A 56059-nucleotide genomic window follows, 5' to 3' on the forward strand; every position below is an offset into this window, starting at 1 on the left:
GGCCCTGCCGACCTCCTGGGACCCGATCTTCTCCTCGGCCGGCTGGGACGTCCACGACCTCTCCCTGGTCTACGCGGGCCTGACCAAGCTGGACCCGCACGGCACCGCCGTCCCGGCCCTGGCCAGCGGCTGGACGTACAACGCCAAGGGCGACGAGATCACCTTCACCCTGAAGCCGGGGCTGACCTTCAGCGACGGCAGCCCGATCGACGCCACCGCCGTGAAGAAGAGCCTGGACCGGGGCCGCACCGACCCCAAGTCGCTGGTGTCCGCGCAGCTGGTGCACGTCGCCAAGGTCACCGCGAGCAGCCCGACCACGGTGGTGCTCTCGCTCACCCAGGCCGACTACCAGATACCCAACCTGCTGGCGGGCAAGACCGGGATGATCGTCAGCCCCAAGGCCTTCGAGTCCAACGCGGCGGGCCTGGCCACCCAGCCGGTCGGGGCCGGCCCGTTCACGCTCACCTCGTACACCCAGAACGCCAAGGCGGTGCTCAAGCGCAACCCGACCTACTGGGACGCGGCGAACATCAAGCTGCAGAACTTCGAGGTCTACCCGCTGCCGGACGCCTCCACCGTCATCGCCTCGCTGCAGTCGGGGCAGTACAACGTGGCCCAGATACCCGGCAGCCAGGTCGCCGCGGCGAAGGCGGCCGGGCTCGAGGTCCAGGTGATCCCCTCGCTGGTGGTCGCGGTGCTGGACATCAACGCCGCGAAGGCCCCGTTCGACGACCCCGATGTGGCGCTGGCGCTGCAGTACGCGATCGACCGCCAGGCGCTGCTGAAGACCCAGCAGTTCGGCTACGGCACGGTCAGCAACCAGCCCTTCCCGCCCGGTTACGTCGGCCACGACCCGGCCTCGGACAACCTCTACCCGTACAACCCGGACAAGGCGAAGGCGCTGCTGGCCAAGGCCGGCCACGCCAACGGCCTGGACGTGACGCTGACCACCACGGCCGCCGAGGGCGTGCCGGAGCAGGTGCAGGCGCAGCTGAAGGCGGTGGGCATCAACGCCAAGATCTCGGTGATCCCGCTGGCGCAGGCCACCCAGATCGTCTACGTGCAGCACTCGCAGCAGATCTTCACCGACCAGTTCGCCGGACGTGACTCGGCAGCCCAGGCGTTCCAGGTGCTGTTCGGGCAGCAGGGCCTGATGAACCCGGGCCGGAGCACCCCGCCGGACCTGCTGGCGGCGGTGGCCAAGGTGTCGGCGACGCCGCTGGACTCCCCCGACTACCCGACCGTGCTGCAGGCCGCGACCGCGCTGGCGGTGCGCAGCATGCCGAACGTCTTCCTCTACACCGTGCCGCGGATCCTGGCCCGGCACCACAGCGTCTCGGCGATCCCGTCCGACCTCGTGGTGCAGCGCTTCGAGGGGGTGTCGGTCGGATGAGCGCGGTGACGACCGCCGACGTCGCGGATCCGGGCGCGCTGCGGCTGCGGAGCCTGCTCGGCAGTGCGCGGCGGGCGCCGAAGCCGCTGGGGCGCGGTCTGGTGACCACAGGTTCGGTGTTCCTGCTGTCCTCGGTGCTGACCTTCGGCCTCGGCGCGCTCTCCAGTGCCAACCCCGGCGCGGCGGTGCTCGGCGACACGGCCACCCCGGCCGACATCGCCCGGATGAACCACCAATTCGGTCTTGACCGGCCGCTGCCGGTGCAGTTCTTCAGCTGGCTCGGCCATGCGCTGCAGGGCGACCTGGGCCGGTCCTGGTTCACCACCGTGCCGGTGTCGCAGAGCATCGGCCAGGCGCTGCCGGTGGACCTGTCGGTGGCCGGGCTCGCGCTGCTGATGGCGGTCGTCATCGGCGGCGCGGGCGGCATCGCCGCGGCGCTGAGCAACGGCGGACGGGTCGACCGCGGCATCACCGCGGTGTGCGCGGTGCTGGGCACACTGCCGGCGTTCGTCATCGCCATCGGCCTGATCGCGGTGGTGTCGGTGCAGTTGGGGCTGCTGCCCTCGGGCGGCTACGTCCCGTTCGGGCAGGATCCCGGGCAGTGGCTTCGGTTCTCGCTGCTGCCGGCCTTCGCGCTGAGCCTGGAGGCCGCCGCCGGGATCGCCCGGCAGCTGCGGACCTCGCTGGTGGGCGCGCTGCGGGAGAACTACGTGACCGGCGCGTCGATGCGCGGCCTGTCCGAGCGCCGGGTGCTGTTCGGGCACGTGCTGCGGAACGCGGCGGGCCCGGCGCTGACGGTGCTGGGGATGAGCGTGCCGATGCTGATCGGCGGCGCGGTGGTCACCGAGCGGATCTTCAACCTGCCGGGGATCGCGCAGCTGTCGCTGCAGGCCGCGCAGGAGCACGACGTCCCGGTGATCCAGGGGACGCTGCTGGTCACCGTGGCGGTGGTGCTGATCGCCAACCTGGCCGTGAACGCGGGTCTGACGGCGCTCAATCCGGCCGGACGGCGGCGGCAGGCCGCCGAGAGCGGAGGGAAGTCGCTGTGAGGACGTTCCGCAACACCTGGCGGGTGCCGATCGCCCGGGCGGCGCTGGCGGTGCTGCTGCTGGTCGCGGTGCTGGCGGTGTTCGGCGGGCAGCTCGCCCCGCAGGACCCGCTGGCCCAGGACACCGCCCATCTGCTGCAGGGCCCCAGCGGCGCGCACCTGCTGGGCACCGACTACCTCGGCCGGGACGTGCTGAGCCGGCTGCTGGCCGGGAGCGGCCTGTCCGTGGCCGGGGCGCTGGAGGCGGTGGGCGCGGCGCTGGTGCTGGGGATCGTCCCCGGTCTCGCCTCGCTCTGGCTCGGCCGGGCCTTCGAGTGGATCGCGCTGCGCTCGGTGGACTCGCTGATGACCATGCCGTTCACGCTGTTCGTGATCGCGGCGGTCGGGGTGCTCGGCAACGGGCTGCACCAGGCGATGCTGGCGCTGGGCTTCCTGCTGGCGCCGCTGTTCTTCCGGGTCACCCGGGCCGCGGCGCTGGGCCTGCGCCAGGTGCCGTACGTGGAGGCCGCCGAGCTGATGGGGGCCTCCCGGAGCTGGGTGCTGCGCCGTCACATCTGGAGCAAGGTGCTGCCCACGGTCGCGGTGACCACCGCGCAGGCGCTGGCGACAGCGCTGCTGACGGTGGCTTCGCTGACCTTCCTTGGCCTGGGCGTGCAGCCGCCGGCCCCGACCTGGGGCGGGATGCTCGCCTCCGACCTGGGCTTCCTGGCCCAGCAGCCGTGGGCCCCGGTGCTGCCCGGGGTGCTGGTCATGGTCACCGTCGGCGCACTGCACCTGCTCGCGGACGCGATCAGGGACGGCAGCAGCGCCCCGGTGGTCCCGGTCGCGGCGGTTCCCGTCACGCTCAGTGAGGAGAAGGTTGATGTCCAGGTCGCTGCCTAGCACCACGGAGGCCCCGGTCCTCGCCGTCGAGGGGCTGCACATCACCGTCAACGGTGGCGCGACCGAGGCCGTGCGGGACGTGTCCTTCAGCGTCCGGGCCGGGGAGTCGGTCGGCCTGGTCGGCGAGTCCGGCAGCGGCAAGACGCTGACCTGCCGCTCGGTACTGGGGGTGCTGCCCCCGGGCTGCGAGGTGTCGCAGGGCAGCGCGCGGCTCTCCGGCGCCGAGCTGACCGCGCTGGACCGGCGCGGCTGGGAGCGGCTGCGCGGGGTGAACCTGGGCGCGGTGTTCCAGGACCCGGCCAGCTACCTCAACCCCTCGCTGACGGTGGGCCGGCAGCTGGCCGAGCCGCTGCGGGTGCGCGGCGGCCTGTCCCGGAGCGAGGCCCGGCGCCGGGCAGTGCGGCTGCTGGGGTCGGTCGGGCTGCACCGGCCCGAGGAGGTGTTCCACCGCTACCCCTTCGAGCTCTCGGGCGGGATGCTGCAGCGGGTGCTGATCGCCACCGCGATCGCCGGGGAGCCGGAGCTGCTGGTCGCCGACGAGGCCACCACCGCGCTGGACACCGTGGTGCAGGCGGAGGTGCTGGACCTGCTGGCGCGGCTGCGGGCCGAGCGCGGCCTGGCGCTGCTGCTGGTCAGCCATGACCTGGCGGTGGTCGCCGAGGTGTGCGACCGGATCCTGGTGTTCTACGCCGGGGAGATCGTCGAGGACGGTCCGACCGAGCAGGTGCTGGCGCACCCGGCCCACCCCTACACCGAGGCGCTGCTGCGGGTCGCCTCGATCGGCGACTGGGAGCGGCGCGAGCTGGCGGTGATCCCCGGACGCCCGCCGGAGGCCGGCGCGGCCCCGTCCGGCTGCCGCTTCGCGGACCGCTGCGAGTACGCGCGAGCCGAGTGCGGCGCCCAGGACCTGCTGCCGCTGCGGGAGTTCGGCGAGCGCGGCGAGCGGCGCACCCGCTGTGTGCGGGCCGGGGAACTGGCCCTGTCCGGAACGGTTCTCCAGGAGGTGGGGGCATGAGCGAGGCACTCCTGCGGATCGAGGAGCTGTCCGTCGCCTTCGGGCGGCGCGGCGGACGCGGCGGCCAGCAGGTGCTGGACCAGGTGTCGCTGGAGGCGCGCTCCGGGGAGATCCTGGGCGTCATCGGCGAGACCGGCTCCGGCAAGACCACCCTGGCCCGGGCCGTGGTCGGCCTGTCGCCGGTGACCGGCGGCCGGATCTCGGTGGACGGGGTGGAGCTGACCGGGCTGCGCGGCCGTGCGCTGCGCGAGTACCGCCGCTCGGGCGCCGCGCAGTACCTGTTCCAGGACCCGCTGCGGGCGCTGGACCCGGATCTGACGGTGCGTGACCTGGTCGCCGAGCCGCTGGCGGTGACCGGTGCGGGCAGCAGGGAGCAGCGCTCCGAGCGGGCCGCCGCGGCGCTGCGGCAGGTGGGTCTGGACCCGGTGCTCGCCGACCGGCTGCCGGGGCAGCTCTCCGGCGGCCAGCGGCAGCGGGTGCTGCTGGCCCGAGCGGTGGTCACCCGGCCCCGGCTGCTGCTGGCGGACGAGCCGGTGAGCGCCCTGGACGCGTCCAACCGCAACCATGTGCTGCGGCTGTTCGACCGGCTGCGCAAGGAGCTGGACGTGGCGGTCGTGATCATCTCGCACGACCTCAGCTCGCTGGCCGGCATCGCCGACCGGATCGCCGTGCTCTACCGGGGGCGGCTGGTCGAGCAGGGGCCGACGGCCGAGGTGCTGTCCCGCCCGCTGCACCCCTACACCGCGCTGCTGACCGCCTCCGCGCCGAGCGTGCGGCGGGAGCACGACCTGCATCCGGCGCAGTTGCGGGCGACCGCGCCCTGGGAGGGGGCCGGCTGTGTGTTCGCGCCGCGCTGCGCCTTCGCCGAGGACGCCTGCCGCGTCCGGCCCGAGGCGCAGGCCCGGCCGGGCGGCCGGGAGGTCGCCTGCCACCACGCCGACGACTGGCGGGCGCGGATCGCCGCGCCCGTGCTCGCGCACTGACTACTGATCAATTAATCGACAAAGAGAGGAAAGTCATGTCCATCGAGTTCATCGGCATCGCCAACACCGCCCCGTTCAGCGAGAGCGGAGGCGCCGGCGGATGGTCGGTCGTCGACCCCGCCTATCTGAAGGAGCTGGCCCAGGCCCATGAGGATTCCGGCTTCGACCGGGTGCTGGTGGCGCACTCCTCGGCGAGCCCGGACGGCTTCACCGTCGCCGACCAGGTGCTCACCCACACCAAGAAGCTCGGCGTACTGCTGGCGCACCGCCCCGGCTTCGTCTCCCCCACCCTGGCCGCCCGCAAGTACGCCACCCTGGACGCCTTCCACCCGGGCCGGATCGCCCTGCACGTGATCACCGGCGGCGACGACGCCGACCAGGCCAGGGACGGCGACCTGAGCGACAAGCCGACCCGCTACCGCCGCACCGACGAGTTCCTGGACGTGGTGCGCACCACCTGGACCGCGACCGAGCCCTTCGACTACGACGGCGAGTTCTACCAGGTGCGCGGCGGGAAGTCGGCGCTGCTGCCGTCCCGGCCGATCCCGGTGTACTTCGGCGGCGCGTCCGACGACGCGGTCAGGGCCGGGGCCAAGCACGCGGACGTCTACGCCTTCTGGGGCGAGCCGCTGGCCGGCATCGCCGACCGGATCAAGCAGGTCCGCGCGGCCGCCGCGCCGCACGGCCGCAACCCCAACTTCAGCGTCAGCCTGCGCCCGATCCCGGCCGCGACCGAGGCCGAGGCCTGGAAGCGGGCCGAGGACATCCTGGAGCTCACCAAGGAGCGCTCGGGCGAGCTGCGCAAGGCGTTCAACCTGGACCACTCGGCCCAGGAGGGCTCCAAGCGGCTGCTGGACGTGGCCGCCAAGGGCGACGTGCACGACAAGCGGCTGTGGACCGCGGTGGCCAAGGTCACCGGCGCGGCCGGCAACTCGACCGCCCTGGTCGGCTCGTACGAGCAGGTCGCCGAGTCGCTGCTGGACTACACCGCGCTGGGTGTCGGCACCCTGCTGATCCGCGGCTTCGACCCGCTGGCGGACGCCCGCGACTACGGCACCCTGGTGTCGCTGGTCCGGGAGCAGACGGAGCGTCAGGAGTTCGTCGGCAACCGGGTGCTGGTCGACGCATGAACACCACTCCGACCACCTCGCACTGGGGTGCGTTCGGGGTGCGGCACGCCGCCGACGGCTCGGTGGAGGCGGTGCCGCACCCCGCGGACCCCTCTCCCTCCCCGCTGCTCGGCGGCGTCGGCGGCTCGCTGCGGCACACCACCCGGGTCCGCCGTCCGGCGGTCCGCCGGGGCTGGCTGGAGCACGGCCCCGGGCCCTCGGCGGCGCGCGGCAGCGAGCCCTTCGTCGAGGTCGACTGGGACGAGGCGCTGGACCTGCTGGCCGCCGAGCTGCTCCGGGTCCGCACCGAGCACGGCAACCGGGCCGTGTTCGGCGGCTCCTACGGCTGGGCCTCGGCCGGCCGGTTCCACCATGCGCAGAGCCAGCTGCACCGCTTTCTGAACCAGTACGGCGGCTACACCGGCTCGCGCAACTCCTACAGCCTGGGCACCTCGCTGGTGCTGCTGCCGCACCTGGTCGGCGACGCCGAGGCGGTGCTGCGGGCCGGCTCGTCCTGGCCCACGATCACCGCGAACACCGGGCTGATCGTGGCCTTCGGCGGCATCCCGGAGAAGAACGTCTATGTCACCCCGGGCGGCGTCACCCGGCACTCCACGCCCGGCCACCTGGCCGAGCTGGCCGCCGCGGGGACCGGGATCGTCCTGGTCGGGCCGCTGCGGGCGGACCTGCCCGAGGACATCGACGCCGAGTGGCTGCCGGTCGTCCCCGGCAGCGACACCGCGCTGATGCTGGGTCTGGCCCACACCCTGCTCGCCGAGAGGCTGCACGACCGGGCCTTCCTGGACCGCTACTGCAGCGGCTTCGACACCCTGGCGGCGTATCTGGACGGCTCGGCGGACGGCACCGCCAAGGACGCCGACTGGGCCGCCCGGCTCTGCGGCATCGAGGCCGGACGGATCCGGGCGCTGGCCCGGCGGATGGCCGCCGCGCGCACCCTGGTCACCGTCACCTGGTCGCTGCAGCGGGCCCGCTACGGCGAGCAGCCGGTGTGGGCCGGACTGGCACTGGCGTCGATGCTGGGTCAGATCGGGCTGCCGGGCGGCGGTTTCGGGCACGGCTACGGTTCGATGGGCGACGTCGGCGACACCGGGCCGGTGCTGCGGCTGCCGTTCCTGCCGCAGGGACAGAACCCGGTGCCGGACTTCATCCCCTGCGCCAGGATCTCCGACCTGCTGCTGCACCCGGGCGAGGAGTTCCGCTACGACGGCGACAGCTACACCTATCCGGACATCCGGCTGGTGTACTGGGCCGGCGGCAACCCGTTCCACCACCACCAGGACCTGGGCCGGCTGCGCCGGGCCTTCGCCCGCCCGGACACCGTGGTGGTCCACGAGCCGCACTGGACCGCGTCCGCCCGGCACGCCGACATCGTGCTGCCGGTGACCACCACGCTGGAGCGCGAGGACCTGGGCGGCGGTCGGCGGGACACCCATCTGATCGCCATGCACCAGGCCGTCGCCCCGGTCGGCGAGGCGCGGGACGACTACGCGGTGCTGGCCGGGCTGGCCCAACGGCTGGGCTTCGAGAAGGAGTTCACCGAGGGCCGCAGCCCCCGCCAGTGGCTGCGGCACCTCTACACCGAATGGTCAAGCGACTTGACCGAAAGCGGAATAGCCCACCCCCCGTCCTTCGAGCGGTTCTGGGCCGACGGCGAGTGGCAGCTGCCGCCGGGGCCCGAGCAGCACACCCTGTTCGCCGAGTTCCGCGCCGACCCGGTGGCCGCGCCGCTGGCCACCCCCAGCGGCCGGATCGAACTGGCCTCGGCCCGGATCGCGGCGATGCAGCTGCCGGACTGCCCCGGGCACCCCAGCTGGGTGGAGCCCGAGGAATGGCTCGGCGGGGCCGCGGCGGAGCGGTATCCGCTGCTGCTGATCGCCAATCAGCCGTCCACCCGGCTGCACAGCCAACTGGACACCGGGGCGGTCAGCCTGGCCGCCAAGGTGGCCGGCCGCGAGGCCCTGCAACTGCACCCGGCGGACGCCGCCGCGCGCGGCATCGCGGACGGCGACCTGCTCCGGGTGTTCAACGACCGGGGCGCCTGCCTGGTCGGGGCGGTGCTGACGGACCGGGTCCGCGCCGGGGTGGTGCGGCTGCCGACCGGGGCCTGGTTCGACCCGGTGCCGGGCGTGGAGCCACCGCTCTGCGCGCACGGCAACCCCAACGCGCTCACCGCCGACCTGCCCAGCTCCCGGCTGTCGCAGGGCTGCACCGGCCAGCACGCGCTGGTCCAGATCGAGCGCTGGCCCGACGACGTGCCCCCGCCCCCGGTGACGGTCCGTCACCCGCCGCGCTTCACCGCCGACCCCCGCCCCTCCACCGTGGACAGGGAATCCCACCAATGACCCCACCGTCTCTGCTGAGCCCGACTCCGCCGGCCCTCGACCGGCTGCCCCAGGTCACCGCCGCGCTCGCGGTCAACGCCGCCGAGCACGACCGCGACGCCACCTTCCCCTACGAGGGCGTCGCCGCCGCCCACGACGCCGGGCTGCTCACCGCCACCGTCGGTACCCGGTTCGGCGGCCCGGGCAGCGGGCTGGCCGACACCGTGCGGATCCTGCAGGCGCTCGGCGGCGGGGACCCCGCCGTCGCCCTGGTCACCGCGATGACCCTGTTCACCCACTCCGCCCAGGCCCGCTCCGGCAGTTGGCCGCTGGAGGCCTATGAACTGCTGCTGCGGCAGTCGCTCAGCCGTCCGGTGCTGGTCAACGCGCTGCGGGTGGAACCCGAGCTGGGCTCGCCGGTGCGCGGCGGACTGCCCGTCACCGTGGCCAGGCGGCGGGAGGACCACTGGGAGCTGACCGGCCACAAGATCTTCTCCACCGGCGCGGAGGCCCTGGGCTGGATGCTGGTCTGGGCCCGCACCGACGAGACGCCCACCCGGGTCGGATCCTTCCTGGTCCAGGGCGGCGCCGAGGGCATCACCGTACTGCCCACCTGGAACCACGTCGGCCTGCGTGCCTCGCGCAGCGACGACGTGCTGCTGGACCGGGTCCGGGTGCCGCTCGACCATGTCGCCGGGCTGGCCGAACCGGGTGACGGCGGCGGCCGGGACGTGGTGGGCGGGGCCTGGAACTCGCTCGGGCTGACCGCCCTCTACCTCGGCGTGGCCCGGGCCGCCCAGCACTGGCTGACCGGCTTCCTGCACGAGCGGATTCCCACCGCGCTGGGCGCGCCGCTGGCCACGCTGCCGCGGTTCCAGACCGCGGTCGGCGAGATCGACATCGCCCTCGGCGGCGCGGAGCGGCTGGTCCGCGCCCTGGCCGAGGACGTCGACGCGGGCGACCCGGCCGCGGCCGAGCAGGCCGGCGGCGCGAAGGTGCTCGGCACCCGGGCCGCCCTCGGCGCCGTCGAACAGGCCCTCGCCCTCACCGGCAACCACGGACTGACCTACGACAACCCGCTGCAGCGGCACCACCGCGACGTCCTCTGCAGCCGGGTGCACACCCCCCAGGACGACATGTCCCTCCTCGCCGCCGGCCGCGCCGTACTGGCCCGCCGCACTCTCACAGAAGGCTCGTGACCACCCCATGACCGTCGAATTCATCGGCATGATCGGCACCCGGGACGTCTCCGAGACCCGTCCGCCCTCCGGACCCGTCGTCGACCCCGACTACACCCGCCGCTTCGCCCAGGCCCACGAGGAGGCCGGGTTCGACCGGATCCTGATCGGCTACGGCTCAAGCAGCCCGGACGGCACCCAGGTCGCCGCGCATGTCGCCGCGCACACCGAGAAGCTCGGCCTGCTGGTCGCGCACCGCCCCGGCTTCGTCGCGCCGACCCTGGCCGCCCGCACCTTCGCCACCCTGGACCAGTTCTCCGGCGGCCGGGTCGCCGTGCACATCATCACCGGCGGCCACGACGCCGAACAGCGCCGCGACGGCGACCACCTGGCCAAGGACGAGCGCTACGCCCGCACCGACGAGTACCTGGACATCGTCAAGCGCGCCTGGACCGAGGACGAGCCGTTCGGCCTGGACGGCGCGTACTACCGCTTCGCGGACTTCCACGCCGAGGTGAAGCCCGCTCAGAGCCCGCGCATCCCGCTGTACTTCGGCGGCTCCTCCCCCGCCGCCTACCGGGTCGGCGGCAAGCACGCCGATGTGTTCGCGCTCTGGGGCGAGCCGCTGGCGGAGACCGCCGAGCAGATCGCCTCGGTCCGCGCGGCGGCCGTGGCCGCGGGCCGGACCACCCTGCCCGGCATCAGCGTCTCGTTCCGGCCGATCCTGGGCGCCACCGAGGAACTGGCCTGGGAGCGGGCGCACCGGATCCTGGACACCATCAAGTCGCGCGGCGCGGCCGGCTCCTTCGTCGGCAGCCGCCGTCCCATCCTGCCGGTCGGCGAGGGCGCCAAGCCGCAGAACACCGGCTCGCAGCGGCTGCTGGCCGCCGCCGCCAAGGGCGAGCTGCACGACCGCGCGCTGTGGACCGCCCCGGCCGCGGCGACCGGCGCGGCCGGCAACTCCACCGCGCTGGTCGGCACCCCGGAGACGGTGGCCCGGGCGCTGCTTGACTACGTGGACATCGGCGTAACCACGCTGCTGATCCGCGGCTACGACCCGCTGGACGACGTCGCCGACTACGGCCGGAACCTGCTGCCGCTGGTCCGTCAGGAACTGGCCCACCGCGAGCGCACCGCCACCACCGAGGCCGTCGCGGTCGGCAGTGCCCGATGAGCGCCCCCGCCGCGACCCGGGCGACCAGCTGGTACCCCGCCGAGGGCCTGCTGCAGCGCGGAACCGTGCTGCTGCTGCCCGGCCGGGGCGAACACCCCGGCGTCTACGAGCGGCTCGGCCGACGGCTCTCCGCCGACGCCTATGTGGTGCACGTCCTGGACCTGACCGGCCCGCTCGAACTGGAGCAGGTCAGCCAGGGCTCGGCCGCACCCCTGGTGCTGGCCGGGTCCGACACCGGCGCCCTGCACGCCCTGGTCGCCGCCGCCGACCCCTCGGTGCACCTGGACGGCCTGCTGCTGGTCGGCACCCCGCTCGACGGTGACGGTGCGTCAGCCGTCGAGGGCTGGGAGGGCGAACTCGCCGTCCGCACCGCCTGCCCCGCGCACCGGGGCCGGCTGGAGGGCGACCCGCAGTTCGACCGCGGCGCGCTGGACGGGCCGGTGCCCGCCGACCTGCTCGCCGCCGCCACCGAGGCGGCGTCCCGACTCGGCGACCTGCCGGTGCTGCTGGTGCACGGCGAGGCCGACGCGCTGGCCCCGGTGGCCGGTGCCCGGGCGCTCGCCGCGCAACTCCCCCGCGCGGTCCTGGCGACCGTCGCGGACGGGAAGCACGACGCGCTCAACGACCTCTCCCACCGCAGCGTCGCCGCCACCGTGGTGCAGTGGCTGGAGCGGCTGCGGGCCGGCACCCACCTGCCGGTAGTCGTCACCGTCCACGAGAAATAATCGCCCCCGCGATCCCGTCCGTTCGCCCGAGGAGGAGGACCTTCATGGCCCTGCACCCGCACTGGTACCTGCCCACCTCGGGCGACGGCCGGGACGTGGTCGGCTGGGTGCACTCGCGCATCGCCACCGCCGCGCCCCGCCCCACCGACCGCGCGCCCGACATCGACTACCTCGCCGACGTGGCCCGCTCCGCCGAGCGCCTCGGCTTCGAGTCCCTGCTCACCCCGGCCGGGACCTGGTGCGAGGACCCCTGGATCACCACCGCCGCGCTGCTCCGGGAGACCCGGCGGATCCGCTTCATCGTCGCCCTGCGCCCGGACGCGCTCAACCCGACCCTGGCGGCCCAGATGGCCGCCACCTTCCAACGGGTCTCCGGCGGACGGCTGCTGCTCAATGTGGTCACCGGCTCCGACGACGAGGAGCAGCAGCGCTTCGGCGACTGGCTGGACCACGACGCCCGCTACGCCCGTACCGCAGAGTGGCTGCGGGTGCTGCGCGGGGCCTGGTCCGGCGAGCCCTTCGACCACAAGGGCACGTACTACGAGGTGCGCGGCGCCACCGTCGCCGAGGCGCCCTCGCCGGTGCCGCAGGTGCTGCTCGGGGGCTCCTCAGGCCCGGCCCTGGACGCCGCCGCCGAGTTCGCCGACGTCCACCTCAACTGGGGCGAGCCGCCCGCCGACCTGGCGCCCCGGCTGGCCCGGGTCCGGGAACTGGCGCGGCGTCAGGGGCGCCGGGTGGCCTTCGGGGTGCGGCTGCACGTGATCACCCGGGACACCGCCGCCGAGGCCTGGGCCCAGGCCGACCGGCTGCTGCGGGCGATGGACCCGGCCGCGATCGCGCTGGCCCAGGCCCGGGCCGCCCGTACCTCCTCGGAGGGCCAGCGGCGGATGACCGCGCTGCACGGCGGCAGCCGGGACGGCCTGGAGGTGTCGCCGAACCTCTGGGCCGGTTTCGGTCTGCTGCGCAGGCATGCCGGTACCGCCCTGGTGGGCAGTCACCAGGAGGTCGCCGAACGCCTGGCCGAATACCACGCGCTGGGCGTGGAACACATCCTGCTGTCAGGACAGCCGCACCTGGAGGAGGCGCACTGGTTCGGCGAGGGCGTCCTGCCGCTGCTGCGCCGCGACGGCCTGCTCCCCCTACCGCCACAACCGACAAGGACTCCCTGATGACCGTCACCAGCACCCCCTCCGACACCCTCGCTCCGGCCGACCTGCTGCGCCGCACCCTGCGCCGGCACGCCGCCGGGGTGACCGTGCTGACCGTGCCGGGGCCGGCCGGCTTCACCGCGACCTCGTTCACCTCGGTCTCGCTCGAACCCGCCCTGGTGTCCTTCTACCTCTCCAGTAACGCCTCCACGGCCGGCGCGGTGCTGGACGCGGACATCTTCGCGGTGCACGTCCTGGGCGAGCACCAGAACGCGATAGCCGAACGCTTCGCCCGCAGCGGCGTGGACCGGTTCGCCGGGACGGGATGGTCGCCGGGACCGCAGCAGGTCCCGCTGCTGGACGGGGTGCCGGCCTGGCTGACGGCCCGTCCGGTGCTGCGCCAGGAGGTCGGCGACCACCTGCTGGTGGTCGGCGAGGTGCTGGACGCGGGCGGCGACGGCGGCGCCGGACTGCCGCTGCTGCACCACAGCGGCGCGTTCGGAGCCTTCCGGCCGCTGCACTGAACCATTGCGGACCGGTCACAGAATCTCCGCATCGACTGCCCGAGATGCCCCGGTACCACTAGCTTCGGGGCCGTGACCACGATCGCACCGCCGCTGCCCGGCGACCCGGACCGCATTGCCGACTACCGGATCATCGGCCGGCTGGGGACCGGCGGCATGGGGACCGTCTACGCCGCCCTGGACGCCGGCGGAAGGCGGATCGCGGTCAAGGCGGTGCACCCGGCCCAGGCCGCCGACCCGCAGTTCCGGCTGCGGTTCCAGCGCGAGGTGCAGGTGCTGCGGCGGGTGTCGGGGCCCTGCCTGGTCCCGCTGCTGGACTCGGACCCGACCGCCCCGGTCCCCTGGCTGGCCACGGACTACGTCCCGGGCCCGACCCTGCAGCAGCACCTGGCCAGCCACGGCCCGCTGACGGGCATTCAGCTGAACCTGTTCGCGGCCGGGACGGCCGGGGCGCTGACCGCCATCCACGCGGCGGGGGTGGCGCACCGCGACCTCAAGCCGGCCAATGTGATCCTGTCGCCGCACGGCCCCAAGGTGCTGGACTTCGGCATCGCCCAGGTCGCCGACGGGACCGCGCTCACCGCGACCGGCGTGGTCGCCGGAACCCCGGGGTGGATCAGCCCGGAGTACTACCAGCGCGGCGTCAGCGGCCCGCCCGGGGACGTCTTCGCCTGGGGCGCGATGATCGCCTACGCGGCCACCGGGCGGCTGCCCTTCGGCAGCGGGCAGGAGGCCGCGGTCGCCTACCGGGTCATCAGCGAGGAGGCCGACCTGCACGGCGTCCCGGCCGAGCTGGCCGGCATCGTCGGCTCCTGCCTGGCCAAGGACCCGGCCCGGCGGCCCCCCGCCGCGGCGGTCGCCCAGGTCACCGGAGAACTGCTGGCCCGGCAGGCCACCCAGGTGCTCGGCCCGCACCAGCAGCCCACCCTGCTCGGCTCCGGTCCTTCCGCGGTCCAGCAGTTGATCGCCGAGCAGTGGCACCAGCCCGCCCCGGACGACCCGACCTGGGCCACCGCCGTCAGCCGGCAGCGGCGCCGCAGGGGCGGGCTGATCCTGGCCACCGCCCTGGCCGTGTTCGCCCTCGCCGGCGGCGCCACCTGGGCGGCGTCGAACCTCGGCACGCACCCCACCGCGGGCCCCACCGCGCCCCCGCACACCTCCACCGCGCCTGCCACCACCCCAGCCGCCACCCCAGCGCTGGCCCGTACCCAGGTGGACACCATCGCGCCCTGGGACTCCACCGGCCGGCTCAACGCCGGGGTGACCGTCGCCGGCACCGCGCAGGGCAGCTGCTTCACCACCGCCGAGTCCACCTCGCGCGACGACGCCTTCCGCTGCAACGGCGGCAACAGCCTCTACGACCCCTGCTTCGCCCCGCTGGTGCAGAATCCGACGGCGGTGATGTGCCTGGGCACCAGCCCGACCAAGCTGTTCCGGCTCACCCTCACCGAGCCGCTGCCGGACGTGCCGCCGGTGGCCAGCCCGTCCCCGGTCGAGCCGCTGATCATCATCCTGACCGACGGGATGTCCTGCGGCATGGTCACCGGAGGCACCACCGACCAGGCCGGCCAGCGGCTCAACTACGAGTGCGGCAACGGCGGCGGCCTCTACGGCTACCCGGACAAAACCGGCGTGGTCTGGACGATCAGCTACCTGGCCAAGGGCAGCGCCGTCGGCACCAGCGTCCCGATCGCCACCTCCTACCAGTGAGAGCCCCTGTCGGCAGCGCGATCGCCCGGGCCACGCCCAGGCAGCCCTGACCCTTCACCTCGCCGCATCAGCCCGAGGCTGGAAAGCCTATTGCTTGACCCGGGGCGACGCCACCATTTCGGGGAAATGACCTCTGTCCCGCGCCCCCGATTCAAGCGCGGCACGGAAAACGGATCCGTACGGTCCGCAATAGGGTGGCTGAAATCTGTTGACTTGATCGGCGGAAGTGTCCTAGCTTCATGCCTTGTCCGTGCACGGCTCGCCAAAAACAGCTGGAGGCACTATGCAGGAAACGGTGGAATTGGACATTCCCGCTCAAGTGGCCGATCTCGATGATTTTTCCCTCGAACTCATGGGGGCTTCCGATGATCTCAGATTCTCAAAGATCCTAGAAAGGATCGCGCCGACCTACTCCAGGGTCGAGCGACTGAAGGTCACCGCTTTCAGCAGCAAGATCAAGGGCTAGTCACACGGCTGCTGCGATGCGTAGAAGATCTGCATCGCAGCAGCCTCCCCCGCTGCGTCGAGCGTTCATTCCAGCCACAATGAAGAGGTTTTCCATGAAACCAGGTGGACCGATCGTCCCATTCTCCGACTACATCCTCAAAGTCCACAGCCGCTGCAATCTGGCCTGCGACTACTGCTACATGTACGAGCACGCCGACCAGAGCTGGCGTAATCGGCCGCTGGTGATGAGCGAGCCCACGGTGGTGGCGACGGTCCGGCGGATCAGAGATCACGTGGAGAACCACAAGCTCCAGCGGGTCAGCGTTGGCATGCACGGCGGAGAGCCGTTACTCGCCGGCCATGATCTGATCGAGGGGCTGGCGGTCCGGCTGCGCGGATCCCTGCGGGGCATCTGCGATCCGGAACTATGGATCCAGACGAACGGCGCACTGCTGGATGAGCGGTTCTGCGAGATATTCCTGACCCAGGGAATCGAGGTCGGCGTCTCCCTCGACGGCGGCCGGGAGGCGAACGATCGACACCGGCTCCACGCGAACGGGAGGAGCAGCTTCTCCGCCGCCGTGAACGGGATATCACTGCTGACTTCGGAGCGTTATCGCCCGATCTTCTCCGGGCTGTTGTGCACCATTGACACGGAGAACGACCCGATAGACGTCTACGAATCACTGGCAGAATTTGACCCGCCAGCCATTGACCTCCTGCTTCCGCATGCCAACTGGGAGAACCCACCTCCCCGGCACGACGGCCAGGCCACCCAGTATGCGGACTGGCTCATCCACATATTCGATCGATGGAATTCAGATCACCGCCCATTTCCAATTCGCCTCTTCGACTCGATCATCGATACCTCGCTCGGAGGCTCCAGCGGAGTCGAAGCGATAGGAATCGGCGCGGCCGAGATGGTCGTTGTGGAGACCGATGGCACCTTGGAACAGGTGGACCATCTAAAGTCCACCTTTGAGGGCGCTGCCTACACCGGGCTCGATGTCCTGGACAACTCCTTCGACGAGGCGGCAGCCCATCCCGGGATACGTGCCCGCCAGACCGGAGAGTCCGGCCTGGCAGCGGAATGCCAGGCATGCCCCCTGGTCGCCAGTTGCGGCGGCGGTCTCTACTCCCACCGCTACCAGGCTGACTCCGGCTTCGACAACCCGTCCGTCTACTGCACTGATCTCTACAAACTCATCCAGCACATTCGCGTTGCCGTCGATGCCGACATGCAAGTGACTCCCTCATCATCGATGAGCCGGAAGCCGATCACTAGCTCGATTCTTCGGCAGCTGGGGCAGGGCTACGGGGACCGGTCCGCCGTCGATGCACTGAAGAACAGTCAACGCAGCCTGGGTCGACTACTCGTGGCATCCGTATATCACGCGGTACCAGCAGATCCCCATGCCCGGCAGGCATGGTTGGCGTTGACGCGCATCGATCAAAGCACCCCCGCCGGACTGGCTGCTGTTCTCGCTCATCCCTATGTTCGCGTCCGTGCCACGAATTTTCTGGCCAGGGCAGCGGCACACCGGAAGGGCGATGCGCGGACCACCGGAAGCGGACTCCGATCCCTGCAGCGTGAGTTGCTGGTCGTTTTGGCGGCGGCGGCCGGCGCACGGTCGGGGCTCGCCACAGCGCTCCCGCTGACCATTGAACGGGGCGGCCTCTACCTGCCGACACTGGGAGTTGCCAGGCTCGTTCTCGGCGAACAGCGTGCGGAGGCTACTCTCACATCGTCATCCGGGTCGACAACCATCCGGGCTGGTGACGGCTCGGAGTTGGTACTGGAGACAGGATCCGGAGGTGCGACTGCCGTCCGGAACGACGGGATCCACTGGCAGCCGACCCGGAGCAGGACCGTCCACGGGGTCACGATCGCCTTGGTCGACGACGACCCCTACCGAAACGTCTACGGCGAGGACCCGTCCCTGCCGCTGTCCGACGCCGCAGCGGCCCGGTGGTGGGAACTGCTGGAAGAAGCGCTGCGCATCGTCCGGAGTGACTTCCCAGTCTACTGGGACGGGGTGGCGGGCATCCTGACCGCGATCACGCCGCTCCGCCCCCGCGCCGACGGAGCCCAGGTCAGCGGAACATCCCGGGACGCATTCGGCGCCGTAGGAGTCGCTGCCACCGACGATCCGGAGACGTTGGCCCTGCTACTCCTGCACGAGATCCAGCACGCCAAACTCGGGGCGCTCATGGATGTCGTCGACCTCCACGACGAACAGGACTCCCACCTGTACCCGGCCGCATGGCGCGAAGATCTGCGGCCCTTGGAAGGGTTGCTCCAAGGCACCTACGCCCACATCGCGGTTGCCGACTTCTGGAGAAACCGAAGCCACTGCTCTCCGGAGGGGAGCGGCCACGTCGCCGACCGTGAATACCGGCGTTGGCGCGACGCTACGGACCAAGGCATCGACACCCTGGTGGGATCCGGCTCGCTCACGGACATCGGGCTGGAAGTCGCACTCCAGATGCGGTCCACCGTGCATGGATGGACATGATGCCCGTCATCCCACGTCCACGGCGGAGCGGGAACGACACCGACGCCGAGTCGACGAACTATCGAATTCTCTACGCCGCCAACGCGGTGTCCAGAATCGGATCGGCCTTCTTTCCGGTCGGCCTCGCCTTCTCCGTACTCGACCTCACCGGTTCAGCGGCAGACCTCGGCTACACCCTGGGGGCCACGGCCCTGGCCGAGCTGGGGTTCCTACTGGTGGGCGGTGCTGTGGCCGACCGATGGCCACGGATCCGGATACTGATCCTGTCTACCCTCTGCTCTGCGGCGATCGAGGCGCTTGCCGCGATCACGCTGATCCTGGGATCGGTTCACATCTGGGAACTCGTTGCCCTCTCAGCAACTGCCGGCCTGTCGGGAGCATTCTCCCGGCCAGCCGCGCAAGGTCTGATTCCGACGGTGGTTCCTGTTGGGGGGTTGCAGCGGGCCATCTCCCAGATCCGGCTCGCCAACAGCACCAGCTTCGTCGTTGGCCCCTCCCTGGCCGGGCTCTTCGTCGCAGCGACGAGCCCCGGCTGGGCCGTCTTCGTCGACGCGGCGAGCTACGCCGCCATCCTCCCGCTACTGCTGAGGCTGCGCGGCCGGCTCGACACCACGAAGCCCGAGGACCCCGCTGCCTCCATCGGATTCCTCGGCCAGATTCGTGAAGGGTGGACAGAGTTCTGGGCACGCCCCTGGGTGTGGACGGTGGTCGTCCAGAGTGCCTTTGTGAACATGGGTGACTACGCCGGATTCAGCCTCCTCATGCCCGTTGCTGCGCGCGAACTCTATTCCGGCGCATCGAGCCTGGGATTCCTGATCTCGGGGACTGGGGCTGGCTTCATCATCGGCGGGCTGGTGGGCATCTCCTGGGAACCGCGGCGCCCACTGCCCGTCAGCGTGTCCTACCTCCTCGGGTGCGCGGCTCCGCTGCTGGCGCTGGCCCTGCAACAGCCGTTCTGGGTGGTGCTGCTGGCAACCCTGGTGGGTGGGTTCTGTACGGAGCAGCACGGCGTCTACTGGGACACCTTGTTGCAGCAACACCTGCCCCAGCGGATCCTCAGCCGGGTCTACGCCTACGACCAGTTGGGGTCTGAGTTGTTCACCCCCGTCGGCTACTTCTTCGGCGGGGCGGTCGTGGCATCCATGGGCCTCCTTCCATCCCTCTGGATATGTGTCGGCCTCATCGCTGTACCAACAGTGCTTGTGTTCACCCTCGTCGCGATCCGTGGCTCGCTACATCCCGATTCGTCACTTTTCAACCCCGCTCGGTAAGAGCCTACAAGGGCGGTTTCAAACCGTGCAACGAGCACGGATCGGACGATCGAAGTCCATTTCCTGCCGATTGCAGCGGCGGCATTGACAGTACTTGGCACCCGATCCAGAATTGCGAGGATGTGAGGCTGTATTTCTCATTCCGAGGCGGTGTCGATCCGTGCCGGCAAGCATGCTCAGCCTTCCTCCCTCGACCGTGGTGATGCAGCCCGGAACCTTTTGCAACCTCGACTGCAGGTACTGCTATCTGCCGGACCGCCACGACGTACGGCACATGCCGCCGGAGGTCAACGAGGCGGTGGCCGACACGGCCGCCAAGTGGTCCGCCGCCGGACACGGGGTGGAGGCGCTCTGGCACCTCGGGGAGCCGCTCGCGGTCGGCGTCGAGCGACTGGACCGGCTGCTTTCCCGCTGGCCACGGGAGACGTCGCACACCATCCAGACCAACGGCACACTCATCAATGACGCCTGGTGCGACCTGTTCCAGGCGCACCGGGTGCGAATCTCCGTCAGTTCGGACGGACCGGGCCCCATGAACGCGGACCGGGTCACCAGGTCGGGCCGCCCGGCGGCGTCCCGGATCGAGGCGGGCCTGGCGTCCCTCAGGAGCAGAGCCATCCCCTTCGACCTGCTCTCGGTGGTCCGCGTGCCGGACGCGAGGACGGCCGGAGCCGTGTACTCCTACGCCCGCGACATCGGTGCCGTCTCGCTCGGCATCCTGCCCGAGGAGAAGAAGGGCGCCCACGGCCGGAGCGCCGCGGCGTCCAAGGAGGATTGGACCGAATTCTTTTCCGCGCTCTACACGGAATGGCAGCGCGACCCGGCCGTCCGGCTGCGGGAACTCGAATCGGTGATGAACTGCCGGGATTCGATCCTGGCGGGCGTCACTTACGAACAGCTCCAGGACATTCCGGTGGAACCGATGCCCACCGTCTCCCACAACGGCGATGTGACGGTTCTGTCGCCCGACTTCTCCGGCCATACGCACCCGGAATACGGGCCCTTCACCGTCGGCAATGTCCTGGACGACGCACTCGACAGCATTCTCGCCCGGGCGCACGAGCGGCCCTGGGTGCGGGAGGCCCTGACGGGCGTGAGGAACTGTCGAACGGCCTGCCGCTACGCCTCAGTCTGCGGCGGGAACTGGCCCGCGAACAAGTACTTCGAACTCGGCCGTCTCGACGCAACCGAGACGGCGTACTGCCGCAATCTCCACCAGGCAAAAATGGAAGGGGCTCTTCAATGCCAGACACCCAGTCAGTAGAACGGCCGCACGAAGCTCTCGCCAGGGACCTCCGGGAGAACGACGAGAAGCTTGAGTGGCTTCTCGGCCCGGCGCGGCAGCCTCTGTCCGGCAACGACCCCCTGGTCTTCCTGCGGTTCAGCTCCTCGAGCCAGGTCTGGGAGCGCCGCGCCGAACAGGGGGTCTGAGGTCAGCGCCGGAGCCTGGGGAACCTCCCTGCGATGACGACGGCCTCCGACGGAAGCCGGCATCCCGTCATGGAGCCGTCGTGCAGGGAGTTCCCCGCCGGGAAGACCGCCATCTCCCCCGGAGCCAGCCTGACCACCAGGCAGACGATGCCGGCCGCCCCCGACGGCTCGTTCCGCAGCAGGGTCCGCAACTGGCGGGTGTCCGGGACGTGCTGGCCGTCTCCCGGCCTGAGCCGGTCCGAAAGCTGCAGCGCCGTCATATTCAGCCCCAGCACCAGCAGTCGGTCGCCGGGACCGATATTGCACAGGCCGCGCCTGTCCGACAGCTGCGCCCGCACCGACCGGGAGAATCTCTCGCCCTCGCCGCGATCGGTGAGCACGTTGTCGTAGTGCATACCGACCAGCTTTCCCGGAAAGTACTCGGAGTACTGGGATATCCGGGCGTCCATCCGCGTGGTGGTGCGCATCCCCGGCTCCGCCGAGAGCAGCCCCACCAGCCGGCCCCGGTGACCGGCCAGGGTGCGGACCGTCCCGTCGTGCGGCCGGAAGTCCGGTCGCCGCGCTTCCGCAAGGATCTCCGGCATCGGTTCCCGGTCCAACGCCACCTCGGCGAACCCCACGCAGAGGCCCGGCGGGGTCAGCGGTCCGGCGATGAACCCCGCGAGCAGCGGAAGGTGGGCCGACCGCAGCGGCACCGGGTCCGTGGGGACGACGGCGTCCTCCGCATAGTCGTACGCCTGGTCCTCGACCCCGTCGGCCAGCCGGACGCCGCAGACCGAGAAGCGTCCCAGGTGCTCCTCCAGCCACTCCGAGGAACAGTCAAGACGAAGGGAGCCGGCGTCGATGCGCAGAGGCGCAAGCAGACGTGTCGCCTCATCCATGGGTGACCAGCTACCCGGAGGCCGCCCGCGCCACACCTCCACCGCGCCCCGGCGGAGCGTGCTGTGCGACGCCGAGGGGAGTCCACTGGTCGACTTCGTGGCCGGACGGTCGATCACCGGCCGGGACTGGGCGGACGACATCCGGCTCCCGGACTCCCGCCCCGCACCCGCCGCCGACGCGATCCTCGCATCGCTGCCCGGCTGGATGGCCTCCACCTCGCACCGCGAACTGGCCGCCCTGCTCTCGGTCCGCGCGCTGCAGCTCCGTCAATTCCACCTCTACGCCTGGGACTTCTCCACCCAGCGGCCCGACCCGGACTGGAGCGAGCCCCGGCTTCCCGACCACCTGCGGATCCGCGGCCTCGACGGAGTCACCGCCTCCGACCTCGACCCGGTCCGCGGACGCGCCTATCCGGTCGGCCATATCGACCACGCCGAGGGGCAGTTGACCCGGTTGACCGGGCTGCTCCGCGGTTCCCTCTACGGCCCCGTCCTGGCCTGCAGCAAGGTCGCCCTCGCCGGATCGACCCCGGTCGCCGCGGCCCTGGTGGCCGGTCGGAGCGGGCTGCCCGCCTGGCCCGCGCCCAGCATCGTCGACCTCTTCCGGGACCCCCGGGAGGCAGTTCCCGGCATCGGTGCCCTGCTGCTGCGCTCCGCCCTGGCCCAGGCCTCCGCCGACGGAACACCGGACCGGCTGCTGCTCACCGTCACCGAGGGCAATCCCGCGCAGCGCCTCTACGAACGGACCGGCTTCACCCGCCTCGGCAGCGCCCGCTGCTTCCTCGTCCCGTCCTGAGCGACCTGAGCCTCACGGCCCCAACGGCTTCAGACCGTCCCCCTCGCCGAAGAACGGGCCGAGCACCAGCCCGGCCGCGCCCAGCGCCACCGCCTGTTCGCCGGCCCGGACCACCGAGACCGCGACCCGCTGCCAGTCCGGGTCGGGCAGCCGCTGCCGCAGCACCGCGTCGACCGTGTCCCGGTAGAGCTCGGGGGCGGCGAGCACGGTCCGGCCGCCGAGCACGATCTCGTCCAGGTCCAGCAGCCGGACCAGGTTGGCCACCCCCTCGCCGAGCAGCTCGGCGGCACGGCCGGGCTCGCCGGCCTCCAGCGCGGCCCGGCAGAGCGCCTCCAGGCAGCCCCGGTTTCCGCAGGCGCAGCGGGGACCGCACAGGTCGAGCACCTGGTGGCCGAACTCCCCCGCGTTGGTACGGGCCCCCCGCTGCACCTGCCCGCCGAGCGCCAGTCCCGCGCCGAGCCCGTCGTCCAGGTAGACGAAGGCCCGGTCGGCGGAGCCGGGCTGGCTGAGCACCCCCGCGGTGGTGTCCTTGTCCACCGCGACGGCCCCGGCTCCGGCCCCGAGCAGATCGAGCCGGCCGGCCAGCTCGTCGCGCAGCGCGATCCCGGCCCAGCCCGGAAGCCCGGTGACCTGGTGCAGCACCCCGGTGCGGTGGTCCAGCGGCCCGGGGCAGGCCAGTCCGACGCCGAGGACCAGCTCGGACGGCACCGTGGCCAGCAGCTCGCGGATCCCGGCCGCGAGCTGGTCCAGGGTGCGCGCCGGATCCGCACCCGCGGCGAGCGCCGGCGCGCCGGAGCGGACCACCCGCCCGCCGAGGTCGACCAGGACCAGGGTCGCCGCGTCCCGGTGCAGCTGCGCGCCGACCACCCAGCGGGCCTGCGGGACCAGCCGCAGCAGCGTGCGCGGCTTGCCACCGGTGGAGGGGCCCTGTCCGGCCGTGGTGATCAGGCCCTCGGCGGCGAGCCGCTGCACGATCTTGCTGACGGCCTGGGCGCTGAGCCCGGTGGCGGCGGCGAGCTCGACCCGGCTGGTCTCCCGCGCGGCCCGGATGCGTCCGAGGACGGCGGCGGCGTTGTGGTCGCGCAGCGCGGTGAGGTTGGCCATCAGTTCATTATGCCGGAGCTTGCCACTTTCTCCACAGTGTTGTTTAACTGGAGTCATGGCTACTTCCTCCTCCCCCCTGCGCGTCGGACTGATCGGCTACGGACTGGCCGGCTCGGTGTTCCACGCGCCGCTGATCTCCGCCACCCCCGACCTCGAACTCGCCGCCGTCGTCACCGGGAACCCGGAACGGCAGGCCCAGGTCCGCCGCGAGCACCCCGGGGCCCAGGTCCTGGACGACGTGGAGCAGCTCTGGACGGCCGGCCTCGACCTGGTCGTCGTCGCCTCCCCCAACCGCACCCACGTCCCGCAGGCCACCGCCGCACTGGAGGCCGGCCTCGCGGTGGTGGTGGACAAGCCGCTGGCGGCCACCGCCGCCGACGGCCAGGCCCTGGCCGCCCTCGCCGAGCAGCGCGGGCTGGTGCTGAGCGTGTTCCAGAACCGGCGCTGGGACGGCGACTTCCTGACCGTCGCCGAGCTGGTGCGCTCGGGCCGGCTCGGCGCGGTGAACCGGTTCGAGTCCCGGTTCGAGCGCTGGCGTCCGGAGCTGAAGGGCGGCTGGCGCGAGCTGGGCGACCCGGCCGAGGCCGGGGGCCTGCTCTACGACCTGGGCAGCCACCTGGTCGACCAGGCGCTGACCCTGTTCGGCCCGGCCACCGCCGTCTACGCCGAGCTGGACTGCCGCCGCCCGGGCGCGCAGTCCGACGACGACGCCTTCGTCGCGCTGCGGCACGCCAACGGCACCCGCTCGCACCTGTGGATGAGCGCGGTGGCCGGCAGCCTCGGCCCCCGGTTCCGGGTGCTGGGCAGCGAGAGCGCCTATGTCGTGGACGGCCTGGACGGCCAGGAGGCCGCGCTGCGCGACGGCGGCACCCCGGCCGACCCGGACTGGGGCGTGGTGCCCCCCGCCGAATACGGACTGCTCGGCGCGGGCGAGGACACCGTCCGCCACCCGACCCTGCCCGGCGCGTACCAGGAGTACTACGCCGGCGTGGCCGCGGCGGTGCGCGGACAGGCCCCGGTACCGGTGCGGGCGTCGGACGCGGTGGCGGCGCTGGCCGTGCTGGAGGCAGCACGGACCTCGGCCACCGAGCAGCGGGTGGTGGAGCTGTGACGGACACTCAGCAGTCGAAGCCGCCGCAGACCCCCGAGCTGGAGCAGCAGGAGCGCGAGCTGCGGCTCACCCGCTTCGACAACAACGACGCCTGGCGGCTCGGCGTGCTGCTGGTCGAACTGGCCCGGGAGCGCGGCCTCTCGGTGACCGTGGACGTCCGCCGCGGCGAGCAGCAGCTGTTCCACTACGCGCTGCCCGGCACCAGCGCCGACAACGACGCCTGGATCGAGCGCAAGACCCGGGTGGTGCGCCGCTACGGCGAGAGCTCCTACCTGGTCGGCCAGCGGTTCCGGGACCGGGGCGCGAGCTTCGAGGAGAAGTCGCGGCTCGACCCGGACCGCTTCGCCGCGCACGGCGGCGCGTTCCCGCTGCATGTGGCCGGGGTCGGCGTGGTGGGTACGGTCACGGTCTCGGGGCTGCCGCAGGTGGAGGACCACCTGCTGGTGGTGGAGGCGCTGGGCCGCTTCCTCGCGGACACCGCACGGTAGTCCGCCGGGCGGGCAACGGCGTCCCGTCCTGCCACGGCCAGGACGCCGTTTACGCCCAGACCAAGTGAACGCCCCGGAATCATGTCATGTACGCATCTAGTTTGACCAGGGGGCGCGGACACGGTCCGCAACCTACCGCCGCCCTCCGGATGCAGCCGCCCCGCACCTGGGGCAGGGTCGGTCACGTGCCCCGCTCCGGGGCGTTCTGTTCCGAACGGAGACCGTGATGAGCGACATCTCGAACAAGGCCCAGGAAGCCGCCGGCAAGGTCAAGGAGAAGGTCGGCGACGTCACCGGCAACGACGAGCTCAAGGGCGAGGGCCAGGGCGACCAGGTCGAGTCCAAGGCCAAGCAGGCCATGGACGACGCCAAGGACGCCGTCGGCGACGCCGCCGAGAAGATCAGGGGCATGTTCAAGCGCGACTGACCCGGCCCACGCGGACCGAGCGCTCCCCGGCACCATCCTCACGGACCGGGGAGCGCGGCACCCTTGCCCTTGCCGGCGCCAGGATTTCGACTCTCGCCCCCCTTGTGCAGACCAGTTTGCAGTGCAAACCTGATGGCATGACAGATGCGACGTCCCCGGCGGCGATGCTCTCCGCCGCCCGAGTAGCGACCCTGCGCACACGACAGGCACGGCGGGGCTTCTGGTTCCCGCTGGTGCTGTTCGGACTGATCGTCCTCGGGGCGACCCCCTTCTACCGGCAGACGGTGCCGTCCGGGTCCGGCTGTGCGGCGGCGCCACCGGGAACGCTGTGCTTCGAGACCGGACACCCCGGACCGCTCGGCGCCCAGGCCGGACTGGGCAGCACCGCCGCCACCGTCTACTGGCTGACCGCCGTCGTCCTCGGCTACGCCGCCACCCTGGCCTTCTACCGCTGGCGCGGCACCAGGACCGGAGTGGCCGGACGCGCACTGCCCTACGTACTGGCCGGAGTGGCGTTCCTCGGGCTGGCCGTGCTGGCCTCCCCCGCCGTCTGGGCCGGGGTCGGCCCGCTGCACGGCGGCCTGCCGGGCGATCTGACGACACGTGGGCTGCTGCCGCTGCTGGTGCTCGCGCTGGGACTGCTGGTGCTGGCGTACTCGGAACGCAGCGCCGCGCTGGCCGGCTTCGCGGCCCTGTTCCTCGCGGTGGCGCTGGTCTCCAACCTCTACGACGTGGAGAACCGGACCCCCTCGATCGGCTGGACGCCGTCCGAGGCCTGGTCGCTGCTGCCCAACCTCTGGCTGGCCGGGCTGACGCTGATGCTGGGCGGCCTCGGCTTCGGACTGGCCGCCGCCCTCCGGGGCAGGGGCGGACGGAACCGATGAGCCACCCCACGAGCGGGCTGGTGGAGACCGTCCACCAGCGCGCCCGGCTCGGCATCCTCGCGGTCCTGCACGAGACCCCGCGCGCCGAGTTCGGCTTCCTCCGCGAGGTGCTGGACCTGACGGCCGGCAACCTCTCCCGCCACGTCCAGGTCCTGGAGGAGGCCGGACTCGTCACCGTCGACAAGGGCTACGAGGGTCGCCGCGCCCGCACCTGGATCCGCATCACCAAGGCCGGCCGCAACGCCCTCGCCGAGGAGATCGGCAACCTCAAGGAACTCATCCGCCGCGTGGAGTCGCCCACCCCGCCGGCCCCGCCGACCGGGGCTACTCCGGCTGCTGGGCCGCCGGGGGCGGAGAGGTGAAGCGGGAGAGGGCTTGGGCGATGTTGGCCTCCACCGCGGACTTGTCGATGCCGAGGCCGGCCAGGACGCCTGCGCCGTCCTCGAGTTCGAGCAGGGCGAGCAGGATGTGCTCGGTGCCGATGTAGTTGTGGCCGAGCCGCAGGGCCTCGCGGAAGGTGAGCTTGAGCGCCTTCTGCGCCGCCGCGTCGTAGGGGATGAGGTCGGGGAGCTGCTCGGTCGGCAGCGGCAGCGGCAGCGCCCCGGTCGCCGCGCGGCGGACGGCGTCGGCGGAGATGCCCTGGTCCCGGATCGCCGCCGCGGCGAGCGCGTCCGGTTCGGCCAGCAGGCCGAGCAGCAGGTGCACCGGGCCGATCTCGTTGTTGCCCGCCGCGCGGGCCTCGTTCTGCGAGGCCATCACGACGTTCCTGGCCCGCGGGGTGAACCGGCTGAAGCCCTGGCTGAGGTCCAGGTCCGCCGGTTCGTTGGACGCCTTGGGGACGAAGCGCTTCTGGGCCGCCTGCTTGGTGACGCCCATGCTGCGGCCGATGTCGGTCCAGGACGCGCCCGAGCGCCGCGCCTGGTCCACGAAGTGGCCGATCAGGTGGTCGGCGACCTCGCCGAGGTGGCCCGCCGCGAGTACCGCGTCGGAGAGCTGGTCCAGCGCGTCGGGGTGGACCTTCTTGATGGCTTCGATCAGGTCGTCGAGCCGGACCGGGTTCGTCATGCCGATGGGGTTCTGATTCTCCATGCGTCAACCTTACGTTGACCCAAGCCCGATCGTCAACCCCGGGATGACGATCACCTATATCCACCTTTCCGACCACATGGCTTCGCGTTTCATCTTTTTCGTCGTCAAGCAAGCCGATGTCGACGGCACGGGATTCGACTGCGGCTGATCCACCGGTCGGCGGCGAACGACGAGACGAACGGCGAACAGGGTCAGCCGCGCGCTACTTCAGCGTGCGCGCCGTCTGGCCGGTGTCGAGGGTGCCGATGACGGTGACCGCCGTATTGGGGCGGGCCGCGGGCAGGGCCAGGGTCTGCTGCGGCACCGTCCTGGCCGGGGCGCTGAGCCCGCCCTCGGCGCCGAGCCGGGTGACGTGGCGGCTGCCGGCCGCGAGCAGGTAGCCGTGGCCGCTGCCGGGGGCCCGCCACCAGGTGCTCGCGACCACGTACTGCTCGTAGCGGCTGCAGGCGCGGCCCTTGGGCTGGACCGCGGTGGTGAGCGCGGGGGCGTTGCGGTCCTGGCCCGCCGCCGCCGGGGCGAGGAACTGGGTGGCGGCCGATCCGCTGCCGTCCCAGCGGTCGGCGCGGGTGCAGGTCCACAGGGCGGTGCCCCGGCCCTCGGGCAGCGGCTGCTTGGCGAACTCCCAGGCGTTGACCGACTTCACGTCCTGTCCGCGCAGCGCGGGCAGCCCGCAGGCCAGCCGGGCCCAGGCGAGCAGCGCGTCCGTTCCGGTGGCCTCCCTCGGGTAGTTGGCCGGTCCGGAGCTGGGCGGCGGGGTGAAGGTGAGGTGGGCCGCGGTGACCCCGCCCAGGTCGGTGAGCAGGAAGGCGTGGTGCTCGGCGATCACCGACGAGGACCGCAGTTGCAGCACCGGCCAGCTGCCGCAGCCGCTGCTCGGCGGCTGCGGCACGGCCGCGGTGACCCCGTCGGTGGGGACCAGGTCCTGGGCGGGGGTGTCGGGCGCCCGCAGGTCGCGGAGCTGGACCGTGTCCACCCAGGGCGCGAGCAGGAAGCGGTCGCCGGCCCGGCTGCTGCGCAGCAGCACCGCGCCCGCGGTGGTGACGTCCGACTCGTCGCTGCGGGTGAGTTGGAGCTGCTCCGGGTCCGCGGCGGTGGCCCGGTCGGGACGGGTGTAGCGGGCGAGCTCCGCGCCGTCGTCGAGCAGCACGACCTCGGCGCCGTCCAACCGTCCGGACCAGAGCAGCCGGGGCGCCTGCACCGGCGGGGCGGGGACGGTGCCGGGAGTGGCACGGACCAGGGCGGCGGACGCGGTCCCGCGCTCCCCCGCCGCGGACCAGAGGGTGAGCGCCCGGGTGAGCAGCGCCCGGTCGGTGAGCCGGTCGCCGCGCGCGGGCCAGGCGGTGAAGTCGATCCGGGCGGTGTGCCGCCACTGGTCGGCGGGGACCCGGACCAGATCCGCGGCGGTGATCCCGAGACCGCCCGCCGGCGCGGAGGCCAGGGACGAGGCCGCACCCGCCCCCGCCGCCGGCACCCCGCCCTGCCCGGACCCCGGCAGTACCAGGGCGGCCACCGCCGCGGCCACCAGGGCCGCGGCCAGCACGGACCCGGCCCGTAGTCGGCGCCGGCGGCGCAGCAGGTCGGTGGGACGGGCGTGGACGGTGCAGGGGTCGAAGTCGGCGGCGGCGAGGGCGTCCGCCGGGTACGTGGCGCCGAGCCGCGCGGCCCGGCGCAGCGCCGGGCGGGGATCGCTGACGCCCACCGCCACCAGGAGTTGGCCCGCCTCGTCCTGGGTCAGCCCTTCGAGCGCGAGCAGCGCGTAGGCGGCCCGCTCGGTGGTGCCCAGTTCGGCGAGCGCCCGTTCCAGGGCCAGGCTCTCCGGGCCGCCGCTGGACGGGAACAGGGTGAGGCCCCAGGTGCGCGGGAGCCGCCAGGGCCGCCGCCGGCCGCCGCGCTGCAGCGCCGCCGCGAGCACGGTCGCCCGCAGCTGGGCGTAGGCGGGCCCGGCGGGCGCGGATCCGCCTCCGGCCGCCGCCTCCGGGGACCGCCGGGGCACCGGCACCTCGGCCGGATGGGGGCCCGCGAGCAGGTCGGGCAGCCGGCTCGGCAGCGACTGCTGGACCAGGGCGTGCGCGGCCAGCACCCGCCGGTGCCGGTCCAGGGTGGCCGGCAGGACCGTGTACGCGAGCCGGGCCAGCCGGGTGTAGTGCAGCACCAGGGCCGCTTCGGCCCTGGCCACCGGCGGCCTGCCGGGCCGCGCGGCGGCGCGGCGCTCGCCGCGGCCGCGCGGGGCGGTGGAGGTGCTGCCGGGTCGGCCGTTCCGTGGCTGGGGGGATTCACGGACCATGCGCAGCACTTCCTCGTCGGCTTGTCGGCGTGGCCGCGGCGCCGTACGGGCAGACCGGGGCGGGCGACCCGGCGACGCGGCACTCCGCTCAACGAGTGATTGGTGCGATGGTCACTCTTTCCGGCCGGGGGCGAACAGTCCCGCGACCGACAGCGCGCCCCAACCCACGGACACCGCAACGGCCTTGATCCTGGTACTGCGGCCGGTCAGGGTGCTGCCGAGGAGCACCGCGTCGCCGAGGTCGGCGGCGATACGGAGCAGCGCCGCGGTGGCGGTGCGGCCGTCCGGGTCCACCAGGCCGGAGGGACGGGCCAGCAGATCGGGGCGGGCGGCAACGAGGAGCCCGTAGACAGTAGTGGCGGCACCGACACCGCGGAGCAGACCGACCCGCACAGGAAGTCTCCGATCGTCGCATTGATTCGTAGAGAAAGCACTTTCATCGGGGCAGCGTGAAGAAAGTATCCCCATGGAGTGTTCGAAGCAGCGCGCCGTTCGGATTGGTGGCCGCGCAGAAAAACTTGCCTTTCCGTCGAACGGATCAATCACACGCTCCTGAGCTGCACGGATGACCCTCATCTGACCACGCGGCAGAACAGCTGACGGCGCGGTGCCTTGACGGACCGTACGGACGGCGGTTCACTTCCCTTGGCCGCAAATCCAGCTGCCTGAATTATCCCGGCTCCGGTGACTCCAGCCGTACTACGACGCATTCGTCGTGTCCCGCTGCGCCTCCCGCCCGGGTTCCGGCCCTGCGGCTCCCACCATTTCGGCCCCCCTCTTTCGGCCAAGGAGCACGCATGTCCCTCGCCACCCCCATCCCCGACGCCGAGTCCGGATCCGACACCCCGTCAGGGCTGTCCCGGCGCGGCCTGATCCGGAACGCGGCCGGCGCCGGCGCGGCCGGTCTCGCCGCCGGAGCCCTGCTCTCCGCCGCCACCGGCATCGCCGCGGCGGCCGAGCCCGCCGACGCCACCGCGCACGCCGCCGCGGAGCACGCCCCGGCGGGCGCCGAGGAGACGCTGATCGTCCACGTCCGCGACGCGCGGACCGGGCAGGTCGACATCTTCCACGGACACCGCCACCGCACCGTGACCGACCGCGCGCTCACCGCGGCCCTGCTCCGCGCGGCCGGCTGAGCCCCGCTCCCCGCTCGCTGCTCCGCGCACGCCCTGCCCTGCCCCCTGCCACACCTCCCGTGAGGACCCCCCCATGTCGTCCCACCGCGAAGCCCCCGAGATCTCCAAGGACCCGGTGGCGGACAGCACCGACGTCTACGCCTTCGTCAGCCCCGACGCCTGTGACACCGTCACCCTGATCGCCAACTACATCCCGCTGCAGGGCGCGGCGTCCGGACCGAACTTCTTCGAGTTCGGCGACGACGTGCGCTATGAGATCCACATCGACAACAACGGCGACGGCCGCCCCGACGTGACCTACCAGTTCGACTTCACCACGCACCTGCGCAACCCGGAGACCTTCCTCTACAACACCGGGCCGATCACCGCGCTGGACTCCCCCACCTGGAACCGGCACCAGACCTACACCCTGACCCGGGTCGAGGCCGGCGGCCGGAGCACCGTGCTGGGCAAGAACCTGGCCTGCCCGCCCTGCAACATCGGGCCGCTGTCCACCCCCGACTACGACGCGCTGGCGGTCGCCGCCGTGCACTCCGTCGGCAAGGGCCGCAAGGTGTTCGCGGGGCAGCGCGCCGAGGGCTTCTACGTCGACCTGGGGTCGATCTTCGACCTGGGCAACCTGCGGCCGTTCCAGCAGCTGCACAACCAGTTCGGGCTGAGCGCGTTCTCCCAGCCCGCCGCCGGGGTCAACACCACCAATGAGCTCAATGTGCACAGCCTGGCGCTGCAGGTGCCGATCAGCGAGCTGACCCACCGCGGCTGGCACGGCAGCGACGTCAACAACCCCGCCGCCACCATCGGGGTGTGGACCACGGCCAGCCGCCGCCAGGCCCGGGTGATCGCGCCGCGCTCCGGCAACGACCACGAGTCCGGTCCGTACGTGCAGGTCTCCCGGCTGGGCAACCCGCTGTTCAACGAGGTCCTGGTGCCGATGGGCAAGAAGGACCTGTGGAACTCGCTCACCCCGGCCGACGACAAGCAGTTCGCCAAGTACGTGGCCAAGCCGGAGCTGGCGAACCTGCTGCCGGTGCTCTACCCCGGGGTGTTCCCGGCGCTGGACGCGCTCAACAAGTCCGGCAAGGCCCGCGCCGACCTGGTGGCGATCCTGCTCACCGGCCTCCCGGCCGGGATCGTGCCCGGGTTCCAGAACCACACCGGCGCCGTCCAGGCGGACATGCTGCGGCTGAACGTGGCCGTGCCCCCGGCGGCCAGCCCCAACATCCTGGGCCTGGTCGGCGGCGACCCGGCCGGCTTCCCGAACGGGCGCCGGGTGTACGACGACGTGGTGACGGTGGAGCTGCGCGCGGTGGCCGGGGCGACCTACGGCCTGGTCGACAAGACCTTCACCGCCGACCCGGCCTCCGGCGCCATCACCGACGGGCTGACCCCGGCCGACGTCAAGAACCCCTACCTGGACCACTTCCCCTACCTGGGCGTGCCCTACGACGGCTACCACAACCCGTCCTGACCCGGGCCGGGGGTGCGGCCCGGCCCCGCGCCGGGCCGCACCCCCGGCGCCCACCCGCCCGCTGCCACGGAGGCCACGCATGTCCCAGACCCACACCCACCCGCACGAATCCCACGCACAGGAGGCCCACACCCATGCCCCGCTGCCGGCCCCGTCCCGGGAGGGCAGCGTCGTGCTGGAGATCGGCGGCGACCTCGGCGCGCTGATCCTGCACACCGGACCGGAGCAGGACGGCCTGGAGATCGAGGTCAGCCCGCTCGACGACCCCTCCGCCGCCCGTACCCACGCCGCCGTGCGCCCCCGGCACCTGGCGGGACGTACCGTGTACTGCGCGGTGATCTCACCGCTGCGGGCCGGGCGGTACACCGTCTGGCGCGACGCGGAGACGGCCGACGCGACCGTCCAGGTGCCCGCGGGCGGCGTGGCGGAGCACCGCTGGGCCTGACCCGGGAAAGGGCCTGGCCGGGGGAACGAGGGAGGGGAACGCACGGATGACGGACACTCAGGACCTGCGCACCGCCGGCCGGTCGGCGATCCGCTGGCGCCGCGCGCCGGGCCGGCCGAAGGCCGTCGTGCTGGTGCTGCACGGGGGACGGTCCGAGGGGCCGGAGCCGCTGCGCCGCTGGAACCCGGCCCGGCTGCGGATGCGGCCGTTCAGCTCGGCGCTGCTGGCCGCCGTACGCGGGGAGCAGGTCGCGGTCGGCGAGGTCGCCTACCGGGTGCGCGGCTGGAACGGCCCGCTGGCCGACGCCGCCGTGGACGCCGCCGCCGCGATCGAGCAGGTCGCCCGGGACTTCGGGCCGGTGCCGGTGGTGCTGCTCGGCCACTCGATGGGCGGACGCGCCGCCCTGCGCGCGGCGGGCGCGGACCCGGTGACCGGTGTGGTGGCGCTGGCGCCCTGGTGCCCGCCCGGCGAGCCCAGTGCGCAGCTGGCCGGCAAGCGGCTGGTGACCCTGCACGACGTCGCCGACCGGGTGACCGACCCGAGGGAGACCCGGGCCTTCGCGCTGGCCGCCCGCGAGGCCGGCGCCGAGGTGGCCGGGTACACGGTCCGCGGCAGCGGCCACGCCATGCTGCGCCGGGGCCGGGACTGGCAGGCCGCCGCCACCGGCCTGGTGGCGGCCATGCTCGGCCTGCGCCCATTCCCCGACCAGGTCTCGGCCGCGCTCGCGCTGCGCGGCGGCGACCCGGGTGGTCTGGATCTGGAACTGCCGTCCCGCTGAACCCCCGTGAGCTCAGCGGGACGGCCGCTTGTGATGGAACATCAGATCTGAAGGACCATCAGAGTCCGCGGGCCAGCCGGAAGCGGGCCAGACCGTCGTTGAGGTCCACCATCGGCTCCGGGTAGTCGAGCTTCGCCCGGACGGCGGCCGGGAGCTGCCAGGGCCGGTGCACCGCCGAGCCGTTGACGGACGCCAGCTCCGGGACCCAGCGGCGGACGTAGCTGCCGTCGGCGTCGAAGCGCTGGGCCTGGCGCAGCGGGTTGAGCACCCGGTTGGGGCGGGTGTCGGTGCCGGTGCCGGCCACCCACTGCCAGTTGAGCTGGTTGTTGGCCACATCGGCGTCCAGCAGGTGCTGGTTGAAGTGGGCCGCGCCCGCGCGCCAGTCCTGGTAGAGGGTCTTGGTGAGGAAGCTGGCGGTGAACATCCGGGCCCGGTTGTGCATCCAGCCCTCGCGCAGCAGTTGGCGCATCCCGGCGTCGACGATCGGGTAGCCGGTGCGGCCCTGGCGCCAGGCCTCCAGCTCGGCCTCGTCGTGGCGCCAGTGGTCGCCGCGGCTGCGGTAGTCGTTGACGCCGGCGTCGGGGCGGGCGGCCAGCAGCTGGTGGTGGAAGTCGCGCCAGGCCAGCTGCCGCAGAAAGGGCTCGGACCCCGGCGATTGCGCCGAGGTCGCGATCTGGGCCAGCTCGGTCGCCGACACGCAGCCGAAGTGCAGGTACGGGGAGAGCCGCGAGGTGCGGTCGCCGGCCAGGTCGTCCTGGCCCTCGGCGTAGCCGTCGAGCCCGGTGTCGGTCCAGCTCCAGAGCCTGCGGCGGCCGTGGGTCTCGCCGCCGGGCGCGAGCTCGGGGGCAGCGGCGCCGTGGGCGGTGAGCTGCCGGCGGACCTCGTCCAGGGCCAGGCCGCCGAGCTGCTCGGGGGTGTTCAGCCGGCTCGGGGCGGGGAACGGCTCGCGTCGCGGGACCAGGGCCCACTGCCGGAAGTAGGCGCCGTAGACCGCGTAGTGGTCCTTGCCCGCGGGCAGCACCTCGCCGGGCGCCACGGTGGTGGCCACCGCCTCGTGCACGGTCAGCCGCTCGCCGAGGGCGTCCCGCAGGGCGGCTTCCCGGCGCTGCCCGAAGCCGCTGACCGCGGCGGCCACATGGACCTTCGCCGCGCCGGTCCGGTGGGCCAGCCGCGCGGTCTCGGTCGCGGTGTCGCCGCGCAGCACCACCAGCCGGCTGCCCCGGGCGCGCAGCGAGGCGTCCAGGTCGTCCAGGCAGTCGGCGAGGAAGGCGGAGCGGTTCGGCGGGGCCAGGCCGCCGCCGTGGATGGCCTCGTCCAGGACGAACACCGGGAGCGTGCCCGGGTGCGCGGCGGCGGCGTGCAGCACGGGGCTGTCGTGCATCCGCAGATCGCAGGTCAGCAGGGCGATGGCGATGCCTTCGGGCACTGCGGGTCCTTCCTGTTGTTCACGTTCGGAGGTGCGGGTGGTGAAGGTTCAGCCGCGGTGGCTGCCGCGCGGGGGCCAGGGGATGAAGCCGCTGGTCCTGGCCACGTACTCGGCGTAGCCGGGCTTGGTCGAGCCGAGCTGTTTCTCCAGCATCGGTTTGCCGCTGCCGTTGACCAGCAGATAGCTCATGACCAGCGGGGACAGCACGGTCGCCCAGCCGATCGGCGCGTCCGCGACCAGCAGGAACAGGCCCCACCAGACGCAGGCGTCACCGAAGTAGTTGGGGTGCCGGGTGTAGCGCCACAGGCCGGTGTCCAGGACCTGGCCCCGGTTGGCCGGATCGGCCCGGAAGCGGGTGAGCTGGCGGTCGCCGACGGCCTCGAAGAACAGGCCGACGGCCCACAGCCCGGTGCCGATCCAGGCGGTGGCGCCGGGCGGCCGGGGCAGGAACAGCGCGACCAGCACCGGCAGCGACACCAGCCAGACCAGGACCGCCTGCAGCCCGTAGACCATCCGCAGCGCATAGGAGTTGCGGCGCTCGGGCGGGGCCTTGGACAGCAGTCTCTGGTAGCGCGGGTCCTCGGGGTGGCCCCGGCCGCGCCACCAGATGTGCCCGGCCAGCCGCAGCCCCCAGACCAGCACCAGCAGCAGGACCAGCAGCCGCCGCCCGGGGTCGCCGTAGCCCGCGGAGAGGCCGTAGCCGGTCAGCGCGACGGCGCAGAAGGCCAGGCCCCAGGCCACGTCCACCACCCGGTGCAGTCCCAGCCGGACGCCGACCGCGAAGGCGGCCAGGAGCACGGCGAGGGCCGCGCCGAGGCCGGCCGCCAGGGCGACCAGCAGCGCGCCGCCGTTGATGCCGCTCATCCGGTCGGCCCCGGGTCCTCGGGCGCGTACCAGGCGAGCGGGGTGGCCGGGGCGCCGCTGCGGCCGTCCTCGGTGGGGCGGACCGCGAGGATCTGGTCCACGCCCATCCGCCGTTCCTGGAACGCCAGCGCACCGCCGACCAGGTAGAGCCGCCAGACCCGGGCGGTCTCCGCGCCGACCAGCGCCGTGAACTCGTCCCAGCGCTGCTCCAGGGTGTCCTGCCAGGCCGCGCAAGTGCGGACGTAGTGCTCGCGCATCGCCTCCACCTGGCGCACCTCCAGGCCGGCGTCCTCGATCAGCGCGGCGGTCTCGCCGACCGGGCGCATGTGCATGTCGGGGGCGATGTAGGTCTCGATGAACGCGCCGCCGCCCGGGGCCCGGTGACGCCGCGACATCTGCTGCACCAGCAGCCGTCCCTCGGGGCGCAGCCGGTCGTGCAGCACCCGGGCGAAGGCCGGGTACTCGGCCTCGCCGACGTGCTCGCCCATCTCGACGGTGCTGACCGCGTCGAAGCCGCCCCCGGTGACGTCCCGGTAGTCGCGCAGCTGCACCTCCACCTGTCCGTCCAGGCCGAGTTCGGCGGCGCGGGCGGTGACATGGGCGTGCTGCTGGGCGGACAGGGTGACGGCGGTGACCCTGGCGCCGTAGTGGCCGGCGGCGTGCAGGGTGAGCGAGCCCCAGCCGCAGCCGATGTCGAGCAGCCTGGCGCCGGGGACCAGCGCCAGCTTGCGGCAGATCAGGTCGAGCTTGTCGCGCTGGGCGTCGGCCAGGGTGTAGTCGGGCTTGTCGGTGGTCCAGTAGGCGCAGGAGTAGGCCATGGACGGGTCCAGCAGCAGGGCGTAGAAGTCGTTGGAGAGGTCGTAGTGGTGGTGGATCGCGGCCCGGTCCCGGGCCTTGCTGTGCAGGGCGCCGCTCAGCGCGGCACGTCCGGCCGGGGGCGCGGGACGGGGGCCGACCGCGCCGAGCCGGGCGGCCAGCACCGCCGCCCGGGCCCGGTCGCCGAGGGACGGGGCGAGGGCCGGGCCGCGCTCCCTGACGTTGCGCCAGACCCGGCCCAGGCCCTCGCCGAGGTCGCCCTCGATGTCGATCTCCCCAGCGATGTAGGCCTCGGCCAGGCCGAGTTCGCCCGGGTACCAGAGCAGCCGGCGCAGCGCCCGGCGGGAGCGCAGGACGACGGTGGGTGCGTCCTCGGGTCCGCTCTCGCTGCCGTCCCAGGCGCGGATCCTGACCGGCAGCGGGTCGCCGAGGAACGGGTGGAGCAGGTCGGCAAGGCGTGCGGCGGCGGTCATCGCGGGTGATCCTCCCCGAGCCTGGTGATCAGCAGTTGCTGGACGTCGAGGTAGCCGCTGCGGAAACCGGCCTCGGAGTAGCCCAGGTAGAGCGTCCACATCCGGCGGAAGACGCCGTCGAAGCCGAGCGCCTCCACCTCGGCGGCGCGGGCGGTGAAGCGCTCGCGCCAGAGCCGCAGGGTCTCGGCGTAGTGCCGGCTGTAACCCTGACGGCCGGTCAGCCGCAGGCCGGTGTGCGCGGCCAGGGTCTGCTCCACGGCCTCCACCGAGGGCAGCAGCCCGCCGGGGAAGATGTACTTCTGGATCCAGGTGAAGGTCTGCTCGCTGGCGAGCATCCGGTCGTGCGGCATGGTGATGGCCTGCAGCGCGACCCGGCCGCCGGGGGCGAGCACCCGGTCCAGGGTGGAGAAGTAGGCAGGCCAGTAGGCCCGGCCGACGGCCTCCACCATCTCGACGCTGACCACCGCGTCATAACGGCCGGTCACCGAGCGGTAGTCGCACAGCCGCACCTCGACCCGGTCGGCGAAACCGGCGTCGGCGATCCGGCGTTCGGCGAGCTGCTGCTGCTCCTCGGACAGGGTGAGGGTGACCACGCTCGCGCCCCGGGCGGCGGCGCGCAGCGCCAGCTCGCCCCAGCCGGTGCCGATCTCCAGCACCCTGCTGCCCCGGCGCACCCCGGCCAGGTCGAGCAGCCGGTCGATCTTGCGGTGCTGGGCCCGCTCCAGCAGCTCCCAGGAGGCCAGCGGCTCCCCGTGGCTGTCGCTGGGGAAGACCGCGGACGAGTAGGTCATGGTCGGGTCGAGGAACAGCGCGAAGAGGTCGTTGGAGAGGTCGTAGTGGGACTGGATGTTGCGGCGGGCGTTCTCCGGGGTGCCCAGCTGCTCCAGCGGCTGCCGCGCGGTGAACCAGCGGCGGAGCCACTGCAGCCGGGGCGGCACCAGCGTCTGCGGGGACCGGGCCAGCGCGGTGAGCAGCGCGATCAGGTCGGGCGAGTCCCACTCCTCGGCCTGGTAGGACTCGCCGAAGCCGATCAGGCCGCCGCTGCCGACCCGGTGGAAGAAGGCGTCGGGCGCGGCGAGCCGCAGCACCGGGGCCCCGTCCGGCGGCGGGGTGCGGTTCAGCAGGGCGCCGCCGGGGAGTTCGACCCGCAGGTTCAGCCGCCGGGCGACGCTGCGCAGCAGCGCCCGGGCGACCAGGGCGCGGACGGCGGAGGTCGGCACGGTCGCGACGTCGGGCCAGCGCTGCGGGTCGGGGCGGTGCCGTGCGGAGCGCTGCTCGGCTCGGGTCGAGGTCCGCGTCGACGGGCGGGTGCTCGGCTGGGTCATGGTGCGGAGACTCCTTCCTGGTGGGGGTGGTGCGGGCGCGGCTGGACCGGCAGGCCGCGCAGGTAGAGCCCGATGCCCTGGATCCGGATGTGGACGCTCACGGCAAGGGTGGACAGCGGGTGGCGCACTGCGGCCAGCAGCAGCCCGCGCGGGCCCGCGGTTCTGCGGCTGCCCTGGACAGTGGCGGTGAAGGGCCGTCCGCCCGCGCGTTCCAGGTGCATGGTCAGCCGCAGCCGGGGGCCCGGCGCCGGGACGGCCATCCGGTAGCGGCCGTCGACCGGGAAGAACGGCGAGACGTAGAACTCCTTGGCGGTGTCCGCGCGGCCGTCGGGGCCCGGGCGGAGCAGGTAGCAGTGCCGTTCGCCGTAGGTGTTGCAGACCTCGGCGACGGTGCACACCGGCGCGCCGTCCCGGTCGCGGCACCAGTAGAGGGTGAGCGGATTGAAGACGTGCCCGAGCGAACGGGCGTGGGCCAGCATCAGCACCTGGCCGCCGTCCAGGTCCACGCCCTGGGCGGCGAGGTAGCGGTCCAGGTTCTGCCGCAGGCCGAGGGAGGGCTCGCCGAGGTGGTCCCTGGCCTCGAACCGGGCCAGCGGGCGCAGCGGCGCGGGCAGCCGGGGCAGACGGTCGAGGTCGACCAGCCAGAGGTAGCTGCGGTGGGTGAAGGCGTGCCGCAGCGGGCTGGTGCGGACATGGGCGATCCGGCAGTCGTAGAGCGCCGCGCCCCAGGGCCCGGGCAGGCGCTCGCGGACCGGCGCCGTACCTCTCTCCGCCGTACTCATGACCGCACCAGCGCTTCCAGGGCCTGCGCGGCCTGGACCCCGGAGCGGCAGCCGTCCTCGTGGAAGCCCCAGCCGTGGTACGCCCCGGCGAAGGCGGTGCGGCCGGCGCTCAGGGCGGGCAGCCGCAGCTGGGCGGCACGGGAGCCGCGGCTGTAGAGGGGGTGCCGGTAGACGGTGCGGGACAGCACGTGCTCCTCGGGCACCGGGTCGGCCGGGTCCTCGTTCAGGGTGACCAGGTAGTCCTCGGGGGTGTCCAGACGCAGCAGCCGGTTCAGGTGGTAGCTGACCCTGACCTGCTCCGAGCGGTCCAGGCAGGACTCCATCCGGTAGTTCCAGGACGCCCGGGCCCGGGGGGCGCGCGGGAGCACGGAGGGGTCGCGGTGCAGCACGGTGGGGTTGAAGGAGTACTCGAACGCGCCGAGCACCTCGCGCTCCTCCGCGCTGGCATCGGCGAGCATCTTCAGCGTCTGGTCCGGGTGGGCGGCCAGCACCACACCGTCGTACTCGGCCGGGGCGCCGTCCGCGGCGGTGACGGTGACGCCGTCGCCGTGCCGGCGGACCGCCAGGACCGGGGCCCCGGTCCTGACCTCCGCCAGCCGGGCGGCGATCCGCTCCACATAGGTGCGGGAGCCGCCGACGACGGTGCGCCAGGTCGGCGAGCCGGTGACCGAGAGCAGTCCGTGGTTGTCCAGGAAGGCGAAGAGGTAGCGGGCCGGGTACTCCCGGGCCAGGTCCGGGGCGCAGGACCAGACCGCGGCCACCAGCGGGGTCATGAAGTGGGCGTTGAAGTAGCCGGAGAACCTCCCCCGGGTCAGGAACTCGCGCAGGGTCAGCTCGTCCGCGCGCGGGTCCGGCGAGGCCAGCAGCGCCCGGGCCCGGCGGTGGAACAGCGGCACCTCCGCCAGCATCCGCAGGTAGCGGGCCCGGAACAGCGCGCCGGGCTGGGCGGCCAGGCCGCCGGGACCGCGCGCACCCGCGTATTCGAGGCCGCAGCTGCGGCAGCTGACCGACATGCTCATCTCGGAGTCCTGGGTGCGGATGCCCAGATCGGCGAAGAGCCGCAGCAGGTGCGGGTAGGTGCGCTCGTTGTGGACCAGGAACGCGGTGTCCAGGGCCAGCCCGGTGCCGTCGGCGGCCCTGACGTCCTGGGTGTGGGCGTGGCCGCCGAGCCGGGGCGCGGCCTCGTAGAGGGTGACCCGCGTACCTGCCTCGGTGAGCTGGTGCGCGGCGGTCAGCCCGGCCACCCCGCTGCCGACGACGGCGACCCTGCGGGGGCCGCCGGCGGCGCGCTCAGGACCCGCCCGGTGCCGGCCACCGGGGCGCTGCTGCTGCCCCGGCAGCGCCAGTTCGACGTGCTCGGCCATGCCTGCCACACCCCTGCGCTCGCGGCAGGCAGCATCCGCACCACCTGCACCCTCGTCCCCCGGACATGCTTCATTCGAGGCCGAGCGGCACCCGGATTGGTCCGGACGGGCGTGAAGTGTCGGCCGGGGATCAGCTGCTTCCGGCGGCCCGGTCGTAGAGGTTCCGCACATCGCTGTCGAAGTAGACGCTGTAGGAGACGTCCTCGGTGTCGCCGCCCTGCTGGTAGCCGCCGATGACGCCGATCACCGTGCCGGTGCGGGTGGTCCGGTCGAACCGGCTCAGCCAGGGGCTGCCGCTGGTCCCGCCGGGGTAGCCGGTGCAGGCGATCCGCATCTGGTACTGGCTCTGCTGGGTGGTCCTGTTGACGCAGGAGATCGGGGCGCCGGCGTCCGAGGGGTAGCCGGTGATCTGGACCACCCGGTTGAAGCCCTGGTCCACCCCCAGGGTGTTGCCGCCGAGCACGTCCTCGATGTCCTTGCCGCCGACCTGGCCCAGGGCCACGAAGGCCACGTCCAGATCGGCGTCGCTGGAGTCGATCCAGCGCTGGTCGACCACGATGTCGGTGACCGGCCACTGCCCCTGCGGTGCGGTGCCGTCCCGGTAGTCCGGGACGAAGACCAGGTCGCTCTTGTAGCTGCCGCCCTTGCCGCCGTGGACGCAGTGCGCGGCGGTGACCAGCAGGTTCTTCCCGCTGCTGTGGACCACACTGGCGGTGCAGAAGTGGGTGCCGCTGACGTCGTTCTCGAAGAGCGCACCGACCCTGGCGTTACTGGCCGTGGCCCTGGCCGGGTGCGAGGTGCCGCCGTGCTCGGACAGGGCCTTCTCGAAGCGCTCCTTGGTCCAGGGGCCCGGGTGGGAGTGGACCTGGTGCGAGACCGCGTAGCCGGAGCCGCCGGAGGAAGCGCCACCGCCGGCGCCGGTACCCGAGGAACCGCCGCAGCCGGACGTCCCCGCCGCGAGCGCGGCCAGGCCGACGGCGACCGCCGCCACCCGCCGCGCCGCCCGCGCCCCGCCCCGGATGCCGCCCCCGTCCCGGATGCCGTGCCGCATCGCCGTCCGCCTCACCTCGCTCGCCCGACCCTTCGCCAAGATCCTCTCCGGCCCCCGGCCGGCCCGCCCCCGCGGCGCGCCGTACGGGTGAGGCAGCGCCGGACGGACCGTCGCCGGACGGACCGTCAGCGGCTGGCGAAGCGAAGCAGGGTGACGGAGGGCCGCCGGTTCCGGACCACCGGCAGGCGGTCGGCCCTCGGGGTGAGCAGGCCCAGCACCGGGCCCCGCCCCGGCGGCAGCGGGACGTCCTTGATCTCGGCGACCGCCGGGTGCGCCGTCGCCAGCCCGGGGCGGTCCGCCACGTTCATCCGCCAGGGCATCGGCGGCAGCCGGTAGGCGCCGGAGACCCGCCTGGGCCGGTCCCGGCGGGCCCGGCGGCTGCGCAGCCGCGGGATCGCGTCGAACACCAGGCCGCCGCCGGGGAAAGCCTCGGCGCAGCCGGCGATCAGGTCGCGGACCTCGGTCGGCCGCAGGTACATGAAGAGGCCCTGCGCCAGCACCAGCACCCCCCGCGCCGGGTCCACCCGGTCGATCCAGGCGGGGTCGCGGGCGTCGCGGGCGAGGGTGCGCTGCCGGGGGCCGTGCGGAAGCAGGGCGTGGCGCAGCGCCAGGGGTTCCGGCAGGTCGACGGTGAGCCAGTCGACCGTGCCGTTGTCGACCCGCCAGAAGCCGGTCTCCAGGCCCTCGCCGAGGGACACCACGGTACCGGCCGGGTAGACCGCGAGGAACTCCCGGACCACGGCGTCGAAGCAGCCCGCGCGCAGCGCGATGGCCTGGGCCACCAGCGGGTGGGCGGGTCCGAAGCGCTCCACGAAGGGGAAGTCGACCGCCTCGACCAGCTCGACCGCGAGCGGGTCGGCCAGCACGGTGTCGGGGCGGCGCGCCTCGGCGGCCCGGTGGTAGAGCGTCCACAGCATGGTCTCCGGGACGCCCTTCAACGCGCTGGCCCTGCTGTCCTGCGCCATGGTGCTCCTCCGGGACCGGTTCCCTCCATCGTGCGGGACACCGGCCGCCGTCACCCGGGATACGCGTGCGTCTGGGTGGCCTTCACCGCCGCCCAGACCGTGCTGCCCTCGATCAGGCCGAGTTCGGCGACCGCGCCCTGGGTGAGGTCGGCGGTGAGCCGCAGCTCCCCGGTGAGGTCCAGCCTGACCTGGTCGCCGTGCAGCTCCATCCCGGCGACGACGGCCTGCCAGACATTGCGGGCGCTGGTGTCCGGGTGGCTGCGGTGCACGGTGACGGCGGACGGCGGGAAGGCGACGAAGACCGGCCCGGTCGAGGAGTCCGCGGTGGTGATCCGGGTCTCCCCCGCCGCGGCGGCGTCGACCGTCACCTCGTGCCCGTCCGCCGTGCCCCGGAACAGGTTGAGGCCGACCAGCCGGGCGATGTAGTCGCTGCGCGGGTGCCGGGCGATCTCGGCAGGCGGGCCGTGCTGCACCACCCGTCCGTCCTCGATCACGGTCAGCCGGTCCGCCAGCACCATCGCGTCCAGCGGGTCGTGGGTGACCAGGACCGCGACGGCGTCGAATGCGGCCAGGTGGCGCCGAAGCTGCGATCTGACGTCCAGTCGGGTGCGGGCGTCCAGCGCGGCCATCGGCTCGTCCAGCAGCAGCAGCCGCGGATGCGGGGCCAGCGCGCGGGCCAGCGCGACCCGCTGCTGCTGGCCGCCGGAGAGGGCGCGGGGGCGGGCGGCGGCGTGCTCGGCCAGGCCGACCCGGTCCAGCCAGTCGGCCGCCTCGGCCCGGGCGGCGGCCTTGCGGACGCCCCTGGTGCGCAGCCCGAAGGCGACATTGTCGAGTGCGCTGAGGTGCGGGAACAGCAGGTAGTCCTGGAAGACCACGCCGACCGGGCGGTCCTCGGGGGCGAGCCGCAGCCGGGCCGCGGGCTGCTCCAGGACGCGGCCGTCCAGGGTGAGTTCCCCGGCGGTCAGCGGGGTGAGCCCGGCCAGGGCGCGCAGCGCGGTGGTCTTGCCGGCCCCGTTGGGGCCGAGCAGGGCGAGCACCTCGCCGGGGCGGGCGGTGAGCCTGACGTCCAGTCGGAAGCCCTGCGCGGAGCCGCTGCCGGGGCGGGGCGCCCGGTCGACCACCAGGTGGGCCCGCAGGCCGTCCTCGCCGCTCATGCCGGGCCCCCGGTCCAGCGCCCGCGCAGGCCGACCAGGACCAGCACCGAGACCGCGAGCAGCACCAGGCTGAGCGCGATCGCGGTGGCGGGGTCGTCCTGCAGCGCCAGGTACACCGCGAGCGGCATGGTCTGGGTGGTGCCGGGGAAGTTCCCGGCGAAGGTGATGGTCGCGCCGAACTCGCCCAGCGCCCGGGCCCAGGCCAGCACGCTGCCCGCGGCGATGCCGGGGGCGACCAGCGGCAGGGTGACCCGCCGGAACGCGGTGAAGCGGGAGGCGCCCAGGGTCGCGGCGGCCTCCTCGTAGCGGGAGTCCGCGCCGCTGAGCGCGCCCTCCACGCTGAGCACCAGGAACGGCATGGCGACGAACGCCTCGGCAAGGACCACCCCCGCCGTGGTGAACGGCAGGGTGATCCCGAAGGCGGAGTCCAGCCAGCGGCCGACCAGCCCATTGCGGCCGAACACCAGCAGCAGCGCCACCCCGCCGACCACAGGCGGCATCACCAGCGGGACGGTGACCAGGGTGCGCAGCAGCCGCCGGCCCGGGAACTCGGTGCGGGCCAGCAGCCAGGCCACCGGGACGCCGAGCAGCAGCGCGACCGCGGTGGCCGCGGTCGCGGTGAACAGCGAGAGCCGCAGCGCGGGCCAGACCGTGCCGTCGCCGAGGACCGTGGTCATGCTGCTCCACGGCGCGCGGACCAGCAGCCCGACCAGCGGCAGCACCAGCAGGGTCAGGCCGAGCACGGCGGGCAGCAGCAGTGCGGCGGGGACCGCGCCGGAACGGCGGCGGGCACCGCGCGACCTCCCGGCGGCCGGAGCGGACGCCAGGAGGTCGGGGCCGGGGGTGTCGGTCACGGAGCCTGGAAGCCCGCCGCGGCGAGTTCCTGCGCGGCGGGGGCGGAGAGCACGAACGCGGTGAAGGCCTGGGCCGCGGCGCTGTTGGTGCCGTGGGTGAGCGGGGCGATCGGGTAGCTGGTCACGGCCTGCTGGGCGGCCGGGAAGTCCACGCCGACCACCTTGCCCTTGGCGCCCTGGACGTCGGTGCGGTAGACCAGCGCCGCGTCCACCTCCTTGAGCTCGACCTTGGTCAGGGCGCTGGTGACGTCCTGCTCGTAGGTGACCGGAGTGACCGTGACCTTGGCCGCGGCCAGCGCCTTCACGGCTGCCGCGCCGCAGGGGACGGTCTTGGCGCAGAGGGCGACCTTGGTGCTCTTGGCGGCCAACTGCTGCAGGGTGGTGATCTGCTTGGGGTTGCCCGGGACGACCGCGATCTCCAGGCTGTTCTTGGCGAAGTTCACCGGCGCAGCGGCGTTGTCGGACGCCTTGGTGACGGTGGCCATGGTCGCCGTGCTGGCGGAGGCGAAGACGTCGGCCGGGGCGCCGGAGACGATGCTCGCGGCCAGGGTGTCACTGCCGCCGAAGTTGAAGGTGACGGTCACGCCGGGGTGGGCCGCCTCGAACTCCTTCCCGAACTGGGTGAAGGTGTTCTTCAGGGAGGCGGCGGCGAAGACGGTCAGCTTGCCGGTGATCGCGGGACTCGCCGGAGCCGTGGCCGAGGCCGAGTCCGAGGCGGCGCTCGGGGAGGGGCTTGAGGCCGAGGTCGTGGCACTGGAGCTACAGGCGGTGAGGCCGATCAGTGCGGCACAGGCCGTGGCGGCGACGGCGAGCGAACGGCGCGAAGCGGTGGTCATGACGGAGGTACCCCCAGATAAGGTGATCACGGTAGTCAGGAGAGCTCGACGACCACATTGGTCGACTTGATCACAGCCACCGCGGGGACCCCTGGCTCCAGCCCCAACTCCACGGCCGACTCGCGGCTGATGAGTGAGACGACCCGGAACGGGCCCGCCTGGATCTCCACCTGCGCGGCGACGTCCCCGAGGATCACCTCGGTGACGATGCCCCCGAACCGATTGCGTGCCGAGGAGGGCAGCCCCTCCGCTTCGGCATTCTCGGGCCGGGCCAACTCGCGGGCGAAGGCCGCGAGTTCGGGGCCGGGTACGATGCGATGGCCGTGCTCGTCACGTGTGGCGACAAGTCGGCCGGCGTCCACCCAGCGGCGCATGGTGTCGGAGCTGACGCCGAGCAGGGCGGCGGCTTCTCCGATTCGGTAACTGTTCACAGGACGATCATCTTGTCGCATTTGCTATCTCCTCGTCACTCGTAGCATCGCACATGCGAGGGCTACGCTCTAGGGCACCCCGCATGTACGAGGCGCCAGGGGGCCCCTGACGTCGTCCGGGAGCCGACGGTAGGTTGATCATCTCAACCTACGGGGGATCCACTCATGAGCCAGCCAGCCGTCGTCCGCGCGCGCCGCGCCGTCGCCGCGGTGTTCACCGTGCACGGCGCGGTCACCGGCACCTTCGCCACCCGGATCCCCTGGATCAAGGACCACCTCCATCTCAGCAGCGGCCAACTGGGCCTGGCCCTGGTCGCCCCGGCGGTCGGCGCCTCGCTGGCGATGCCGCTGGCCGGGCGGATCGTGCACGCCCTCGGGCAGCGGGCGGCCGTCCGACTGCTGCTCACCCTCTGGTGCTCCTCGCTGGCACTGCCCGCGCTGGCCCCCGACCTGCCCGTGTTCGCCCTCAGCCTGTTCCTCTACGGGGCCTGCGCCGGCATGGCGGACGTGGCGATGAACGCCCAGGGCGTGGAGGTCGAGCAGCGCTACGGACGGTCCATCATGTCCGGCCTGCACGGCATGTGGAGCGTGGGCGGGCTGCTGGCCTCGGGCATCGGCGTGCTCGCGGCCTGGCGGGGCCTGGACGCCAGGATCCACCTCGGTCTGATGGCCGCGCTGCTGACCGGCCTCGGCCTGGTCGCCTGCCGCGGCCTGCTCGACCTGCACCCGGAGCCCGAGGAGGTCGCGCCGCCCCGGTTCACCCTGCCGCCGCGGTCGGCCCTGGCGATCGGCCTGGTCGGCTTCTGCGCGGTGTTCGCCGAGGGGGCCAGCGGCGACTGGAGCGGCGTCTACCTGCGCGGCACCGCGCACTCCTCGGCGGCCGTGGCCGCCGCCAGCTACAGCGCCTTCGCCGCGACCATGGCGCTCAGCCGGCTGTGCGGGGACATGGCGGTGCGCAGGCTCGGCGCGGTGCTGACGGTACGGCTCGGCGGGGTGGTCGCGCTGGCCGGCGGACTGCTGATCGTGTTCGCCCGCACCCCCTGGCCCGCCGTCGTCGGCTTCGGCCTGCTCGGCATCGGCATCGCCGTGGTCGTCCCGCTCTGCTTCGCGGCGGCCGGGACCAGCGGCGACAACCCCAGCCGGGCGATCGCGGGCGTCGCCACCGTCACCTACACCTCGGGCCTGGTCGCACCGGCCACGGTCGGCACGGTCGCCCAGGCCACCTCGCTGCCGGTCTCCTTCGGACTGGTGACCCTGCTGACCCTGGGCCTGGTCGCCGGAGCCGGCGTACTGGCGCCGGGGAAGCCGCCGGAGCGGGTGGACCACGGCTGAGGATCCCGGTTCGGGAAGCGACGTATTCATCCGGTTCTTGTTACAGCCGGGCAACAGCCTGGAGAAACCGTGAAATCCACTGGCCCAGGATTGTCAAAACCGGCAATGATGGTGCACAAGGGCACGCAGAAGCAGGCGGTGAAAGTGTTTCGATCGAAGCCGATCGGACAATACTGCCCGCAACTGACCCAGCAAAACCGGGCTGGTGGGAACTCAGCAGATCCAGTGAACAGGTATTCGCATAACTGTTCGAACGTCAGCTGATGATTCGACATTTTGTCCGAACCGCACGTCAGATGGGTTGAACCAAACGGCGCGCCGACGCGTCCGTACGGGTGCTATGTCGGTGATCAATGCGATACTCGGACAGCACGGTGGGACAGTCCAGAATCACCAGGCGCACAAACGCACGACAGCACAGCACGGACGCACGAACACCATCGTGCGAAACACGGGGCAGCAGTACGGATGGGGAGGCACGGCATGGGAGCAGCACTGCGTGACGACTACCGCGGATGGCTGGCGCCCTCCGGAACGTATCCGGTGGCGGTACCCGACTACGAAGAGCCCTGGGACTCCCCCGAGGTCGCTCCCGCGGCGCTCGCGCCGCAGATCACCTCGGTCCGCCCGACCGGCTTCGAGTCGGCCCGGGTCATCGGCGAGCACGTCCGGGTCGGCACCCCGGTGATCATGGACCTCACCGAGATGTCCGACGGCGACGCCAAGCGCCTGGTCGACTTCGCGTCCGGGCTCACCTTCGGCACCCGGGGCAGCATCGAGCGGATCGCCCGCCGGGTGTTCCTGCTGGCGCCGCCCGAGGTCGAGGTCCTCGTCATCGACAGCTCCGACGACGGGTCGGGGTTCTACAACCAGAGCTGACAGCGGGCTGTTGTCAGTGCCGCTCCGTAGGCTGGTGGTCCAGGGTGCTCGCCCTGGACCACCAGCTTTTTTCGCGGCCTTGTGCCGCCCGGCGGAGGACGGGGTGACCGGCGTCGATGTGGGTTCTGCACGGCCTGTGGCGGGCCGACCGGCAGCTCGCCCTCTGGGCCGAGGACGGCGAGCCCCATCAGGGCCGCCGGTACGGGGCCGAGGCGTCGGCGGTGCGGGATCTGCTGAGCGCGGTCGGCCCCGGCCTGGAGTGGCTGGCTGGCCAGGCCGCCGAGGGCGGGGCGGCCCTGCTGCTGCCCACCGCGGACGGGGCTCCGGTGCCCTCGCCGGAGCTGGTCGGGCCGCTCTCCGCCGCTTCCGTCGCCTCCGCCTCCTCCGCCGACCGGCGCGGGGCGGTGGCGCTGCAGCGCTGGCGGGTGCCCGCGCTGGTGTTCACGCCGGCTCAGGCCGCGCAGTTGCTGGGCGAGCTGTACGACCCGCAGCACGCGGTGCTGCAGCCCGACCTGCCCGGCACCGGCCTGGTCGAGGCCCCCTACGGCGCGTCGCTGCGCTGGCTGACCCTGGTGCACGACCTGGCCTGGCGGCTGGTCGGCCGCGGCCGGGTGCTGCCCGCGCTGGTCGCCGACGGCGCCGGCGCGGCGCGGGCCCGGTGGATCCCGGCCCCGGACGGGGCCGCCCGGCGCGAGGCCGCCGCCCTCGCCGCCGACTGCCCCCCGGTCTGCCGCGCCGAGGCGGGCGCCGAAGCCGGTACTGAGGCCGGTGCTGAGGCCGCCGGTCCGAGTGGCGCGGCGCTGCTGCGGGAGCTGCTGGCCGCGCTGGTGGACTGCGAGGTGCGGGCGGTGCTCGCCGAGCGCCCCCCGCTGCTGCCGCAGACCCGGGGCCGGGCCCGTCCCGCCGCCACCGCGGCCGAACGCTGGCTGGTCGCGCTGACCAGTGAGAGCGACCTGCTCGCGGACGGCGGCGCCGACCCGGACCCGGCCGGGCTGACGGTGCTTCAGGCCCGGCTGGCGGACTGGCACCGCTCGGCCGCCGAGGCCCGCGGGCCGCTGCGGCTGGGCTTCCGCCTGGTCGAGCCCTTCGGGGACGAGAACCTCGCCCCCGACGCCCCCCGGGCGGCCGGGCCGGTCGGCGATCCCGACGCCGACCGCTGGCGGCTGGAGTTCGGCCTCCAGGTCGTGGACGAGCCCTCGGTCCTGGTCGAGGCCGCCGACCTGTGGGCCGACCGTCCGGCCGCCGCCCCGCTGCGACGGCTGGTGGACCAGCCCGAGGCCGCGTTCCTGGCCGAGCTGGAGCGGGCCGCCCGCCGCTGCCCGGAGCTGGAACCCGCCCTGCTGACCCGGCGTCCGCACGGCCTGGACCTGGACCGGGCCGGCGCGCTGGCGTTCCTGCGGGACACCGCGCCGCTGCTGGCCGAGGCCGGCTTCGGGGTGCTGCTGCCCGCCTGGTGGAATCGTCCCCCGGCGCTGGGCCTGGCGCTCACCGCGCACACCCCGGCCACCGAGCAGGCCGGGGTGGTCGACCAGCAGAGCCTGGTCGGACGGGAGGACCTGGTCGAGTTCCGCTGGCAGGCCGCGCTCGGCGGCGAGCCGCTGACCGAGGCCGAGATGCTGGAACTGACGGAGAGCAAGCAGGCCCTGGTCCGGGTCAGGGGCCAGTGGTTCGAGGCCGACACCGCCAGGATCGCCGCCGCGGCGGCCTTCCTGGCCGAGCAGGACCAGCAGGCCGCCGGGGTGATGCCGGCCGGGGAGCTGCTCCGGCTCGCCCTGGACGGCCGGGAGCCGGGCACCGGACTGCCGATCATGGTCGCGGAGGCGGACGGACGGCTCGGCGAGCTGCTCCGCCGGGTCCGCGCCAACGCCGCCTCCGCGGACGGCGCGGACGGCGCGGACGCGGACGGCCCGCTCGCCCCGGAGCCGGTGGCCGTCCCGCCGGAGTTCGGCGCGCAGTTGCGTCCCTATCAGCAGCGCGGGCTGTCCTGGCTGGTGTTCCTGACCCGGCTGGGACTCGGCGGGGTGCTCGCCGACGACATGGGGCTCGGCAAGACCGTGCAGACCCTGGCCCTGCTCGCGGTCGAGCACGAGGCCGTGCGGCAGGCCGGACTCCCCTCCCCCGGGCCGACCCTGGTGGTCTGCCCGATGTCCCTGGTCGGCAACTGGACCCGCGAGTGCGCCCGCTTCGCGCCGATGCTGCGGGTCCAGGTGCACCACGGCGCCGGCCGCTCGGACGGAGCGGAGCTGCGCCGGGCCGCGGCCGGGGCGGATGTGGTGATCACCACCTACGGCCTGGTGCAGCGCGACTTCGCGGCGCTGCGCACCGTCGCCTGGTACCGGGTGGTGGCGGACGAGGCGCACCACATCAAGAACGGCGCCACCCTGCAGTCCCGCGCGGTGCGGGCGCTGCCCGCCGCCCAGCGGCTGGCGCTGACCGGCACCCCGGTGGAGAACCGGCTGTCCGAACTGCACGCGGTGCTGGACTTCGCCAACCCCGGCCTCTTCGGCTCGGCGGAGGGCTTCAAGGAGCGCTACTCGGTGCCGATCGAACGCAATGCCAGCGTCCGGGCCACCGCCGAGCTGCGCCGGCGTACCCGGCCGTTCGTGCTGCGCCGCTCCAAGAGCGACCCGCTGGTCGCGGCGGAGCTGCCGCGCAAGCAGGAGATGACCGTGCTCTGCAATCTGACGGCGGAACAGGCCGCGCTCTACCAGGCCGTGGTCGCCGATCTGCTGGCCCGGATCGAACAGGCCAAGCTGGACCGGGCGAACCTGATGCAGCGCCGGGGCCTGGTGCTGGCCGCGCTCACCAGGCTCAAGCAGATCTGCAACCATCCGGCGCACTACTCCGCCGAGCGCGGACCGCTGGGCCGCCCCCGGCTGGCCGGGCGCTCCGGCAAGCTGGCCCGGCTGGAGGAGGTGCTGGAGCAGACCGTGGCGGCCGGCGACCGGACCCTCTGCTTCACCCAGTACACCGAGTTCGGCGCGCTGCTGCAGCCCTATCTGGCCGAGCGGATCGACAGCGAGGTGCTGTTCCTGCACGGCGGTATGACCCGCAGTCAGCGCGACCGGGCCGTGGACCGGTTCCAGGATCCGGACGGGCCCTCGGTCTTCCTGCTGTCGCTGCGGGCGGGCGGGGTGGGCCTCAATCTGACGGCGGCCAACCAGGTGGTCCATCTGGACCGCTGGTGGAATCCGGCGGTCGAGGACCAGGCCACCGACCGGGCCTTCCGGCTGGGCCAGTTGCGCGACGTCCAGGTGCGCCGTTTCGTCTGCGTGGGGACGGTGGAGGAGCGGGTGGACCGGATGATCGAGGGCAAGCGGGCGCTGGCGGAGGCGGTGGTGGACACCGGCGAGAACTGGCTCGGCGACCTGTCCGCCGACTCACTGCGCGAGGTGCTGGCGCTGAGCGAGGACGCGGTGAGCGAGGCATGAACGGGACGCTGTGGTCCGCCCGGTTCCTCGACCGGCTGGACGGCCTCGGGGTGCTGCGGCCGGCCTGGCTGGAGCCGCCGCTGCCGGTGGTGTCCCAACTGACGGTCAGCGCCGGGTCGGTCGGCGCCCGGGTGGCCGACGAGGAGGACCGGGGCGGCCACGACGTGTGGGTGGAGCTGGCCGCGTTCGACGCCCGGCAGTGGGCCAGGGCCGAACAGGCGCTGGCCGCCCACCGCGGCACCCGCGAGGCCCTGCTCGACGGGGAGCTGCCGCTGCGGGTGGAGGGCGTACTGGCCCGGGCCGGCCTGTCGCTGCTGCCGGCCCGGGCGGAGGACCTGACCCTGGAGTGCTCCTGCCCGAAGTGGTCCGCCTGCGGCCATCTCACCGCCGTCCTGGCCGCGTTGGCCGCCGCCTTCGACACCGACCCGTTTCTGCTGACGGCCTGGCGCGGACGGAGCCGGGAGCGGCTGCTGCGCCATGTCGAGGACCTGCACGCCGCGGCGGGCAGGGCCGGGGACGCCGAGTCGCTGCCGCAGGAGGATCCCCGGCCGCTGGACCAACGGCTGGCGGACTTCTGGTCCTGCGGCGAGCAGCACCGCGCCCTGGCCGCGCGCGAGGCCGCCGGCGGGGCGTTCGCCGGCGCCGCCGACCCGGCCCCGGCCCAGCTGAGCGCGTCCGGCGTGGTGGTCAGGGGCCGCGGCCTGGAGGAGCTGCTGCGACCCGCCTATGAGGCCCTGTCGGACTAGTTCCTCTACGGACTGCCCGCCAACTACCCACAGTCCTACGGTAGTTTGTTCGTCGATCGCGGCACATGCACTACTCTGAGGCCCAAGCGGATCAAGAGCACCGTGAATCACCTCCGCCTGCGGTGACGCACCACCGAATGCTGTTGTGCAGCGCAACCCGCTGGTACAGACCCGGTCGCCATTGCCCCAAGGACACCGATGCCTGAGCTTTCCCCACCTGCCGTGCGCCGTGTTCCCAGGAACAGCCGACGGCACGGGAGGTCCCCCGATCGCAGCACGCCCTCCGAGGATCGCGTGCGCTCCCGCCTGCTGCGGATATCCGTGGCCCCTGCCGCCGTGGTCGCCCTGGTCGGCGTCGGCACAGTGGTCTACCTGCTGCTGGCCAAGCCCGCCGACGCCTCCTCCGGCGCCACGCCCGCGGTGCTCGGCGCAGCCGCCGCCGGTTCCGTGCTCGCCCTGTTCACCGCCGTGCTGCGGGCCCGCGCCGCCGACCGCAGGGTCGAGCAGCGGGTCGAGGCGCTGCGGGCGTCCAGCAGCCGGGGCGAGAGCGAACTGTGGCAGCTGGTCGAACAGTTGCGTCAGGGCGAACACCCGGCAGCGCAGGAGCCCGAGGTGCCGGCCGGCCCGAGCCGGGACGCCTTCACGGTCCTCGGCCGCGACCTGGACCGGTACCGGCGCAGCGCCACCGCCGCCGTGGTCCAGGCGTCGAACTTCGGCCCCAGTGACACCCCCGACCAGCGGGTGGGCGTGTTCGTCAACCTCGCCCGGCGGCTGCAGTCCCTGGTCCACCGGGAGATCCAGCTGCTGGACGAACTGGAGGCCCAGGTCGAGGATCCGGACCTGCTCAAGGGGCTGTTCTCGGTGGACCACCTGGCCACCCGCATCCGCCGCCACGCGGAGAACCTGGCCGTGCTCGGCGGCGCCGTCCCGCGGCGCCAGTGGAGCAGGCCGGTGACCATGTACGAGGTGCTGCGCTCGGCGGTCGCCGAGGTCGAGCACTACTCCCGGGTCAAGCTGGTCCTCCCGGCCGAGGGAACGCTGCGCGGCCACGCCGTCGCCGACATCGTCCACCTCACCGCCGAGCTGGTCGAGAACGCCACCATGTTCTCCGCGCCCAACACCCAGGTCCTGCTGCGGGCCCAGAAGGTCACCGCGGGCGTGGCGATCGAGGTCGAGGACCGCGGCCTGGGCATGTCGCACGAGGAGCGGCGGGCGATGAACAGCCTGCTGGCCGACCCCGACCGGATCGACGTCGGCGAACTGCTCGACGACGGCCGGATCGGCCTGTTCGTGGTCGCCGCCCTGGCCCGCCGGCACGGCATCGCGGTGCAGTTGCAGACCAACATCTACGGCGGGACCCAGGCCGTGCTGGTGCTGCCGCACGAACTGCTCGGCCCGGTGCCGGAGGAGCAGCCCGCGCGGACGGCCGCCCCGCGCGGCCAGACCGCCCAGCAACTGCCGCCGCCGGTACGGGAACCCGCACCGGTACCGGCGATCGCGGCCCAGGCCCAGGCCTACGCCCAGGTCCCGGCGGCGCCCCAGTACCAGGCCGCGGCCCCGGCGCAAGCCCCGGCCCAGGCGCAGCTCCCCGCCCAGGCCCAGAACCCGCTGCCGGTCCGGACCCCCGAGACCTACCCCGTCTACGGCCACGCCCGGACGGAGCCCCTGGCCCGCAATCCCCAGCCCCAGCAAGGGATTCCGGACGCCCCGGCCCCGCAGGGCGACCACCGGCCGCCGCTTCCCCGACGCGCTCAGCAGACGCACCTGGCACCGCAGCTCCGCGACCTGCCGACGGATCGGCGCGCCGAACCCGCGGCCGTCGCCGAGGCCGACGCCGACTACGACCCCGGGCTGATGGCCGCCTTCCAACGCGGAGTCAGCAGGTCGGAGGCGGACGCCGAGGCCGAGGCCACCGGCGGCCGTCCGGACGCCGACCCGCGCACGAGCTGACCTCGCGTCATCATTCCCAAGGAGAGTCCATCCATCATGGTGAGCTTTGTGCCCACGGGCCAGTCGGCGGATCTCGCCTGGCTGCTGACCAGTTTGGTCCAGCGTGTCCCCCACACCCGCAGTGCGCTGCTGCTGTCCTCGGACGGACTGGTGAAGTCCTTCCACGGCCTGGACGCCGACAGCGCGGACCACCTGGCCGCGGTCGCCTCCGCCCTGTTCTCGCTCGGCCGCAGCGTCGGCACCCGGTTCGGCGGCGGCGAGCAGGTCCGGCAGGTGGTGGTGGAGCTCGACGCCAGTCTGCTCTTCGTGTCCACGGCGGGCTCCGGCGCCTGCCTGGCCGTGCTGGCCTCGACCGAGGCCGACGCGGGTGTGCTCGGCTACGAGATGTCGCAACTGGTCAAGAGTGTGCGGCCGTTCCTCGCCACCCCGGCCAGAACCCCGGTCCCCGCTCCCGAGACATCGGCGCAGTGAGGATGGCAGCCGCGGGTTCCCACAGCGAGACCTGGCTCGACGACGACGCCGGGCGCCTGGTGCGCCCCTACACGGTCAGCAACGGGCGCACCCGCCCCACCACCGCGCTCGACCTGCTCTCCATGGTGATGACCACCGGCCGGGTGACGCAGACCCATCTCAATCCGGACCACGCCCAGACCCTCGGCCTGTGCAGCGCGCCCACCTCGGTGGCGGAGGTCTCGGCGCGGCTGCGGTTACCGGTGGTGGTCACCAAGGTTCTGCTGTCCGACCTGGTCGACTGCGGAGCGGTGACCACCAGGCCCCCCGGCCCCGCCGCCGACCCCAACGACCGCGCGGTGCTCGAAGCACTGCTGGTCGGCCTGCAGCGGCTGAAGACCAACGGCCCGGCCGACCCCGACGCCCCGACTCCCCGGACGGGCGAGCAGTGACCCCCCACCGGATACCCGCCACCGGAGAGGCACCCACGATGGTTCACGACGACGGTCCCGCACCGTTGCCCACCGCGCTCAAGCTCCTGGTCGCGGGCGGGTTCGGGGTCGGCAAGACCACCTTCGTCGGCGCGGTCAGCGAGATCGAGCCGCTGCGGACCGAGGAACTCCTCACCTCGGTCGGCGCCGGCACCGACAGCCTGATCGGGGTGGAGACGAAGTCCACCACCACCGTGGCCATGGACTTCGGCCGGATCACCCTGGACCGCCGCCATGTGCTCTACCTCTTCGGCACCCCGGGCCAGGAGCGCTTCTGGTTCATGTGGGACGAGTTGTCGAACGGCGCGCTCGGCGCGATCGTCCTGGCCGACACCCGCCGGCTCGAGGACTCCTTCGCGGCCGTCGACTTCTTCGAACGCCGGGGCATCGGCTTCATCGTGGCGGTCAATGAGTTCGACGGCGCCTTCCACTACGAGCCCGACGAGGTGCGGGCCGCCATCGGCCTGAAACCCCATGTGCCGGTGGTGGTGTGCGACGCCAGGAGCACCCAGTCCTCGGTCTCCGTGCTGGTCGACCTGGTCCGGCACCTGCTGTCCGCCACCACCTCCCCGTCCTTGTAGCCCCCCACCTCCCGGAACCCGGATACGGAGCCCGCCATGACCTACGATCCCGTTGGCCGCCTGAAGATGAT

At 73.1% G+C, this 56059-nt stretch carries 54 protein-coding genes (2 of these 54 only partly in view); 37 read left to right on the top strand and 17 right to left on the bottom strand.

What is annotated here, in order from left to right:
- The 18 genes from ACEZDG_RS32340 to ACEZDG_RS32425 all read left to right on the top strand — a co-directional run.
- Positions 1–1393, top strand: the 3' portion of a protein-coding gene (locus ACEZDG_RS32340; protein ID WP_380516699.1) for an ABC transporter substrate-binding protein. Its footprint begins 161 nt before the window's first position; 1393 of the gene's 1554 nt are visible here — the last part of the coding sequence; the start codon falls outside the window, past its left edge; its stop codon occupies positions 1391–1393.
- Positions 1390–2442: an ABC transporter permease gene (locus ACEZDG_RS32345; protein WP_380516702.1), complete on the top strand. Its 1053-nt coding sequence runs from the start codon at positions 1390–1392 to the stop codon at positions 2440–2442. The genes ACEZDG_RS32340 and ACEZDG_RS32345 overlap by 4 nt, the downstream gene beginning before the upstream one ends.
- The gene (locus tag ACEZDG_RS32350; protein ID WP_380516705.1) at positions 2439–3323 is read left to right on the top strand and encodes an ABC transporter permease; all 885 of its coding nucleotides are present in this window, start codon (positions 2439–2441) and stop codon (positions 3321–3323) included. The genes ACEZDG_RS32345 and ACEZDG_RS32350 overlap by 4 nt, the downstream gene beginning before the upstream one ends.
- Positions 3304–4338, top strand: a complete 1035-nt coding sequence (locus ACEZDG_RS32355) for an ABC transporter ATP-binding protein (RefSeq protein ID WP_380516708.1) — start codon at positions 3304–3306, stop codon at positions 4336–4338. The genes ACEZDG_RS32350 and ACEZDG_RS32355 overlap by 20 nt, the downstream gene beginning before the upstream one ends.
- Entirely contained in the window at positions 4335–5321 is a 987-nt protein-coding gene (locus ACEZDG_RS32360) for an ABC transporter ATP-binding protein (protein WP_380516711.1), read from the top strand. Before ACEZDG_RS32355 ends, ACEZDG_RS32360 begins: the two co-directional genes overlap by 4 nt.
- 35 nt (positions 5322–5356) lie before the next feature.
- Positions 5357–6451, top strand: coding sequence for an LLM class flavin-dependent oxidoreductase (locus tag ACEZDG_RS32365; RefSeq protein ID WP_380516714.1), 1095 nt, complete (start codon positions 5357–5359; stop codon positions 6449–6451).
- On the top strand, positions 6448–8793 hold the full coding sequence (locus tag ACEZDG_RS32370) for a molybdopterin-dependent oxidoreductase (RefSeq protein ID WP_380516717.1): 2346 nt from the start codon (positions 6448–6450) through the stop codon (positions 8791–8793). Before ACEZDG_RS32365 ends, ACEZDG_RS32370 begins: the two co-directional genes overlap by 4 nt.
- The gene (locus ACEZDG_RS32375) at positions 8790–9971 is read left to right on the top strand and encodes an acyl-CoA dehydrogenase family protein (RefSeq protein ID WP_380516719.1); all 1182 of its coding nucleotides are present in this window, start codon (positions 8790–8792) and stop codon (positions 9969–9971) included. The genes ACEZDG_RS32370 and ACEZDG_RS32375 overlap by 4 nt, the downstream gene beginning before the upstream one ends.
- A gap of 7 nt (positions 9972–9978) precedes the next feature.
- Positions 9979–11124 carry an LLM class flavin-dependent oxidoreductase gene (locus ACEZDG_RS32380; protein ID WP_380516722.1) on the top strand — a complete coding sequence of 382 codons (1146 nt, stop codon included), beginning with the start codon at positions 9979–9981 and terminating at the stop codon, positions 11122–11124.
- Positions 11121–11849, top strand: coding sequence for an alpha/beta hydrolase (locus ACEZDG_RS32385; RefSeq protein ID WP_380516724.1), 729 nt, complete (start codon positions 11121–11123; stop codon positions 11847–11849). Before ACEZDG_RS32380 ends, ACEZDG_RS32385 begins: the two co-directional genes overlap by 4 nt.
- Before the next feature lie 44 nt (positions 11850–11893).
- On the top strand, positions 11894–13018 hold the full coding sequence (locus tag ACEZDG_RS32390) for an LLM class flavin-dependent oxidoreductase (RefSeq protein ID WP_380516727.1): 1125 nt from the start codon (positions 11894–11896) through the stop codon (positions 13016–13018).
- Complete coding sequence (locus tag ACEZDG_RS32395; protein ID WP_380516730.1) at positions 13018–13521, top strand: flavin reductase family protein; 504 nt, start codon at positions 13018–13020, stop codon at positions 13519–13521. Before ACEZDG_RS32390 ends, ACEZDG_RS32395 begins: the two co-directional genes overlap by 1 nt.
- A gap of 72 nt (positions 13522–13593) precedes the next feature.
- Complete coding sequence (locus ACEZDG_RS32400) at positions 13594–15231, top strand: serine/threonine-protein kinase (RefSeq protein ID WP_380516733.1); 1638 nt, start codon at positions 13594–13596, stop codon at positions 15229–15231.
- A gap of 283 nt (positions 15232–15514) precedes the next feature.
- Positions 15515–15697: a hypothetical protein gene (locus tag ACEZDG_RS32405; protein ID WP_380516736.1), complete on the top strand. Its 183-nt coding sequence runs from the start codon at positions 15515–15517 to the stop codon at positions 15695–15697.
- A gap of 79 nt (positions 15698–15776) precedes the next feature.
- Entirely contained in the window at positions 15777–18194 is a 2418-nt protein-coding gene (locus tag ACEZDG_RS32410; RefSeq protein ID WP_380516739.1) for an FxsB family cyclophane-forming radical SAM/SPASM peptide maturase, read from the top strand.
- On the top strand, positions 18185–19465 hold the full coding sequence (locus ACEZDG_RS32415) for an MFS transporter (RefSeq protein ID WP_380516742.1): 1281 nt from the start codon (positions 18185–18187) through the stop codon (positions 19463–19465). Before ACEZDG_RS32410 ends, ACEZDG_RS32415 begins: the two co-directional genes overlap by 10 nt.
- A gap of 202 nt (positions 19466–19667) precedes the next feature.
- Complete coding sequence (locus ACEZDG_RS32420; protein WP_380516935.1) at positions 19668–20729, top strand: radical SAM protein; 1062 nt, start codon at positions 19668–19670, stop codon at positions 20727–20729.
- On the top strand, positions 20708–20896 hold the full coding sequence (locus ACEZDG_RS32425) for a hypothetical protein (protein ID WP_380516744.1): 189 nt from the start codon (positions 20708–20710) through the stop codon (positions 20894–20896). The genes ACEZDG_RS32420 and ACEZDG_RS32425 overlap by 22 nt, the downstream gene beginning before the upstream one ends.
- Before the next feature lie 2 nt (positions 20897–20898).
- On the opposite strand, the gene ACEZDG_RS32430 is transcribed toward ACEZDG_RS32425, so the two are convergent.
- Positions 20899–21777, bottom strand: a complete 879-nt coding sequence (locus ACEZDG_RS32430) for a hypothetical protein (protein WP_380516746.1) — start codon at positions 21775–21777, stop codon at positions 20899–20901.
- Here ACEZDG_RS32430 and ACEZDG_RS32435 point away from each other — a divergent pair.
- Positions 21776–22573, top strand: a complete 798-nt coding sequence (locus tag ACEZDG_RS32435) for a GNAT family N-acetyltransferase (RefSeq protein WP_380516749.1) — start codon at positions 21776–21778, stop codon at positions 22571–22573. The genes ACEZDG_RS32430 and ACEZDG_RS32435 overlap by 2 nt on opposite strands.
- Before the next feature lie 12 nt (positions 22574–22585).
- Here the strand turns inward: ACEZDG_RS32435 and ACEZDG_RS32440 are convergent, their stop codons facing one another.
- A complete protein-coding gene (locus ACEZDG_RS32440; RefSeq protein WP_380516751.1) occupies positions 22586–23677 on the bottom strand; it encodes an ROK family transcriptional regulator in 1092 nt (363 codons plus the stop codon).
- 55 nt (positions 23678–23732) lie between these two features.
- Here ACEZDG_RS32440 and ACEZDG_RS32445 point away from each other — a divergent pair, with 55 nt between their 5' ends.
- The 5 genes from ACEZDG_RS32445 (at position 23733) to ACEZDG_RS32465 (ending at position 26949) form a co-directional block, all read left to right on the top strand.
- The gene (locus ACEZDG_RS32445) at positions 23733–24788 is read left to right on the top strand and encodes a Gfo/Idh/MocA family oxidoreductase (protein ID WP_380516754.1); all 1056 of its coding nucleotides are present in this window, start codon (positions 23733–23735) and stop codon (positions 24786–24788) included.
- Positions 24785–25276, top strand: a complete 492-nt coding sequence (locus tag ACEZDG_RS32450; RefSeq protein ID WP_380516757.1) for a heme-degrading domain-containing protein — start codon at positions 24785–24787, stop codon at positions 25274–25276. The genes ACEZDG_RS32445 and ACEZDG_RS32450 overlap by 4 nt, the downstream gene beginning before the upstream one ends.
- Positions 25277–25502: 226 nt before the next feature.
- Positions 25503–25703, top strand: coding sequence for a CsbD family protein (locus tag ACEZDG_RS32455; RefSeq protein WP_380516760.1), 201 nt, complete (start codon positions 25503–25505; stop codon positions 25701–25703).
- Between the two features lie 137 nt (positions 25704–25840).
- Positions 25841–26587: a hypothetical protein gene (locus ACEZDG_RS32460; RefSeq protein WP_380516762.1), complete on the top strand. Its 747-nt coding sequence runs from the start codon at positions 25841–25843 to the stop codon at positions 26585–26587.
- Positions 26584–26949 (top strand): winged helix-turn-helix domain-containing protein, encoded by a 366-nt coding sequence (locus ACEZDG_RS32465; protein WP_380516765.1) that lies wholly within the window; start codon positions 26584–26586, stop codon positions 26947–26949. Before ACEZDG_RS32460 ends, ACEZDG_RS32465 begins: the two co-directional genes overlap by 4 nt.
- On the opposite strand, the gene ACEZDG_RS32470 is transcribed toward ACEZDG_RS32465, so the two are convergent.
- The 3 genes from ACEZDG_RS32470 to ACEZDG_RS32480 all read right to left on the bottom strand — a co-directional run bounded on the left by ACEZDG_RS32470 (position 26912) and on the right by ACEZDG_RS32480 (position 30353).
- A complete protein-coding gene (locus tag ACEZDG_RS32470; protein ID WP_380516768.1) occupies positions 26912–27676 on the bottom strand; it encodes a Clp protease N-terminal domain-containing protein in 765 nt (254 codons plus the stop codon). The two genes, ACEZDG_RS32465 and ACEZDG_RS32470, sit on opposite strands and share 38 nt — an antisense overlap.
- A 202-nt stretch (positions 27677–27878) precedes the next feature.
- The gene (locus ACEZDG_RS32475) at positions 27879–29960 is read right to left on the bottom strand and encodes a hypothetical protein (protein ID WP_380516770.1); all 2082 of its coding nucleotides are present in this window, start codon (positions 29958–29960) and stop codon (positions 27879–27881) included.
- Positions 29961–30071: 111 nt separating this feature from the next.
- Positions 30072–30353, bottom strand: a complete 282-nt coding sequence (locus ACEZDG_RS32480) for a hypothetical protein (RefSeq protein ID WP_380516772.1) — start codon at positions 30351–30353, stop codon at positions 30072–30074.
- 404 nt (positions 30354–30757) lie between these two features.
- On the opposite strand from ACEZDG_RS32480, the gene ACEZDG_RS32485 reads away from it, so the two are divergent.
- The 4 genes from ACEZDG_RS32485 to ACEZDG_RS32500 all read left to right on the top strand — a co-directional run bounded on the left by ACEZDG_RS32485 (position 30758) and on the right by ACEZDG_RS32500 (position 33787).
- A complete protein-coding gene (locus ACEZDG_RS32485) occupies positions 30758–31096 on the top strand; it encodes a hypothetical protein (RefSeq protein WP_380516775.1) in 339 nt (112 codons plus the stop codon).
- A 73-nt stretch (positions 31097–31169) separates the two neighbouring features.
- Positions 31170–32564 carry a DUF4331 domain-containing protein gene (locus ACEZDG_RS32490; protein WP_380516778.1) on the top strand — a complete coding sequence of 465 codons (1395 nt, stop codon included), beginning with the start codon at positions 31170–31172 and terminating at the stop codon, positions 32562–32564.
- 79 nt (positions 32565–32643) lie between these two features.
- Entirely contained in the window at positions 32644–33009 is a 366-nt protein-coding gene (locus tag ACEZDG_RS32495) for a hypothetical protein (protein ID WP_380516780.1), read from the top strand.
- Between the two features lie 46 nt (positions 33010–33055).
- Positions 33056–33787, top strand: a complete 732-nt coding sequence (locus ACEZDG_RS32500; RefSeq protein ID WP_380516782.1) for an alpha/beta fold hydrolase — start codon at positions 33056–33058, stop codon at positions 33785–33787.
- A 58-nt stretch (positions 33788–33845) separates the two neighbouring features.
- Here ACEZDG_RS32500 and ACEZDG_RS32505 read toward each other — a convergent pair whose 3' ends face one another.
- The 12 genes from ACEZDG_RS32505 to ACEZDG_RS32560 form a co-directional block, all read right to left on the bottom strand.
- Positions 33846–35213: a cryptochrome/photolyase family protein gene (locus ACEZDG_RS32505; RefSeq protein WP_380516784.1), complete on the bottom strand. Its 1368-nt coding sequence runs from the start codon at positions 35211–35213 to the stop codon at positions 33846–33848.
- Between the two features lie 48 nt (positions 35214–35261).
- Positions 35262–36077 carry a DUF1295 domain-containing protein gene (locus ACEZDG_RS32510; RefSeq protein ID WP_380516787.1) on the bottom strand — a complete coding sequence of 272 codons (816 nt, stop codon included), beginning with the start codon at positions 36075–36077 and terminating at the stop codon, positions 35262–35264.
- A complete protein-coding gene (locus ACEZDG_RS32515; RefSeq protein ID WP_380516790.1) occupies positions 36074–37366 on the bottom strand; it encodes a class I SAM-dependent methyltransferase in 1293 nt (430 codons plus the stop codon). Before ACEZDG_RS32515 ends, ACEZDG_RS32510 begins: the two co-directional genes overlap by 4 nt.
- Positions 37363–38691 (bottom strand): class I SAM-dependent methyltransferase, encoded by a 1329-nt coding sequence (locus ACEZDG_RS32520; protein WP_380516793.1) that lies wholly within the window; start codon positions 38689–38691, stop codon positions 37363–37365. The genes ACEZDG_RS32515 and ACEZDG_RS32520 overlap by 4 nt, the downstream gene beginning before the upstream one ends.
- On the bottom strand, positions 38688–39473 hold the full coding sequence (locus ACEZDG_RS32525) for a DUF1365 domain-containing protein (RefSeq protein WP_380516795.1): 786 nt from the start codon (positions 39471–39473) through the stop codon (positions 38688–38690). Before ACEZDG_RS32525 ends, ACEZDG_RS32520 begins: the two co-directional genes overlap by 4 nt.
- Entirely contained in the window at positions 39470–40837 is a 1368-nt protein-coding gene (locus ACEZDG_RS32530; RefSeq protein ID WP_380516798.1) for an NAD(P)/FAD-dependent oxidoreductase, read from the bottom strand. Before ACEZDG_RS32530 ends, ACEZDG_RS32525 begins: the two co-directional genes overlap by 4 nt.
- Before the next feature lie 130 nt (positions 40838–40967).
- The gene (locus tag ACEZDG_RS32535; protein ID WP_380516801.1) at positions 40968–41888 is read right to left on the bottom strand and encodes a trypsin-like serine peptidase; all 921 of its coding nucleotides are present in this window, start codon (positions 41886–41888) and stop codon (positions 40968–40970) included.
- Positions 41889–42013: 125 nt separating this feature from the next.
- The gene (locus ACEZDG_RS32540) at positions 42014–42853 is read right to left on the bottom strand and encodes a class I SAM-dependent methyltransferase (RefSeq protein WP_380516803.1); all 840 of its coding nucleotides are present in this window, start codon (positions 42851–42853) and stop codon (positions 42014–42016) included.
- 50 nt (positions 42854–42903) lie between these two features.
- Positions 42904–44007: an ABC transporter ATP-binding protein gene (locus tag ACEZDG_RS32545; RefSeq protein ID WP_380516806.1), complete on the bottom strand. Its 1104-nt coding sequence runs from the start codon at positions 44005–44007 to the stop codon at positions 42904–42906.
- The gene (locus ACEZDG_RS32550) at positions 44004–44861 is read right to left on the bottom strand and encodes an ABC transporter permease (protein WP_380516809.1); all 858 of its coding nucleotides are present in this window, start codon (positions 44859–44861) and stop codon (positions 44004–44006) included. Before ACEZDG_RS32550 ends, ACEZDG_RS32545 begins: the two co-directional genes overlap by 4 nt.
- Positions 44858–45697, bottom strand: a complete 840-nt coding sequence (modA, locus tag ACEZDG_RS32555) for a molybdate ABC transporter substrate-binding protein (protein ID WP_380516812.1) — start codon at positions 45695–45697, stop codon at positions 44858–44860. Before modA ends, ACEZDG_RS32550 begins: the two co-directional genes overlap by 4 nt.
- Positions 45698–45732: 35 nt before the next feature.
- Positions 45733–46128, bottom strand: coding sequence for a TOBE domain-containing protein (locus ACEZDG_RS32560; protein WP_380516815.1), 396 nt, complete (start codon positions 46126–46128; stop codon positions 45733–45735).
- Positions 46129–46293: 165 nt separating this feature from the next.
- Here ACEZDG_RS32560 and ACEZDG_RS32565 point away from each other — a divergent pair, with 165 nt between their 5' ends.
- From ACEZDG_RS32565 to ACEZDG_RS32605, 9 genes are all read left to right on the top strand, one after another.
- Complete coding sequence (locus ACEZDG_RS32565) at positions 46294–47460, top strand: MFS transporter (protein ID WP_380516818.1); 1167 nt, start codon at positions 46294–46296, stop codon at positions 47458–47460.
- A 483-nt stretch (positions 47461–47943) separates the two neighbouring features.
- Positions 47944–48339, top strand: coding sequence for a cell division protein SepF (locus tag ACEZDG_RS32570; protein ID WP_380516821.1), 396 nt, complete (start codon positions 47944–47946; stop codon positions 48337–48339).
- A 116-nt stretch (positions 48340–48455) separates the two neighbouring features.
- Positions 48456–51770 (top strand): DEAD/DEAH box helicase, encoded by a 3315-nt coding sequence (locus tag ACEZDG_RS32575; RefSeq protein WP_380516824.1) that lies wholly within the window; start codon positions 48456–48458, stop codon positions 51768–51770.
- Entirely contained in the window at positions 51767–52516 is a 750-nt protein-coding gene (locus ACEZDG_RS32580) for an SWIM zinc finger family protein (protein ID WP_380516827.1), read from the top strand. The genes ACEZDG_RS32575 and ACEZDG_RS32580 overlap by 4 nt, the downstream gene beginning before the upstream one ends.
- A 294-nt stretch (positions 52517–52810) precedes the next feature.
- Entirely contained in the window at positions 52811–54466 is a 1656-nt protein-coding gene (locus ACEZDG_RS32585; protein ID WP_380516830.1) for a sensor histidine kinase, read from the top strand.
- Between the two features lie 36 nt (positions 54467–54502).
- A complete protein-coding gene (locus tag ACEZDG_RS32590; RefSeq protein ID WP_380516832.1) occupies positions 54503–54937 on the top strand; it encodes a roadblock/LC7 domain-containing protein in 435 nt (144 codons plus the stop codon).
- 2 nt (positions 54938–54939) lie between these two features.
- A complete protein-coding gene (locus ACEZDG_RS32595; protein ID WP_380516835.1) occupies positions 54940–55368 on the top strand; it encodes a DUF742 domain-containing protein in 429 nt (142 codons plus the stop codon).
- Positions 55369–55406: 38 nt separating this feature from the next.
- Positions 55407–55988, top strand: a complete 582-nt coding sequence (locus ACEZDG_RS32600) for a GTP-binding protein (protein ID WP_380516837.1) — start codon at positions 55407–55409, stop codon at positions 55986–55988.
- A gap of 36 nt (positions 55989–56024) precedes the next feature.
- A protein-coding gene (locus ACEZDG_RS32605) for a GAF domain-containing protein (protein WP_380516840.1) crosses the window boundary here: on the top strand, positions 56025–56059 show its beginning. It continues 550 nt past the right edge of the window; the window shows 35 of its 585 coding nt (coding positions 1–35); the start codon lies at positions 56025–56027; its stop codon lies beyond the right edge, outside the window.

It is taken from the genome of Streptacidiphilus alkalitolerans (genome assembly GCF_042511045.1).
Taxonomy (GTDB): domain Bacteria; phylum Actinomycetota; class Actinomycetes; order Streptomycetales; family Streptomycetaceae; genus Streptacidiphilus; species Streptacidiphilus alkalitolerans.

Coding starts and splice junctions, on each gene's coding strand:
- ACEZDG_RS32345 (WP_380516702.1), top strand. CDS start 1,390: ATGAGCGCGGTGACGACCGCCGACGTCGCGGATCCGGGCGCGCTGCGG.
- ACEZDG_RS32355 (WP_380516708.1), top strand. CDS start 3,304: ATGTCCAGGTCGCTGCCTAGCACCACGGAGGCCCCGGTCCTCGCCGTC.
- ACEZDG_RS32360 (WP_380516711.1), top strand. CDS start 4,335: ATGAGCGAGGCACTCCTGCGGATCGAGGAGCTGTCCGTCGCCTTCGGG.
- ACEZDG_RS32365 (WP_380516714.1), top strand. CDS start 5,357: ATGTCCATCGAGTTCATCGGCATCGCCAACACCGCCCCGTTCAGCGAG.
- ACEZDG_RS32370 (WP_380516717.1), top strand. CDS start 6,448: ATGAACACCACTCCGACCACCTCGCACTGGGGTGCGTTCGGGGTGCGG.
- ACEZDG_RS32375 (WP_380516719.1), top strand. CDS start 8,790: ATGACCCCACCGTCTCTGCTGAGCCCGACTCCGCCGGCCCTCGACCGG.
- ACEZDG_RS32380 (WP_380516722.1), top strand. CDS start 9,979: ATGACCGTCGAATTCATCGGCATGATCGGCACCCGGGACGTCTCCGAG.
- ACEZDG_RS32385 (WP_380516724.1), top strand. CDS start 11,121: ATGAGCGCCCCCGCCGCGACCCGGGCGACCAGCTGGTACCCCGCCGAG.
- ACEZDG_RS32390 (WP_380516727.1), top strand. CDS start 11,894: ATGGCCCTGCACCCGCACTGGTACCTGCCCACCTCGGGCGACGGCCGG.
- ACEZDG_RS32395 (WP_380516730.1), top strand. CDS start 13,018: ATGACCGTCACCAGCACCCCCTCCGACACCCTCGCTCCGGCCGACCTG.
- ACEZDG_RS32405 (WP_380516736.1), top strand. CDS start 15,515: ATGCAGGAAACGGTGGAATTGGACATTCCCGCTCAAGTGGCCGATCTC.
- ACEZDG_RS32410 (WP_380516739.1), top strand. CDS start 15,777: ATGAAGAGGTTTTCCATGAAACCAGGTGGACCGATCGTCCCATTCTCC.
- ACEZDG_RS32415 (WP_380516742.1), top strand. CDS start 18,185: ATGGACATGATGCCCGTCATCCCACGTCCACGGCGGAGCGGGAACGAC.
- ACEZDG_RS32420 (WP_380516935.1), top strand. CDS start 19,668: ATGCAGCCCGGAACCTTTTGCAACCTCGACTGCAGGTACTGCTATCTG.
- ACEZDG_RS32425 (WP_380516744.1), top strand. CDS start 20,708: ATGCCAGACACCCAGTCAGTAGAACGGCCGCACGAAGCTCTCGCCAGG.
- ACEZDG_RS32435 (WP_380516749.1), top strand. CDS start 21,776: ATGGGTGACCAGCTACCCGGAGGCCGCCCGCGCCACACCTCCACCGCG.
- ACEZDG_RS32430 (WP_380516746.1), bottom strand. CDS start 21,777: ATGGATGAGGCGACACGTCTGCTTGCGCCTCTGCGCATCGACGCCGGC.
- ACEZDG_RS32440 (WP_380516751.1), bottom strand. CDS start 23,677: ATGGCCAACCTCACCGCGCTGCGCGACCACAACGCCGCCGCCGTCCTC.
- ACEZDG_RS32445 (WP_380516754.1), top strand. CDS start 23,733: ATGGCTACTTCCTCCTCCCCCCTGCGCGTCGGACTGATCGGCTACGGA.
- ACEZDG_RS32455 (WP_380516760.1), top strand. CDS start 25,503: ATGAGCGACATCTCGAACAAGGCCCAGGAAGCCGCCGGCAAGGTCAAG.
- ACEZDG_RS32460 (WP_380516762.1), top strand. CDS start 25,841: ATGACAGATGCGACGTCCCCGGCGGCGATGCTCTCCGCCGCCCGAGTA.
- ACEZDG_RS32465 (WP_380516765.1), top strand. CDS start 26,584: ATGAGCCACCCCACGAGCGGGCTGGTGGAGACCGTCCACCAGCGCGCC.
- ACEZDG_RS32470 (WP_380516768.1), bottom strand. CDS start 27,676: ATGGAGAATCAGAACCCCATCGGCATGACGAACCCGGTCCGGCTCGAC.
- ACEZDG_RS32475 (WP_380516770.1), bottom strand. CDS start 29,960: ATGGTCCGTGAATCCCCCCAGCCACGGAACGGCCGACCCGGCAGCACC.
- ACEZDG_RS32485 (WP_380516775.1), top strand. CDS start 30,758: ATGTCCCTCGCCACCCCCATCCCCGACGCCGAGTCCGGATCCGACACC.
- ACEZDG_RS32490 (WP_380516778.1), top strand. CDS start 31,170: ATGTCGTCCCACCGCGAAGCCCCCGAGATCTCCAAGGACCCGGTGGCG.
- ACEZDG_RS32495 (WP_380516780.1), top strand. CDS start 32,644: ATGTCCCAGACCCACACCCACCCGCACGAATCCCACGCACAGGAGGCC.
- ACEZDG_RS32500 (WP_380516782.1), top strand. CDS start 33,056: ATGACGGACACTCAGGACCTGCGCACCGCCGGCCGGTCGGCGATCCGC.
- ACEZDG_RS32510 (WP_380516787.1), bottom strand. CDS start 36,077: ATGAGCGGCATCAACGGCGGCGCGCTGCTGGTCGCCCTGGCGGCCGGC.
- ACEZDG_RS32515 (WP_380516790.1), bottom strand. CDS start 37,366: ATGACCGCCGCCGCACGCCTTGCCGACCTGCTCCACCCGTTCCTCGGC.
- ACEZDG_RS32520 (WP_380516793.1), bottom strand. CDS start 38,691: ATGACCCAGCCGAGCACCCGCCCGTCGACGCGGACCTCGACCCGAGCC.
- ACEZDG_RS32525 (WP_380516795.1), bottom strand. CDS start 39,473: ATGAGTACGGCGGAGAGAGGTACGGCGCCGGTCCGCGAGCGCCTGCCC.
- ACEZDG_RS32530 (WP_380516798.1), bottom strand. CDS start 40,837: ATGGCCGAGCACGTCGAACTGGCGCTGCCGGGGCAGCAGCAGCGCCCC.
- ACEZDG_RS32535 (WP_380516801.1), bottom strand. CDS start 41,888: ATGCGGCACGGCATCCGGGACGGGGGCGGCATCCGGGGCGGGGCGCGG.
- ACEZDG_RS32540 (WP_380516803.1), bottom strand. CDS start 42,853: ATGGCGCAGGACAGCAGGGCCAGCGCGTTGAAGGGCGTCCCGGAGACC.
- ACEZDG_RS32545 (WP_380516806.1), bottom strand. CDS start 44,007: ATGAGCGGCGAGGACGGCCTGCGGGCCCACCTGGTGGTCGACCGGGCG.
- modA (WP_380516812.1), bottom strand. CDS start 45,697: ATGACCACCGCTTCGCGCCGTTCGCTCGCCGTCGCCGCCACGGCCTGT.
- ACEZDG_RS32565 (WP_380516818.1), top strand. CDS start 46,294: ATGAGCCAGCCAGCCGTCGTCCGCGCGCGCCGCGCCGTCGCCGCGGTG.
- ACEZDG_RS32570 (WP_380516821.1), top strand. CDS start 47,944: ATGGGAGCAGCACTGCGTGACGACTACCGCGGATGGCTGGCGCCCTCC.
- ACEZDG_RS32575 (WP_380516824.1), top strand. CDS start 48,456: ATGTGGGTTCTGCACGGCCTGTGGCGGGCCGACCGGCAGCTCGCCCTC.
- ACEZDG_RS32580 (WP_380516827.1), top strand. CDS start 51,767: ATGAACGGGACGCTGTGGTCCGCCCGGTTCCTCGACCGGCTGGACGGC.
- ACEZDG_RS32590 (WP_380516832.1), top strand. CDS start 54,503: ATGGTGAGCTTTGTGCCCACGGGCCAGTCGGCGGATCTCGCCTGGCTG.
- ACEZDG_RS32595 (WP_380516835.1), top strand. CDS start 54,940: ATGGCAGCCGCGGGTTCCCACAGCGAGACCTGGCTCGACGACGACGCC.
- ACEZDG_RS32600 (WP_380516837.1), top strand. CDS start 55,407: ATGGTTCACGACGACGGTCCCGCACCGTTGCCCACCGCGCTCAAGCTC.